54 protein-coding genes and 3 pseudogenes (2 of these 57 running past the window's edge) are annotated in these 57,023 nt (G+C 65.6%); 37 read left to right on the forward strand and 20 right to left on the reverse strand.

Translation table 11 applies throughout. The features are described from left to right. From ON32_RS26325 to ON32_RS26340, 4 genes are all read left to right on the forward strand, one after another. Window positions 1-122 carry the 3' portion of an ATP-binding cassette domain-containing protein gene (locus tag ON32_RS26325; RefSeq protein ID WP_040793724.1) on the forward strand. It extends 2,116 nt beyond the left edge of the window, so 122 of the gene's 2,238 nt are visible here — the last part of the coding sequence; the start codon falls outside the window, past its left edge; it ends in the stop codon at window positions 120-122. A 234-nt stretch (window positions 123-356) separates the two neighbouring features. After that, on the forward strand, window positions 357-1,082 hold the full coding sequence (locus ON32_RS26330) for a hypothetical protein (RefSeq protein WP_157224385.1): 726 nt from the start codon (window positions 357-359) through the stop codon (window positions 1,080-1,082). A 106-nt stretch (window positions 1,083-1,188) separates the two neighbouring features. Beyond that, the gene (locus ON32_RS26335; RefSeq protein WP_245551304.1) at window positions 1,189-2,514 is read left to right on the forward strand and encodes an alpha/beta-hydrolase family protein; all 1,326 of its coding nucleotides are present in this window, start codon (window positions 1,189-1,191) and stop codon (window positions 2,512-2,514) included. Window positions 2,515-2,738: 224 nt separating this feature from the next. Further along, window positions 2,739-4,475 carry a DUF3556 domain-containing protein gene (locus ON32_RS26340; RefSeq protein ID WP_245551305.1) on the forward strand — a complete coding sequence of 579 codons (1,737 nt, stop codon included), beginning with the start codon at window positions 2,739-2,741 and terminating at the stop codon, window positions 4,473-4,475. 296 nt (window positions 4,476-4,771) lie between these two features. Here ON32_RS26340 and ON32_RS26345 read toward each other — a convergent pair whose 3' ends face one another. Both ON32_RS26345 and ON32_RS26350 read right to left on the reverse strand, forming a co-directional pair. Further along, window positions 4,772-5,473, reverse strand: a complete 702-nt coding sequence (locus tag ON32_RS26345; protein ID WP_040793795.1) for a dienelactone hydrolase family protein — start codon at window positions 5,471-5,473, stop codon at window positions 4,772-4,774. Window positions 5,474-5,770: 297 nt separating this feature from the next. Then, complete coding sequence (locus ON32_RS26350; RefSeq protein ID WP_040793725.1) at window positions 5,771-6,148, reverse strand: PepSY domain-containing protein; 378 nt, start codon at window positions 6,146-6,148, stop codon at window positions 5,771-5,773. Window positions 6,149-6,267: 119 nt separating this feature from the next. Between ON32_RS26350 and ON32_RS26355 the strand changes: the two genes are divergently transcribed. The 6 genes from ON32_RS26355 (at window position 6,268) to ilvD (ending at window position 13,055) form a co-directional block, all read left to right on the forward strand. Next, a complete protein-coding gene (locus ON32_RS26355; RefSeq protein WP_040793726.1) occupies window positions 6,268-6,945 on the forward strand; it encodes a response regulator in 678 nt (225 codons plus the stop codon). After that, the gene (locus ON32_RS26360; RefSeq protein WP_040793727.1) at window positions 6,938-8,536 is read left to right on the forward strand and encodes a sensor histidine kinase; all 1,599 of its coding nucleotides are present in this window, start codon (window positions 6,938-6,940) and stop codon (window positions 8,534-8,536) included. The genes ON32_RS26355 and ON32_RS26360 overlap by 8 nt, the downstream gene beginning before the upstream one ends. A 145-nt stretch (window positions 8,537-8,681) precedes the next feature. Further along, on the forward strand, window positions 8,682-9,398 hold the full coding sequence (locus ON32_RS26365; RefSeq protein WP_040793796.1) for an MBL fold metallo-hydrolase: 717 nt from the start codon (window positions 8,682-8,684) through the stop codon (window positions 9,396-9,398). 137 nt (window positions 9,399-9,535) lie between these two features. Continuing rightward, window positions 9,536-10,561 carry an NADP-dependent oxidoreductase gene (locus tag ON32_RS26370; protein ID WP_040793728.1) on the forward strand — a complete coding sequence of 342 codons (1,026 nt, stop codon included), beginning with the start codon at window positions 9,536-9,538 and terminating at the stop codon, window positions 10,559-10,561. Between the two features lie 54 nt (window positions 10,562-10,615). Then, entirely contained in the window at window positions 10,616-11,296 is a 681-nt protein-coding gene (locus ON32_RS26375; RefSeq protein ID WP_040793729.1) for an HAD family hydrolase, read from the forward strand. Between the two features lie 79 nt (window positions 11,297-11,375). Continuing rightward, a complete protein-coding gene (gene ilvD / locus ON32_RS26380) occupies window positions 11,376-13,055 on the forward strand; it encodes a dihydroxy-acid dehydratase (RefSeq protein ID WP_373284372.1) in 1,680 nt (559 codons plus the stop codon). Between the two features lie 63 nt (window positions 13,056-13,118). On the opposite strand, the gene ON32_RS26385 is transcribed toward ilvD, so the two are convergent. Beyond that, window positions 13,119-13,526, reverse strand: coding sequence for a nitroreductase/quinone reductase family protein (locus ON32_RS26385; protein ID WP_040793730.1), 408 nt, complete (start codon window positions 13,524-13,526; stop codon window positions 13,119-13,121). Window positions 13,527-13,609: 83 nt separating this feature from the next. On the opposite strand from ON32_RS26385, the gene ON32_RS26390 reads away from it, so the two are divergent. From ON32_RS26390 to ON32_RS26405, 4 genes are all read left to right on the forward strand, one after another. Beyond that, window positions 13,610-14,269: a TetR/AcrR family transcriptional regulator gene (locus tag ON32_RS26390; protein ID WP_083874807.1), complete on the forward strand. Its 660-nt coding sequence runs from the start codon at window positions 13,610-13,612 to the stop codon at window positions 14,267-14,269. A 327-nt stretch (window positions 14,270-14,596) separates the two neighbouring features. Beyond that, entirely contained in the window at window positions 14,597-15,349 is a 753-nt protein-coding gene (locus ON32_RS27415) for a MerR family transcriptional regulator (RefSeq protein WP_083874808.1), read from the forward strand. Then, the gene (locus ON32_RS26400; protein ID WP_083874809.1) at window positions 15,346-16,377 is read left to right on the forward strand and encodes an alpha/beta fold hydrolase; all 1,032 of its coding nucleotides are present in this window, start codon (window positions 15,346-15,348) and stop codon (window positions 16,375-16,377) included. Before ON32_RS27415 ends, ON32_RS26400 begins: the two co-directional genes overlap by 4 nt. Before the next feature lie 74 nt (window positions 16,378-16,451). Further along, the gene (locus ON32_RS26405; protein ID WP_040793731.1) at window positions 16,452-16,970 is read left to right on the forward strand and encodes a hypothetical protein; all 519 of its coding nucleotides are present in this window, start codon (window positions 16,452-16,454) and stop codon (window positions 16,968-16,970) included. Window positions 16,971-16,983: 13 nt separating this feature from the next. On the opposite strand, the gene ON32_RS26410 is transcribed toward ON32_RS26405, so the two are convergent. From ON32_RS26410 to ON32_RS30720, 4 genes are all read right to left on the reverse strand, one after another. Continuing rightward, window positions 16,984-17,469, reverse strand: a complete 486-nt coding sequence (locus tag ON32_RS26410; protein WP_245551306.1) for an SLOG cluster 4 domain-containing protein — start codon at window positions 17,467-17,469, stop codon at window positions 16,984-16,986. A 66-nt stretch (window positions 17,470-17,535) separates the two neighbouring features. Next, window positions 17,536-17,736, reverse strand: coding sequence for a hypothetical protein (locus tag ON32_RS26415; RefSeq protein WP_040793732.1), 201 nt, complete (start codon window positions 17,734-17,736; stop codon window positions 17,536-17,538). Then, a complete protein-coding gene (locus ON32_RS29425; protein WP_040793733.1) occupies window positions 17,733-18,071 on the reverse strand; it encodes a hypothetical protein in 339 nt (112 codons plus the stop codon). The genes ON32_RS26415 and ON32_RS29425 overlap by 4 nt, the downstream gene beginning before the upstream one ends. Beyond that, window positions 18,068-18,490 (reverse strand): hypothetical protein, encoded by a 423-nt coding sequence (locus ON32_RS30720; RefSeq protein WP_040793734.1) that lies wholly within the window; start codon window positions 18,488-18,490, stop codon window positions 18,068-18,070. The genes ON32_RS29425 and ON32_RS30720 overlap by 4 nt, the downstream gene beginning before the upstream one ends. A 165-nt stretch (window positions 18,491-18,655) precedes the next feature. Between ON32_RS30720 and ON32_RS26430 the strand changes: the two are divergent. The 3 genes and pseudogenes from ON32_RS26430 to ON32_RS26440 form a co-directional block, all read left to right on the forward strand. Continuing rightward, window positions 18,656-19,063, forward strand: a pseudogene (locus tag ON32_RS26430) (transposase); the annotation flags it as partial. A 94-nt stretch (window positions 19,064-19,157) separates the two neighbouring features. Further along, a complete protein-coding gene (locus tag ON32_RS26435; RefSeq protein ID WP_217998125.1) occupies window positions 19,158-19,895 on the forward strand; it encodes a 5-formyltetrahydrofolate cyclo-ligase in 738 nt (245 codons plus the stop codon). Window positions 19,896-20,161: 266 nt separating this feature from the next. Further along, window positions 20,162-21,295, forward strand: coding sequence for an IS3 family transposase (locus ON32_RS26440; RefSeq protein ID WP_245551307.1), 1,134 nt, complete (start codon window positions 20,162-20,164; stop codon window positions 21,293-21,295). 234 nt (window positions 21,296-21,529) lie between these two features. On the opposite strand, the pseudogene ON32_RS26445 reads toward ON32_RS26440, so the two are convergent. Beyond that, window positions 21,530-22,467 (reverse strand): annotated as a pseudogene (locus tag ON32_RS26445) (RNA polymerase sigma-70 factor). A 164-nt stretch (window positions 22,468-22,631) separates the two neighbouring features. Here ON32_RS26445 and ON32_RS26450 point away from each other — a divergent pair. From ON32_RS26450 to ON32_RS26460, 4 genes and pseudogenes are all read left to right on the forward strand, one after another. Further along, window positions 22,632-23,123, forward strand: a complete 492-nt coding sequence (locus tag ON32_RS26450) for a carboxymuconolactone decarboxylase family protein (RefSeq protein ID WP_040793735.1) — start codon at window positions 22,632-22,634, stop codon at window positions 23,121-23,123. A gap of 97 nt (window positions 23,124-23,220) precedes the next feature. Further along, a pseudogene (locus ON32_RS29240) lies at window positions 23,221-23,319 on the forward strand (IS481 family transposase); the annotation flags it as partial. Between the two features lie 380 nt (window positions 23,320-23,699). Beyond that, window positions 23,700-25,376, forward strand: a complete 1,677-nt coding sequence (locus ON32_RS26455) for a PDR/VanB family oxidoreductase (protein WP_245551308.1) — start codon at window positions 23,700-23,702, stop codon at window positions 25,374-25,376. A 19-nt stretch (window positions 25,377-25,395) separates the two neighbouring features. Continuing rightward, window positions 25,396-26,004: a PadR family transcriptional regulator gene (locus ON32_RS26460; protein ID WP_040793736.1), complete on the forward strand. Its 609-nt coding sequence runs from the start codon at window positions 25,396-25,398 to the stop codon at window positions 26,002-26,004. Window positions 26,005-26,354: 350 nt separating this feature from the next. Here ON32_RS26460 and ON32_RS26465 read toward each other — a convergent pair whose 3' ends face one another. From ON32_RS26465 to ON32_RS27420, 3 genes are all read right to left on the reverse strand, one after another. Continuing rightward, the gene (locus ON32_RS26465) at window positions 26,355-27,437 is read right to left on the reverse strand and encodes a hypothetical protein (RefSeq protein ID WP_040793737.1); all 1,083 of its coding nucleotides are present in this window, start codon (window positions 27,435-27,437) and stop codon (window positions 26,355-26,357) included. Next, on the reverse strand, window positions 27,401-27,793 hold the full coding sequence (locus ON32_RS26470) for a hypothetical protein (protein ID WP_157224388.1): 393 nt from the start codon (window positions 27,791-27,793) through the stop codon (window positions 27,401-27,403). The genes ON32_RS26465 and ON32_RS26470 overlap by 37 nt, the downstream gene beginning before the upstream one ends. Window positions 27,794-28,247: 454 nt before the next feature. Continuing rightward, window positions 28,248-28,754: a hypothetical protein gene (locus tag ON32_RS27420; RefSeq protein ID WP_051133718.1), complete on the reverse strand. Its 507-nt coding sequence runs from the start codon at window positions 28,752-28,754 to the stop codon at window positions 28,248-28,250. Window positions 28,755-29,993: 1,239 nt separating this feature from the next. Between ON32_RS27420 and ON32_RS26480 the strand changes: the two genes are divergently transcribed. The 5 genes from ON32_RS26480 to ON32_RS26500 are packed head-to-tail and all read left to right on the forward strand — an operon-like array spanning window position 29,994 to window position 36,151. Continuing rightward, complete coding sequence (locus tag ON32_RS26480) at window positions 29,994-30,638, forward strand: hypothetical protein (RefSeq protein WP_040793739.1); 645 nt, start codon at window positions 29,994-29,996, stop codon at window positions 30,636-30,638. Continuing rightward, entirely contained in the window at window positions 30,638-32,278 is a 1,641-nt protein-coding gene (locus ON32_RS26485; protein WP_051133719.1) for an amino acid adenylation domain-containing protein, read from the forward strand. The genes ON32_RS26480 and ON32_RS26485 overlap by 1 nt, the downstream gene beginning before the upstream one ends. Next, window positions 32,275-33,546: an aminotransferase class I/II-fold pyridoxal phosphate-dependent enzyme gene (locus ON32_RS26490; protein ID WP_051133720.1), complete on the forward strand. Its 1,272-nt coding sequence runs from the start codon at window positions 32,275-32,277 to the stop codon at window positions 33,544-33,546. Before ON32_RS26485 ends, ON32_RS26490 begins: the two co-directional genes overlap by 4 nt. Then, complete coding sequence (locus ON32_RS26495) at window positions 33,543-34,784, forward strand: MFS transporter (protein ID WP_040793740.1); 1,242 nt, start codon at window positions 33,543-33,545, stop codon at window positions 34,782-34,784. Before ON32_RS26490 ends, ON32_RS26495 begins: the two co-directional genes overlap by 4 nt. Further along, window positions 34,781-36,151, forward strand: coding sequence for an ATP-grasp domain-containing protein (locus ON32_RS26500; protein ID WP_040793741.1), 1,371 nt, complete (start codon window positions 34,781-34,783; stop codon window positions 36,149-36,151). Before ON32_RS26495 ends, ON32_RS26500 begins: the two co-directional genes overlap by 4 nt. Here ON32_RS26500 and ON32_RS29805 read toward each other — a convergent pair. Both ON32_RS29805 and ON32_RS26505 read right to left on the reverse strand, forming a co-directional pair. After that, window positions 36,142-36,303 (reverse strand): hypothetical protein, encoded by a 162-nt coding sequence (locus tag ON32_RS29805; protein ID WP_157224389.1) that lies wholly within the window; start codon window positions 36,301-36,303, stop codon window positions 36,142-36,144. The two genes, ON32_RS26500 and ON32_RS29805, sit on opposite strands and share 10 nt — an antisense overlap. Before the next feature lie 35 nt (window positions 36,304-36,338). Next, window positions 36,339-38,015 carry a hypothetical protein gene (locus ON32_RS26505; RefSeq protein ID WP_040793742.1) on the reverse strand — a complete coding sequence of 559 codons (1,677 nt, stop codon included), beginning with the start codon at window positions 38,013-38,015 and terminating at the stop codon, window positions 36,339-36,341. A 262-nt stretch (window positions 38,016-38,277) separates the two neighbouring features. On the opposite strand from ON32_RS26505, the gene ON32_RS26510 reads away from it, so the two are divergent. From ON32_RS26510 to ON32_RS26525, 3 genes are all read left to right on the forward strand, one after another. Beyond that, window positions 38,278-38,856: a VOC family protein gene (locus ON32_RS26510; RefSeq protein ID WP_245551309.1), complete on the forward strand. Its 579-nt coding sequence runs from the start codon at window positions 38,278-38,280 to the stop codon at window positions 38,854-38,856. A 300-nt stretch (window positions 38,857-39,156) separates the two neighbouring features. Then, on the forward strand, window positions 39,157-41,142 hold the full coding sequence (locus tag ON32_RS27425; protein WP_157224390.1) for an adenylate/guanylate cyclase domain-containing protein: 1,986 nt from the start codon (window positions 39,157-39,159) through the stop codon (window positions 41,140-41,142). Beyond that, entirely contained in the window at window positions 41,139-41,798 is a 660-nt protein-coding gene (locus tag ON32_RS26525; RefSeq protein WP_040793744.1) for a Crp/Fnr family transcriptional regulator, read from the forward strand. Before ON32_RS27425 ends, ON32_RS26525 begins: the two co-directional genes overlap by 4 nt. A 4-nt stretch (window positions 41,799-41,802) precedes the next feature. Here the strand turns inward: ON32_RS26525 and ON32_RS26530 are convergent, their stop codons facing one another. Both ON32_RS26530 and ON32_RS26535 read right to left on the reverse strand, forming a co-directional pair. Then, the gene (locus ON32_RS26530) at window positions 41,803-42,369 is read right to left on the reverse strand and encodes a hypothetical protein (protein WP_040793745.1); all 567 of its coding nucleotides are present in this window, start codon (window positions 42,367-42,369) and stop codon (window positions 41,803-41,805) included. Between the two features lie 53 nt (window positions 42,370-42,422). Further along, window positions 42,423-42,824 (reverse strand): hypothetical protein, encoded by a 402-nt coding sequence (locus tag ON32_RS26535; protein ID WP_040793746.1) that lies wholly within the window; start codon window positions 42,822-42,824, stop codon window positions 42,423-42,425. 240 nt (window positions 42,825-43,064) lie between these two features. On the opposite strand from ON32_RS26535, the gene ON32_RS26540 reads away from it, so the two are divergent. Further along, window positions 43,065-46,112 (forward strand): glycine--tRNA ligase, encoded by a 3,048-nt coding sequence (locus ON32_RS26540; RefSeq protein ID WP_051133722.1) that lies wholly within the window; start codon window positions 43,065-43,067, stop codon window positions 46,110-46,112. Between the two features lie 176 nt (window positions 46,113-46,288). Here the strand turns inward: ON32_RS26540 and ON32_RS26545 are convergent, their stop codons facing one another. The 3 genes from ON32_RS26545 to ON32_RS26560 all read right to left on the reverse strand — a co-directional run bounded on the left by ON32_RS26545 (window position 46,289) and on the right by ON32_RS26560 (window position 49,471). After that, complete coding sequence (locus tag ON32_RS26545) at window positions 46,289-47,278, reverse strand: o-succinylbenzoate synthase (RefSeq protein ID WP_040793812.1); 990 nt, start codon at window positions 47,276-47,278, stop codon at window positions 46,289-46,291. Between the two features lie 713 nt (window positions 47,279-47,991). Next, complete coding sequence (locus ON32_RS26555) at window positions 47,992-48,951, reverse strand: 1-phosphofructokinase family hexose kinase (RefSeq protein ID WP_083874813.1); 960 nt, start codon at window positions 48,949-48,951, stop codon at window positions 47,992-47,994. Between the two features lie 88 nt (window positions 48,952-49,039). Continuing rightward, entirely contained in the window at window positions 49,040-49,471 is a 432-nt protein-coding gene (locus ON32_RS26560) for an Hsp20/alpha crystallin family protein (protein WP_040793748.1), read from the reverse strand. Window positions 49,472-49,757: 286 nt separating this feature from the next. Here ON32_RS26560 and ON32_RS26570 point away from each other — a divergent pair, with 286 nt between their 5' ends. Beyond that, window positions 49,758-50,924, forward strand: a complete 1,167-nt coding sequence (locus ON32_RS26570; protein ID WP_085995278.1) for a damage-control phosphatase ARMT1 family protein — start codon at window positions 49,758-49,760, stop codon at window positions 50,922-50,924. A gap of 7 nt (window positions 50,925-50,931) precedes the next feature. Continuing rightward, a complete protein-coding gene (locus ON32_RS26575) occupies window positions 50,932-51,315 on the forward strand; it encodes a hypothetical protein (protein ID WP_157224391.1) in 384 nt (127 codons plus the stop codon). A 50-nt stretch (window positions 51,316-51,365) separates the two neighbouring features. Here ON32_RS26575 and ON32_RS27430 read toward each other — a convergent pair whose 3' ends face one another. Continuing rightward, window positions 51,366-52,241, reverse strand: a complete 876-nt coding sequence (locus tag ON32_RS27430) for a hypothetical protein (protein WP_051133723.1) — start codon at window positions 52,239-52,241, stop codon at window positions 51,366-51,368. 149 nt (window positions 52,242-52,390) lie between these two features. Between ON32_RS27430 and ON32_RS26585 the strand changes: the two genes are divergently transcribed. From ON32_RS26585 to ON32_RS26595, 3 genes are all read left to right on the forward strand, one after another. Continuing rightward, window positions 52,391-52,894, forward strand: a complete 504-nt coding sequence (locus ON32_RS26585; protein ID WP_157224392.1) for an ATP-binding protein — start codon at window positions 52,391-52,393, stop codon at window positions 52,892-52,894. Between the two features lie 800 nt (window positions 52,895-53,694). Continuing rightward, complete coding sequence (locus tag ON32_RS26590) at window positions 53,695-54,255, forward strand: hypothetical protein (protein WP_040793753.1); 561 nt, start codon at window positions 53,695-53,697, stop codon at window positions 54,253-54,255. A 76-nt stretch (window positions 54,256-54,331) separates the two neighbouring features. Beyond that, window positions 54,332-54,949: a hypothetical protein gene (locus ON32_RS26595; RefSeq protein ID WP_157224393.1), complete on the forward strand. Its 618-nt coding sequence runs from the start codon at window positions 54,332-54,334 to the stop codon at window positions 54,947-54,949. A gap of 212 nt (window positions 54,950-55,161) precedes the next feature. Here ON32_RS26595 and ON32_RS26600 read toward each other — a convergent pair whose 3' ends face one another. Beyond that, window positions 55,162-55,797, reverse strand: a complete 636-nt coding sequence (locus tag ON32_RS26600; RefSeq protein WP_040793815.1) for a TetR/AcrR family transcriptional regulator — start codon at window positions 55,795-55,797, stop codon at window positions 55,162-55,164. Between the two features lie 81 nt (window positions 55,798-55,878). Here ON32_RS26600 and ON32_RS26605 point away from each other — a divergent pair, with 81 nt between their 5' ends. Beyond that, complete coding sequence (locus tag ON32_RS26605; protein WP_040793755.1) at window positions 55,879-56,445, forward strand: VOC family protein; 567 nt, start codon at window positions 55,879-55,881, stop codon at window positions 56,443-56,445. A 75-nt stretch (window positions 56,446-56,520) separates the two neighbouring features. Continuing rightward, a protein-coding gene (locus ON32_RS26610) for a carboxymuconolactone decarboxylase family protein (RefSeq protein ID WP_040793756.1) crosses the window boundary here: on the forward strand, window positions 56,521-57,023 show its 5' portion. It continues 136 nt past the right edge of the window; only the first 503 of its 639 coding nucleotides appear in the window; it begins with the start codon at window positions 56,521-56,523; its stop codon lies beyond the right edge, outside the window.

A 57,023-nucleotide genomic window follows, 5' to 3' on the forward strand; every position in this document is an offset into this window, starting at 1 on the left:
ACTGGCTCATCGATCTAGGGCCGGGAGCCGGAAAACACGGTGGCCGAATCCTCTATCAGGGACCGGTGGCGGGCATCACCGGCACCGCTACCGCCCGGGCGCTGCACGAGTCGGTCGTATAACCGAGGGACGGCTCGGGCACGGTGATGTTGTGGTCGTGTCCGGCGCTCGGTTCCAGGTCGGGCGAGGAGAAACCTGTGGTTATGCGCCGTTCGGGCAATACATCTCATACCGTGGGGTGAGTTCCGGGGCCTACATCGGAGGTAGCCGGTGACCCGTCTCGGCTCGAAGAAGTGGAGTAAAAGCCCTCCCGAGCGGGACGGCCGCGAACGCCCGGAATTCCTAACGTCCGGTTCATGGCTCTGTCGAAGAACGCCACTCACCGGACGCGTCACCGGGATTCACGGCATATGCTCCTCGCCATCGCCGTGCTCGCCGGGACGGGCACGATTCTGTCCGTTCCCACGGCCGAGGCAGCCGATTTCGCTCCCACGCCCACCCCGGTGGCAACGGCCGTGCGGGCGTTGGCCTCCGGCGCGCCGGAGGCGGCCGCGGCGATACCGGGCGATTTCCGAGTTGTCACCGGGTATCGACCGGAGATGATCGACGGCGTGCCGGCCGCCCCGCACGGCTCGTGCTCGTCACCGGTGCCCCTACCGGCGGAATTCGAACCCGCCTGTAAGGCACACGATCTCGGCTACGACCTGTTGCGCTACGCCGGACACCGCGGCGACGTGCTCGGCCCTTGGGCCCGGCAGGCGCTGGACCAGGCCCTGACCGACCGCATGCGGGCGGCCTGCGCCCACCGCCCGGACCTCCTGCCCCGAGTGCGCTGCACGGTGATGGCGGAGGTGGCCACGGTCGCCGTCGATCTCAACTCGAGGCGGCAGGGGTATGGGCTCCCGGTGGTGGAGCGCTTCGTCCCGCTCGAGATGGCTGCCCATCTACTGCCGCGTGTGCTCGTCGTACTCGTGCCGCTACTCGCCGTCTTCCTGATGCTTCGCGGGTCGGCCGTGCCGCGACCGTGCGCGTGGGTCCGTGCCGAGGCCCATCCGGCACCCGGTGGGGGACCTCGTGACTGACGCAGCACCGACACGACCTTCGGCCATCGCCCTTCTCCCGCTGTTGCGCTCGGGCACCGGCATTTCTCGTTCGTTCCGGGGTCGGTTGTCGTGGCGATGGCCACGAGTGGGGACCACTCTCGCCGTCGGTCTCGGCGTCCTGGTTTCCCTGACTCCCGGTCTCCTGCCCCGGACATCCACGACCCAGGCCGTGCTCACCGGTTCACTGGTCGCCGGCGCGCTCGCGGGGACGGGCCTCGTCCGGCGCGTGCTACGGCGCGGCGCCGGTGCGAAGAGTTCGGTGGGCCGCCGATGTCTCGTTCTGGTCGTCACGGTGATCGCCGTCCTCGTCATGGTGATTCGCGCCGATGCCTGGCAGAACACGCTGCGGGCCGCCATGGGTGTCGACCCGATCGGACCGGGGTACTGGATGCGCTGGGGTGTGGGCACGGCTTTGTTCATCGGGTCGCCGGTTCTGGTGAGTCGTGGCGTCCGACGGTTGTGGCAGTGGGTGGGATGGCCCCGAGCGACGGTGACGACCGTGGTCGTGGGGCTGCTGGTGGCGTTGTTCGGGATGCCCGTCCTGGTGGGTCGAGGTCAGGGCGCGTATGCCGCCGGGCACGCTTCGGCCGACCCGAATACGGTCCGACCGACCGCGTTCACCCGTTCCGGGAGCGCCGAATCGTTGGTGGGTTGGGCTTCGCTCGGCCGGGAGGGACAACGATTCGTCACGAGCGGTCCACCCGGTGCGGTGCGGGTGTATGTCGGACTGCGGTCGGCGCCGGATCCGGCCGGTCGCGCCGAGCTGGCGGTCCGGGAACTGGAACGAACCGGTGGTTTCGACCGGTCGCATCTGGTGATCGCCGTGCCCACCGGCTCGGGATGGGTGGACGCCCGCGCACTGGAAGGCTTCGGCATGCGTTTCGACGGTGATGTCGCGGTGGTCGCGTTACAGTACTCCGCTGCCCCGAGCTGGGCCACCTTCGTTTTCGGTCGTCGGGCCGCCGCGGATTCCGCGCGGGCACTGTTCACCGCCGTCGAGGAATATGCCGCCACCCTGCCGCGGCCACCACGGCTGTATCTGTACGGGCAGAGTTTGGGCGCATTCGGTGGCAGTGCGGTCTTCACCGATCCTGTCGAACAGAACCGTCGAGTGTGCGCGGCGCTGTGGGCCGGGAAACCGGGCGGTGGGGGTCCGGCGCCCGGGGCGCGTACGGCCGTACTGGCGAATGTCTCCGATCCGGTGGTGCACTGGTCGCCGGCGCTGCTGTGGCATCCGCCGGATCTGAGCGCGACCCGACGTGATGCTCCCGTTCCCCGTTGGCTGCCGGTGATGAGCTTTCTCCAGACCACCGCCGATCTGCTCGGGGCGCTGGACGCGCCTCCCGGACATGGACACCGATACGGTGTCGACCAGGGCACCGCCCTGCCCACCTGCGACCGAACCGGGTGACCCGACGGACACGCTTGTTTTCACCCGGAGGCGGAGGTGGGAGTGCGATGATCGAGGGAGTCGATTGGTCGGTCACGGTTGTGATCCCGTCCGACACGGTGTCCGCGGATGGTCTCCGACCAACGAAAGGCACCTGTAGTAGGGCGGATTCGCTACGAAAAGGTGTTCTCACAACTGATTGATCGGAACACGGGATCGGGTGCGTAGTGGGCGGAACGGATCGGTTGTTCAGCATTCTCCGGCCGGAACTGCCGGTGGTCGACGTCGCCGAGTGGAGCAAGGGCACCCGAGCGGAGAAGATCCGCCCGATGGCCCGACACTGGGCCGAGGTGGGTTTCGGCACACCGGTGGCGCTGCATCTGTGCTATGTCGCCAAGATCTGTCTCTACATCCTGGGCGGTTGGCTGTTCGCGCTGACCACCGCAGGTATCGACGGGTTCACCGATGTGGGCTCGTGGTGGTCGGAGCCGATCGTCTTCCAAAAGGTCGTGTTCTTCACGATGCTGTTCGAGGTCATGGGGTTCGGTTGTGGGTTCGGGCCGTTGAACAACCGGTTCTTCCCGCCGATGGGTTCGATCCTGTACTGGCTGCGACCCGACACCATCCGATTGCCGCCCTGGCCGGAGCGGGTGCCGTTCACCCGTGGTACGACCCGCACCCTATTCGATGTGCTGCTGTACGCGGCCCTGCTGACCGCGCTGCTGGTGGCGCTGGTGTCGGACGGGACCGGTCCGGTTCCGGCGCTCGATACGACCGTCGGGGTGCTACCGCTATGGGAGAGCGCGGTGGTGCTCGGCCTGCTCGCGGTACTCGGTTTACGCGACAAGGTCATCTTCTTGGCCGCGCGCGGGGAGGTGTACGGGGCGCTCGCCGTCACCTTCCTCTTCGGTGGCGCGGAGATGATCGTCGCCGCCAAGGCCGTATTCGTCGTCATCTGGATCGGCGCGGCGGTGTCGAAGCTGAACAAGCATTTCCCGTTCGTGGTGTCGACGATGATGTCCAATAGTCCCGTGGTGCGGCCCCGCGCCGTCAAACGTCTGTTCTTCGAACGATTCCCCGACGATCTGCGCCCGGGACGGTTGTCGCGGTTGCTCGCCCACAGCGGCACCGCGGTCGAGATGTGTGCGCCTTTGGTGCTCTTCGCCGCGCACGGCGGGTGGCCTACCGCCGTGGCCGCCACCGCCCTTATCTGTTTCCATCTGGTGATTCTCACGGCCATTCCGATGGGTGTGCCGCTCGAGTGGAATGTCTTCATGATCTTCGGAGTGCTGACGCTGTTCGTCGCGCATGCGGATGTGGGCGTCGCCGAGGTGTCCGCTCCGATGCCCGTGGTGTTGCTACCGCTCGTGCTCGCGGTCGTGGTGATCGTGGGAAACCTGTTCCCGCACAAGGTGTCGTTCCTGCCCGGTATGCGGTACTACGCCGGTAACTGGGACACCACCCTGTGGTGCATCAAACCCTCGGCCGATGCGAAGATCCGCGCCGGGATCGTCGCCGTCGCGGCCATGCCCGCCGCGCAACTCGAACGATATTACGGTGGTCGGGAAGCGGCCCAGATCCCGCTGTATCTGGGTTATGCCTTCCGGGCGTTCAACACCCATGGCAGGGCGCTGTTCACACTGGCCCACCGCGCGATGGCCGACCGGAACGAGGACGATTACACCCTCACCGACGGGGAACGGATCTGCTCCACGGCCGTGGGCTGGAACTTCGGCGACGGCCACCTGCACGACGAACAGCTGATCACCGCCCTTCAGCAGCGCTGCGGATTCGAACCCGGCGAGGTGCGAGTGGTGCTGCTGGACGCCCAACCCATTCATCGACGGACCCAGCAGTACCGTCTCGTGGACGCGGCAACCGGCGAATTCGAACGTGGGTATGTGCGCGTCGCCGATATGGTCGTCCGCCAGCCGTGGGATGACGACGTCCCGGTATATCCCACAGTGCGGCGGAAACCCTAGCGCTGGTATCGGACCCCACCGAGGACCACGGGGAGACGCACCGCTTCGGCGGTGGGGCGGCCAGTGCCTCGGCGAGGCGGCGGTCGAGCAAGGCCGGATCCGCCGGGGCGCCCACCCGCACCGCCCGTGGCGTGGCCCGCGGTCGCTCCAGCAGGGACGCACTGCGTATCGCGCTGGAATGGGGGGCTGATCGACGCGATCACCGTCGCGACGGAGGGAACACGGATCGGGTGCGGCGACGAACTACCGGGTGCGGCGGGCGGGTTTGCGGAACGATTTTGTCTTTCTGATGGAAGTCATTGTTCCGCAGTATCTTTCAGGTGTTTGTCGAAGAAGGCGAAGACGCGCCGCCAGGCGTCGCCGGTCGCCTCCTCGTTGTAGCCGAGGCCGGTCACCCGCAGCAGCGGCTCGACGGGCAGCCGGTTGGCGAAGGCATGGGTGACGCCCGGGTAGGTCTTCACATCGTGGTCCACGCCGTAGCGGTCCAGCACCTGCTCCAGCTTGCGGGCACGCCCGATGTTGATCGGGTCCAGCCGGCCGTAGGAGGCGACGATGGGGCAGCTGCCGCGTAGCATTTCCGCGTAGTCGCCGCGGCTGGTCGGATAGAAGGGGGCGGCGGCATCGAAACCGCGAGGCGCCGTCAAGAGGGCGAATCCGCCGCCCATACAGAAACCGGCCACCGCGACCCGACCCGTGCACGAGGGGTCCTCGCGCAATCGGCGGAGAGCGGCGAGGATATCGCGCACCGCCTTGCCCTCGCCGGTGAACATCAGATCGCGGAAGACACCGGGGATACAGCGGACCCCGCGGGCGAACAGGTCGGGTGCGATGGCCAGATACCCGTGGTCGGCGAGCATCCGGGTGTTGCGACGGATATCGGCGGACAGGCCGACCGCGTCGTGCATCAGGACCACCCCGGGCCACGGCCCGGTGCCCTCCGGGGTTTCCAGCTGGGCCGCGATATCGCCGTCGGGGGCGGACAACTGGATCATCGTCATCGCCGGTTCGCCTTCCACTCGGTCCAGGAATCTCGCGGACAACAGCGTCCGAGAAGTCTGTCCGGAAAGTCTAGGCCGGGACGTTCCTCGGCTGCCGTATTCGACGGGGCGGCGTCGACACCGATCACCGTGTGCTCTCGGTATTTCACCGACCGCGACGAAAAACTCCGGCGGCGGTGTGCCGCGCCGGAGTCCGATATCGTCGTTTCCCGTCCACCGGCGGTGGCCACCCCCTCGTCATGGTGGCCATCGGGTGAACCTGCCCGCACCACGGAACCGGGTGATATCCCGGTCGGCTCAGTCGTGGTCGATGGCGCCGAGGACGTCGCCGGTGTTCGCGTCGATGGTCACCTCGTACTCCACCCCGGTAGGAGATACCACTTCCACCTCCCACACCGGGGTGCGGTCTTCGGTGTCGAACTCGGCCGAGACCGCCGTACTGCCCGGAACCGCCGCCACCGCGGCGTCCATGGCCTGCTGCCGGTCGATACCGGGGTCGGCGACCAACAACCACTCGCCGATCGGCCGGTCGAGCGCGACGGCGCCGCTGTGCGGTTCGTCGCCGAGGGCGATTGTGGCGACGCCGATACCGGCGCCGGCCACGACGGCTGCGACCACGGCGCCGACGAGAAGCCAACGAAGCCCGGCGACCGCCTGACGGAAAATACTTGCCATGGTGAAACCTCCTGTGAGGGTGTGCGTCCCGAATGTGGCCACCACTGTGGCAGGGCGAAGCTGAAGGCGACCTGAAGTCACCTGAAGAACGTTTCAGCAAGGTTTGACACCCTGGAGGGATGCGTCTGCTGATCGTGGAGGATGAGAAGCGTCTTGCGCTCGCGCTGGCGAAAGGCTTGACCGCCGAGGGTTTCGCCGTGGACGTCGTGCACGACGGTCTCGAGGGCCTGCATCGGGCCACCGAGGACGACTACGACCTGATCATTCTCGACATCATGTTGCCCGGGATGAACGGCTACCGGGTGTGCGCCGCCCTGCGGGCCGCCGGTCGGGAGATGCCGGTGCTGATGCTCACCGCCAAGGATGGGGAATACGACGAGGCCGAAGGCCTGGACACCGGCGCCGACGACTACATCTGCAAGCCGTTCTCGTATGTGGTGCTGCTCGCGCGTATCCGCGCCCTGCTTCGTCGGCGTACTCGTGGTGGTACGCCGGTGCTGCGCGTCGGTGATCTCGTCGTGGACCCGGGCAGCCACACGTGTCGTCGCGGCGATCGGGAGATCACACTCACCGCCAAGGAATTCGCGGTGCTGGAGCACCTGGCCGTGCGAGCGGGTGAGGTGGTCTCCAAAAGCGATATCCTGCAACATGTTTGGGACTTCGCCTACGATGGTGATCCGAATATCGTCGAGGTGTACATCAGCGCCCTGCGCCGCAAGATCGACGCGCCCTTCGGATGCCGAACCATCCTGACGGTTCGCGGCGCGGGCTACCGATTGGCGGCCGATCGTGGCTGAGCGGACACGCGGTAGGGGAGCGTGGTGGAGTTCGGTTCGGGCGCGCACCACAACGGCGGCCACGGTTGTCGTCGCGGTGGCATTGACGGCCACCGGGCTGATCGTGCTCACGGCGCTGCGCGACAATCTGGTCGAGAGCGCGAGCATGCAGGCGGAGAAAACCGCCCACGATATCGCCACCCAACTCGAAGCGGGAACCGACCTCGCGCAGCTGCGGCTGCCCGACCCCGATGACGAGCCGGTCCAGGTCGTTTCGATCGATGGGCAGGTTCTGGCTGCCGAGAGTGATCTGCGCGGTCGAGGCCCGATGGCGGATTTCGGACCGTACTCGACCGCGGCGGCCCATGGAGAGGCCGCGGCCGGCCGGGACGATGACGAAGCAGAAGAGGACGACGACGATGACGACGAGGACGATGACGACGAGGACGATGACGACGAGGACGGCACCGAGGAGGACTCGGCAGGCGTTGTGGCCGGAAACGGTACGGATATCGGCGCGAACGCTTCCGCGCGGTCGTTGATCGGCCGGTCGGTCGTCACCAACGTCACGCCCGTCACCACCGACGCGGTATTCGGTGATGTGCGGTTGACCGTGGGTGATAGCGGTCCTGACAATTTCCGGGTCGCCGCGCTCGCGGCCTCTGCTCCCGACGGACAACCGGTCACCATCTACGCGGGTGCGTCCTTGGACACCGCCGACAGCGCGCTCGCCGATGTGCGGCGGGCCATGCTGATCGGCCTACCGTTGCTACTGGCCGTGGTCGCCGTGGTGACCTGGCTGGTCACCCGCCGCGCGCTGCGTCCCGTGGAGGCCATCCGGTCCGAGCTCGCCGAGATCATGCACGGGGACCTGTCCCGACGCGTCCCCGAACCGGCCTCCCGCGACGAGATCGCCCGACTCGCCGCCACCACCAACGACACCCTCGCGGCATTGGAGGAATCCTCGGAACGGCAACGCCGGTTCATCGCCGACGCCGCCCACGAGCTGCGCAGCCCCATTGCCAGTTTGCGCACCCAACTCGAGGTGGCCCAGGCCCATCCGGAGCTGCTCGAGCTGGACGGGCTGCTCGGGGACACCGTGCGGTTGGAACATCTCGCGGCCGACCTGCTGCTTCTGGCCCGACTCGACGCGGGCGAACAGCCCCGGTCGGACCAGGTGGACCTGGTGGAACTGATCGCCGACGAGCTGGCGCATCGCGTGGGTGATCGCATCCCGGTCACCACGGCACTGCCCGACGAACAGGTGATGGTGACCGGAAGCCGCGCTCAACTCGCCCGCGTCCTGGGCAATCTCATCGACAATGCGCAACGTCATGCCGCGACGACGGTGCGGGTGGCGCTCGAGCACACGGCCGGTACGGTCGTTGTCGAGGTCGTCGACGACGGACCCGGGGTGCCGGAAGGCGATCGGGAACGGATCTTCCAGCGTTTCGTCCGCCTCGACGATGCCCGCAGCAGGGACGAGGGCGGTGCCGGTCTCGGCCTTGCCATCGTGCGTGATGTGGTCGAACGCCACGACGGCACCATTCGGGTCGACGCAGACGCATCCGGTGGTGCACGCTTCATCGTCGAACTCCCGCCGGCACGGTGATCCGGACCGAGCTACCACCCGGAGCTTCGCCGGTTCGTGCATTGCACCCGATTCGGCGGCTCTGCGGTAGTAGGCTGTGCGTTCGGCGCCCGAGGGCGCGTTCGACGAACATCGGTGGGGGGACGGCATCGACCAGGGGCTCGCTATGGAAACTCGAACGGACGAGATCGCCGACGGGATCTATCGGTTCTCCACCTTCGTCCCCGAGGTGGGACCCACAGGGTTCACCTTCAACCAGTTCTTCGTCGACGCCGAGGAGCCGTTGCTGTTCCATGCCGGAATGCGGTGGCTGTTCCCCGCGGTGTCGGAGGCGATAGCGCGTATCAGACCGGTCGAGCAGCTGCGATGGCTCACCTTCGGCCATGTGGAGGCCGACGAATGCGGGGCGATGAACCTGTTTCTGGCCGCCGCGCCCAACGCCCAGGTGGCACATGGGGTGGTGGGGTGTGAGGTCTCGCTCGACGATCTGGCCGACCGGCGGCCTCGGCGGTTGGCCGATGGCGAGGTGCTCGATCTCGGCGGTCGTCGAGTGCGGCATCTGGACACTCCGCACGCCCCGCACAACTGGGAGGCGCGGGTGTTGTACGAGGAAACCACCGGGGTGCTGTTCTGCGGCGACCTGATGACACAGCTCGGCAACGGTCCGGCGTTGACCGAGACCGATCTCGTGGAACCCGCGATCCTCGCCGAGGATGTTTTCCACCAGACATCGTTGGGGCCGGCCGTACCCGCGACGCTGCGTCGACTCGCGGAGCTGCGGCCGACCACGCTGGCCATCATGCACGGTTCCAGTTTCACCGGCGACGGCGCCGCGGCGTTGCGCGATCTCGCCACCGCCTACGAGGAACGGTTGACCGCCTGACCGCGGCGCCGCGGCCCATCACCGTATCGCCGGTCTTCCCGTGGGCTGGGATGGTCCGGAGCCGCATGCTCGTAACATCACCTGTCGAAGCATGACGGACCGATTGGTCTGCATCGGCGGAACGGAATCGAGGCGCGGTGGGCGAGAAGAACCGGCAATGGGTATTGGCGCGACGACCGGTGGGCAACCGATACGCGGACGCGGTGGAACTGCGGGAGGGGGAAACATCGGAGCTGAACGCCGGTGATGTCCTGATTCGTAATATCTATTTCTCCCTCGACGCCGGCACCCGCATGTGGATGGGGCCGCGCGAGGACTCGTATTCGCCTCCCACGCCTCTGGGTTCACCGGTTATCAGTACTGTGCTCGGCACGGTGGTGGACTCCCGGCACCCCGACTATCGCGCGGGCGATCTGGTCCGGGCATATGGACAGTGGGCGGATTTCTCGATATCGCGCCCCGACGAGGTGTATGTCGAGCGGGTCTCCCGGACCCTCGACGATCCGCGTCAGCACCTGGGCGTGTTCGGCGCGAACGGCTGGACCGCCTATCTGGGAGTGCTCGAATACGGCGAGGCCCGACCGGGCGACACCTTCGTCGTCTCGGCGGCGTCGGGGGTCACCGGGGCACTGGCCGGGCAGATCGCCAAATTGCACGGCTGCCGGGTCGTCGGCATCACCGGCTCCCCGGAGAAATGCGCATGGCTCACCGACGAACTCGGGTTCGACGCGGCCATCGACCGCCGGACCGGTGATCTACCGCAGGCGTTGCGCGCCGCCTGCCCGGACGGAGTGGATGTCTACTTCGACAATGTCGGTGGCAGCGTGCTCGACGATGTGCTGGGACAGATGGCTCTGTTCGGCCGGGTCGCCGTCTGTGGTCTGCTGGTGCACTACGACCGCGACGAACCCGCGCCCGGGCCGCGCCGTTTCGATCAGATCCTGATGAAACGACTCACCATGCGTGGATTCTTCTCCCCGGACTTCTACCATCGCGGACCGGACCTCAATCGCCGGATGCGCCCCTGGTACGACCAGGGCGAACTGCGGATGGAATTCGATGTGACCCAAGGGCTGGAGAACACCCTCGACGCCTATGCGCGACTGTTCACCGGCGAGAAGGTGGGCAAGGCGCTGGTCCAGGTCGGCGAACTCGACGACTGACCGCCCCGCCCACGGGTCCCGATTGGGCGCCGGGCGGGCGGGTAATCGGCGATCATGCCCGACATCGATCACCTGGGTGCGGTGCTGTTCGATATCGACGGCACCCTCGTCGACTCCAACTATCTGCACGTCCACGCCTGGTCCCGAGCCTTCCACGAGGTCGGTGCGGCGGTGGATGCCTGGCGGGTGCACCGCTGTGTGGGTATGGACGGGTCACTGTTGGTGGACACGTTGCTCCCGGACGCCGATGAGGAGACCGCACAGCGGGCGAAGGACCTGCACCTGCGCTACTACCTGGATTCCCGCCCGCTCATGCGGCGCATCACCGGAGCCCGGGAACTGCTCGACCGTGTGGCCGAGAGCGGGTTGACGGTGGTGTTGGCGACCTCCGCCCCGCAGGACGAACTCGTCGTTCTGCGGGAGGTCCTCGGCGGTGCGGAGGTGGTGTCGGCGCAGACCTCCGGCGAGGATGTCGAAACGGCCAAACCACGGCCCGATATCGTGCGTATCGCCCTGGACCGCTCCGGTGCCGGGGCCACCGAGGCGATTTTCGTCGGCGACACCGTATGGGACGCCGAGGCGTGCCGACGCGCCGGGGTGCCTTTCCTCGGGTTCCGCTGCGGTGGGGTCGGCGAGGCGGAACTACGTGATGCGGGTGCGCGGGCGGTCTACGCGGATCCCGCCGAGCTGCTCGCCCGGTTCGACGACAGTCCGATCGCCGAGCTGATCCGGTGACTCCGCCTGTCGGTTCCGTGGTTGTCGACGCGGCGGGAGGATGATGGACGGCGTGCCGCACGAGCCGAGCTCTCCGAATATGAAACCGCGTAGCCGTGACGTCACCGACGGCCTGGAGAAGACCGCGGCGCGGGGTATGTTGCGTGCGGTCGGGATGGGAGACGACGACTGGTCCAAACCCCAGATCGGTGTGGCGTCCTCGTGGAACGAGATCACCCCCTGCAATCTGTCGCTCGATCGCTTGGCCCGCGGCTGCAAGGACGGGGTGTTCGCCGCCGGTGGGTTCCCCATGCAGTTCGGCACCATCTCGGTCTCCGACGGTATCTCGATGGGACACGAGGGCATGCACTTCTCCCTGGTCTCGCGGGAGGTGATCGCCGACAGCGTGGAGACCGTGATGCAGGCCGAACGGCTCGACGGCGCGGTGCTGCTCGCCGGCTGCGACAAATCCCTGCCCGGGATGCTGATGGCGGCCGCTCGGCTGAATCTGGCGAGCGTATTCCTCTATGCCGGTTCCATCCTGCCGGGTCGCGCGACACTGTCCGACGGCAGTGAACGCGAGGTGACCATTATCGACGCCTTCGAAGCGGTGGGGGCCTGCGCGCGGGGTCTGATGAGCCGGGCGGATGTCGACGCCATCGAGCGGGCCATCTGCCCTGGTGAGGGCGCGTGCGGCGGTATGTACACCGCCAATACGATGGCGAGTGCGGCCGAGGCGCTGGGCATGTCGCTGCCCGGCAGCGCGGCGCCACCGGCCACGGACCGGCGTCGCGACGGGTACGCCCGCCGCAGCGGTCACGCGGTGGTCGAACTGATCCGGCGCGGCATCACCCCCTCCGACATTCTCACCCTCGAGGCATTCGAGAACGCCATCGCGGTGGTGATGGCCTTCGGCGGGTCCACCAATGCCGTATTGCATCTGTTGGCGATCGCGCACGAGGTCGGTGTGCCGCTGAGTTTGGACGATTTCGCGCGGGTGGGGCGGCGGGTGCCGCATCTGGCCGATGTCAAACCGTTCGGGCGGCACGTGATGACCGATATCGATCGGGTGGGTGGTGTTCCGGTGGTGATGAAGACATTGCTCGACGCCGGGCTACTGCACGGCGACTGTCTCACCGTGACCGGCCGGACCGTCGCCGAGAACCTGGCCGATATCGCGCCGCCGGACCCGGACGGCGCGGTGGTGCGCGCCCTGTCCGAACCGATCCACCCGACCGGCGGTATCACCATCCTGCACGGTTCGTTGGCGCCCGAGGGCGCCGTGGTCAAATCGGCGGGTTTCGAATCCGATGTCTTCGAGGGCACCGCACGGGTTTTCGACCGCGAGCGGGCCGCAATGGACGCCTTGGAGGACGGAACGATCTCGGCGGGCGATGCAGTGGTCATCCGCTACGAGGGGCCCAAGGGCGGTCCGGGTATGCGGGAGATGCTCGCGATCACCGGCGCCATCAAGGGCGCCGGGCTCGGCAGGAACGTCCTGCTGCTCACCGATGGGCGGTTCTCCGGCGGCACCACCGGTCTGTGTGTCGGCCATGTGGCGCCGGAAGCGGTTGACGCCGGCCCCATCGCGTTCGTTCGGGACGGCGATCGCATTCGTCTCGACGTGAGCGCCGGCACCCTCGAGCTACTGGTCGATCCGGCCGAACTCGCCGCCCGTCGCGACGGTTGGGCGCCCCTGCCGCCCCGGTACACCCGCGGGGTGCTCGCGAAGTATCAGCGGCTGGTGGGTTCGGCCTCCGGCGGCGCGGTCTGCGATTGAACGCGGCCCCCGGCACGGGCGTTCGGGCGCACCCGAGAGGGCGGGAACCCGGGTATCGGCGCGCTATTCGGTTCGGTCGAGGTCGATGCGGATGGTGAGCAGATCGGTGCCCAGCATTCTGACCAGGCTGCTGTTGATCCGAGGCAGCCGGCGCAGGCGGGCGCGGGCGTCGTCGTCGGGTAGTAGGTGCGCGGTCCCGGTGTACCAGCGGGAACGGACCTGTAGGCGCACCCGGGGATCGGCCTGGATATTGCGGACGTAGTTCGAGGTGCCGCTGTTGCTGACCATCCAGAACGTGGTGCCGACCAAGCGGCCCCCGATCGGTATGCGTCGCGGGAGACCGGTGCGGCGGCCGGTGGTCTCGAGCAATGCCTGCCCGGGGATATGGCCGGCGAGACGGCGCATCAGGGGATTGGCGATATATCGGTGGAACCAGGTCACTCGGTGTTGTTTGGCGGTCGTGGAAGTCATGGATCATCACCACCTTGTAGGTACCGGTAGTCTCGACAATTTTTGTCGAGACCATGAGTTCCGTCAACCGATAGGCTGAGCGAATGCCGAACCCGACGCCCCGTCCCCACACCGGCCGCCGCCGCAACGACGCCGCCCGCCGGGCCATCCTCGCCGCGACCGGTGAACTGTTGGCCCGCTCGGGCACCTCGGTGACCATCGCCGATATCGCAGCGGCGGCCGGGGTCAGCAAACAGACCATCTACCGCTGGTGGCCATCGAAGGGCGCGGTGCTCCTGGAGGCCATGACCGAGCGGGCCCGCGCCGCCGCCCCGGAACCCGATACCGGAACCCTCCACGGCGACCTGACGGCCCTACTGACCGCCACCTTTACCACCGTGGCCACCGAACCCGTCGCTTCCCTGCTCCGGGCGGTGCTCGCCGAGGCCCAAACCGACCCGGCGACCGCGGAACTGCTCGCCGAGTTCATCCGCGATCGCCGCGCGACCCTCACCCGTATCCTCGACCGCGCCCGTGCCCGCGGGGAACTATCCGCCGACGCCGATACGGAACTGTTCGTCGACCAGGCATTCGGTGTGCTGTGGTACCGACTCGCGGTCGCCCGAACCGCCCTGGACGCGAATATCGCGGCACGCCTTGTCGAGTCGTTGACCACCTCGACCGTCGATACGGCGCGATCCGCCCGCCGGGGCGCCGAGCAGGTACCGGACCTTTCGACCCGGACCATGTCCGGCACATGCTGAGCGCACTTCGGGTATCGAGGCGATTCGGGCTCCCGGAACTGTCCGATACGAAGGACTTCAGCGTTGGACCAGGCCACCGACCGGGACAGGAGCGACGTGGCCGGTCAACGGAAGTTCGCGCGCGAGGGCAGGCCCGACGTCGACCAGCGATGATCTGCGCAGCCCGGAAACCTCGGAGATCGGGGTCCGGACCGGGCCGGCGGTTTCGCGGTCCCTGCCACCTCTCCCGGTCGGGCTCCGTATTCGGCCGCCACGAGGAAAACGGGTCCCGCTCTCCCTCGGCCGGGTGTTGCAGATGACGTTACGTCGTATGTCAGGCTCACTGTTGTGCCTGGTCGTGGAGCATCGGAATGGGTTGCCGTGGGGGAAGTCGCGCGGCGTTGCGAGACCACCGTGCGCACTTTGCAGTACTACGACCGGATCGGGTTGTTGGTCGCCGACCGGGACCGCGGCGGACGCCGCCGCTATGGTCCGCAACAGCTGGATCGGCTCCGTCGAATCCAATTGCTGACCGGCGCCGGTCTACGACTCGACGAGGTCGCCGCGGCTCTCGATCGGCAGGCCGGACTGTCGCTGCTCGAGACCTATCGCGAACAGGTCCGCCTACTCGAGATCGCGGAGCTGCGGTTGCGGTGCAAGCGGGTCGTGCTCGACGCGGTGACACAGGTCCTGGACGAGCATCCGGATGTCCGGGTGCCGGACGAGGTGGTTGCCGCCACCATGAGCCTCGACCGCACCCTGCTGCGTCACCCCGGTGTGGAGCAGGCGGACGCGTACCCGGAGCTCGATCTCGATGTGGAGCGGGTGCTCGCTACCTACTTCGCGTGGAAGGCGTGTGCGGTCCAGGCGCTGCTGCTGGTGGAGAACGACATACCGGCCGATTCACCGTCGGGGAGTCGTCTCGGGAAGGAATGGCGGGCGGCCACCGAATACGCGCTCGCCGACCAACCGACGGGCACCGAGAACCTCTACCGTTCCATGGCGGAGTCCGACCATCGCTGGCCGCCCGAAGACCGCGTCCTGTACCGACGAACGAAGGATTTCCTCGACCGATGTCTACACATCACCCAACCGAAATGACCGTCGCTTCCGTCGGTCGCACCGAGGACACACCCGATCCAACCGAGAAACCCCGGCCCGCCCGCCGGTCTCGGGGCCGGCGCGTTCTCCCGATCGTCGCCTTTCTCGTCGCGGCAGGACTGCCGGCCTGGCTTGTTCTCAAAGACACAGCGCCGGTGGGTCATTTCGACTCGGCCGCCGACAAGGATCGGTATATGGCGGCCTACGACGAGGCGATGCGGGAGATGCCCGCCCCGGAGCGGGTATTGGATGTGCGAACGCACTATGGGATCGTGCGGGTGTATCGATTCGCCGCCGCCGAAGGCGTTCAGGATCGGGAACCTTTCCTCCTGCTTCCTGGAACCCGCTCCGGGGCGCCGGTTTTCGCGCAGAACATGCCGGATCTATTGGCTCAGCGCCCGGTCTATGCGCTGGACCTGTTGGGCGAACCCGGAATGAGTGTGCCGGACCGCCCGATCGACACCCACGCCGACCAGGCCCGCTGGTTGCACGAAGTGCTGCTCGCTCTCCCCGAGCCGGGATTTCACCTGCTCGGGCTCTCGATCGGTGGCTGGACCGCGGTCAACCTGGCCCTCCACGAACCCGCGAAGGTTTCGAGCCTCATCCTCGTGGAACCGGTGCAGACCTTCGCCGCGCTCTCCTTCCAGGCGATCGTGCGCTCCCTACCGGCGAGCGTGAGCCTGCTCCCCAAATCCTGGCGTGACGATTTCGCCTCCTGGACCGCCGGCGGCGCACCGGTCCAGGACGAACCGGTCGCCCGGATGATCGAGGCCGCAATGTCCACCTACACCATGAAACTGCCGCAGCCGACGCTGATCCGCCCGGACCGACTCCGTGACCTCACCATGCCGGTGCTGGCGATCATCGCCGGCGATTCACCGATGCACGACAGCGCCGCGGCCGCCCGGACGGCCCGCGAGAACCTGCGCCGCGGCACGGTGCACGTGTACCCGGGTGCCTCGCATGCGATCAATGGTGAACAACCGCACCGGATCGCCGCCGATATCGCGGACTTCCTCGCCGAATAGAGCGCTGTCTCCTCGCTCCGTCACCAGAATACGTTGCCGAGCCGTGGGTGCGCCGATAACAAGGGATATACCCGGTGAAGGCGGTACGCGGAGATGGCAAAGAAGGACAAGGCGAAAAAGAAGAAGGCGGCGACACCCGGAACGAAGACGATACGGGGCAGCGCCCCACCGAGAAGGCCGAACCGTATCTCTATTTGTGGACGATGGACCTGTTCTCGAAATACGGATTCGACGACGGCGAACTCATCTACCGCTGGCTCGAGCGGGCGGCGGACGCAGGACACGACGTGGAATCGTGGTGGTGTACCGGCTGCGGTCACGAGCGATTCGATCGAAGCATTGGCCTTGTGCTGCGCGATCTGGTGCACAAGTATTTCCTCCCCGAGATTCCCGGCGAGTTCACGGTCTGGGAACTCGATACCATCCACAACCCCATCCGCATCGACACCTGGCGGGGCGAGAAATGGCAGGGTCGTGAAGGGGATGCGCCGCCCGAGGCCGTCGGTGTCGAGGTCACCGTGCCGGGGAACGCAGTCGTCACGACCCTGGAGCGGATGACGGAACAGTGGAAGGCTTTGCTGGGTTTGTCGTGACCGGTTGAGGCGGTCAGGGTTCCCTCGCTTCCGCGAGGGCGGTGTCGACGGCGGCGCGCGCCGACACCACCTCGATGGCCGCCGGGAGCGGGGCGCCGGTGGCGTCATGAATACTCCAGCCCCCGAGAGAGACGACGGGCACGCCGCCGCGTCGATTGGCGAGCGCCAGTTCCGAGAGGGTGCCCCAGGAACCGCCGACAATGATCACGGCGTCGGCCGACCACACCAGGATCGCGTTGCGCGCCTCACCCATATCGGTGTAGAGGACGGCGGACAACCCGTCGCAGACCCGACCGCGGTCCGTGTCGGGTCGTACCCCGATCACCAGGCCGCCGGCGGCCGAGGCCCCTTTGGCGACGGCCGCCATGACACCGGATCCGCCGCCGCACAGAACCGTGGCCCCGGCCTCGGCGAGCAGTCGACCCACCTCTTCGGCATTCGTCGCATCGGCATCGGTGCAGTCGCGGGGGCCACACACGGCGACCTGGATGGCAGGCACGTCACTCCTTGCTGCTGTGTTCCATGACGGGTGTCGATGATGACACGAAGTTGCCCTCAGGGTGGGTTATTCGTAGTCGTCGCTGTGGCCGCCGAGGTAGGCGACCGCGCTCAGGGACTGCAAACAGTACGGGCCGTGACCGCCGTGTACGGTGCGCACGAACATCGCCTCGTCCAGGGAATCGAAATCGGTCTCGCGGGTGCAGTCGATGTGCCGTGCGTTCCGCACATCGTGGTCGGGACGGCCGAAGGGGAGGGACGGGTTCATGGTTGCGGTGCGAAGCCGTCGGCGCCCCATTCGGTCCGCCGACGCCATGCCTCCAGATAATCCGGGGCGAAAACGGGAGCACCCGGCAATTCCGGGATATCGAACGCCGCAGCCAGGAGGGTGAGGTTCTCGGCGAGGATGCGGCGGTGACGCAGTAATTCGGTTTCGATCTCGGCTGCGCGTCGCGGAGTCTGTAGGTTCCGCCGGTTGTACCAGGTGCCGTGCCGGTAGAGGAAGTTCAGGGCCACCACGGCGGCAGCGGAGCGGGCCAGTTCACCGGCGGTGGGGTCGGTGCTCGATTCGGTGGCGAGGAGGTTTTCGCGCTCCGCGATCATGGTGAGCCACCACGGAAGATCCGCTGGTGTGCCGGCCGGTTGCAGCAGACACAGTTGTTTGGCCGCCCGGCCCGCCGTGGCCTCGAGGACCTGGGTGTCGCCTTCGGCGGTTTCCCGGATCCGGCGTCGGCGATCCGGTCCGGCAGATGGTTGCAGCGCAGGACACCATGAGCGGTCGGAAACCGCTCGGGATCGTTGAGGATCCGCACCGCGGTGTAATAGCCGATCACCAGCGTCGCCGGTATACCGGGTGCCAGTTCCACCGGAGCCAAAGTCCTGCCACCCCGACGTATCCGTTCGTAGGCGGCATACGGGTCGGCAGCGAAATCGGGGGTGTAGAGCGCGATTCGGGGACCGAGATCCTCGATCGAGGGATACGAGATAGGTGCGCCGCTGTCGGATCGCGGCCGAGTGAACATGGAAATGGTTCCTCACAACGGATACGTCGGGTGAAGGGACGACGGTGCTCAGGACGCTCGATACGGCAACCGCGCGGGCGGGAAAACCACAGGCAGCTCCGTCAGGGCGCGATGCAGCGGGCCCGCCCGCCAGGTCAACGACTCGGCGGGAACGGCCAACCGGATATCGGGGATCGCATCCAGTCACGGATGAAGTCCCGGCTCGCGGTGAACGCGTTGAACAACGCTGTTGCCCGTCGTGGTGAGGTGGCCGGCTGCATCCTGCACACCGACCGCGGGTCTCAATTTCGTTCCAGGCGATTCGTCCACGCGCTCAACCGTTTCGGCATGGTCGGGGCGATGGGTCGTGTCGGCGCGGCCGGTGACAACGCCGCGATGGAAAGCTTCTTCGGCCTCCTGCAACGCAACGTCTTGGACCGACAGCGATGGGATACCCGCGAGCAGTTGCGGATCGCGATCCTGGGCTGGATCGAACGCACCTACCACCGCCGACGACGCCGAACCCGACTCGGCCGATTGACCCCGGTCGAGTACGAGACCATCATGACCCCAGCAGTCGATCAGGCTGCGTAACAACTGTCACCTCATCGTGCAGCAGCCCCAACCGACGTACAAGATGTATACGACCGACTACTCGCTCTGATGACAGCGGCATAAAGGAGCAGCGTTGACCGACATCGACAAGGGCCGGGCAAAACATGCCATCCGCGAGTGCGTGTGGACGTTGCTGGAACAACAGCGAGCCGTGCCGCAGGGCACGCACGGTCGTATCCCGGCCTTCTATGGTGCCGAGGTCGCCGCCGATCGCTTGGCGCAGCTGCCTGTGTGGAAGAACGCTCGGATTGTCAAGACGGTGCCGGACAAAGCGCAGCTCCCGGTACGGGCGCGGGCACTGGAAGAAGGCAAGCTCGTTTACATGGCCGTGCCCGAGTTGGCAGAGGAAAAGCCTTTCTACCTGCTCGATCCGGCGGAACTGACCGTACCGGCGAGCGAGGCCGCATCGAGCGAGGTCGCCGCAGCCGTGGCCCAGAGAATCGGCCTCGAGAAGATGCGACCGGTGGATCTTGTCGTCTGCGGTAGCGTCGCTGTCAACCGACACGGCGTGCGTCTGGGCAAGGGAGCAGGCTATTTCGATATCGAGTTGGCGCTCCTACAAGAGGCGAACCTGATAGGACCGAAAACCATTGTTGCGACGACTGTGCATTCACTTCAGGTGATCGATGAGGAGCTGCCCGAGACCGAACACGACTTCAGCGTGGATTTGGTCGTCACGCCCGATGAAGTCATCGAATGCGGTTCACCGCGTCGCCCGAATGGTTTGATCTGGAAAGACCTCGACCAGGAGAAGATCGCAGCAATTCCCGTATTGGCAGCTCTTGCGGAGAAGAACAAGACCGAGAACTAGACGTATGAGGCCATGACGTTGGTGACGCTGGTGCGCAGGCGGCCGGCTGGTAGATGGTTCCCGGCAGTGGTGTGTGGGCGATGGGAGTTGAAGTGGATATTTCAGACTTCGAGTGCTTCTCAGCGCTGTAGGTCTGACCCGACCCTTCTGGTTCGGTCCGGGTGATCTGACCCCCTGTGTCAGGGCCATGGTTGTGAGAGTTGAGGCAGAGTGATCCGCAGGAGGTCATGAGGCCGAAGTCTTTCTCGTAGTCGGTTCGCAGGCAGGTGTGCGCTCGTTTGCGAGCCGGGGAGCCTGTCGCCGAGATCGTCGCCGAAACCGGTATTTCGCCGGCGGCATTGTTTTGGTGGAAGGCCCGGGTCCTTGTCGATGCGGGAGTCCGTGAAGGAGTGCCGAGCGTGGAAGCCGACGAGTTCGCCTCGGCGAGGAAGCGGATCGCAGCATTGGAAGTCGAACCGAAACCGACCCGCAATGCCTGCGAATTGTTCGACGATCAGGCGGTGGTGTCCTCTAAAGGGAGAATCGCGGTCGTCGAAGGATTGATCGCGCGTGGACATTCGCAGCGCTCGGCCTGCCGGGTTGTCGGTGTGTACCGCTCGACTTTCCTGCGGCAACGGCGGCAACCGATGTCCACCGGACAGCTCCGCCGGATTGTCGTCGCCAACGAGACATCCCGGATACATGCCCGATCACGCGGCACCTACGGCACGCGCCGGGTCAAGGCCGAGTTACTCGCCGGCAGCGGCACGGTCGTGAACCACAGGCTCGTCGCCTCGATCATGTCGGAGCTGGGGTCATGCGGTGTTCCGCGGCCGAAACGACGCGCTCACCCACTGCTCGGCGTCGACACCCCTTCGGGCCTGGTCGACCGGGTCTTCCCCGCGAGTCGGCCCAACGAGCTGTGGTGTGCGGACATCGCAGAGCGTCCGGCCGGAGATGGGAAAGTGCGCTGCCGCGCTGTTCTCGACTGCTTCGGCAAGAAAATCGTGGGACGAGCATTTTCTGCGGTTGCCGACACCGTGTTGGTGAACAACGCGGTGAACATGGCGATGACCGAGCGGATAGGGAATCCGGGGTTGATCTTGCGTGCCGATCACGGCAGCCGATTCACGTCGTGGTCGTTCGGGGAGAACCTTCGAAGACACAATCTGTTGCCCTCGTTCGGGACGGTCGGGGACTGCTTCGACAACGCCGCAATCGAATCATTCTGGGGTCGTTCGCAAACCGAACTACTCAACACGAAGAAACGGGTGACGACCCTCGAATCGAGCATCGCGATGGCCGATTGGATCGACAACTTCTACAACACCGGTCGCCGCCACTCCTACCTGGGCTACGCGAGTCCCACCGAGTATGAGACGCTGTGGCTCGATACCCGACCAACCCCTCGACTCTCGTAAGACCGGCCCGACCAGAGGGGACCAGATCAGTGCACGAATCGGCCGGCGCCTCGTCGGTACTGGCTCCACGATGTTGTTCGGTTTCCCGCGCGGATGTCGTCGATCCTTTGCCGCAATCTCGAGGCATGTTCGGGTGATGCGGCTGCGGCATGGTGATCATCGCCGATATCCGACCGATCGAGACCGACGCACAATGGGGCTTCGATGACCTCCGCCCTGTCCTGCAACGGCGGCTCAGCGGCGCAGGGTGACCTGATGCCGCAAACGGGACAGTTTCTGGGGATTGCGCACGGAGTAGAGGCCGGTGACCAGCCCGTTGTCGATACGTACCGCCAGCACGGTGTCGATCCGGCCGTCGCGCCGCAGGACCAGCGCCGGGTGGCCGTTGACCTGAGTCGGCTCCAGCGACCTCGCGGCGAGATTGCCGAGCCCGGCGGCGAGTAGATCGGCCACCGCGCCGGCTCCGACGATCGGTTCGAGCGCCGCCTGCGCGAGGCCGCCACCGTCGCCCAGGAATACGACATCGGGGGCGAGGATGTCGAGCAGATGTCGCAGGTCGCCGGTCTCGATCGCCCGCTGGAACGCCGCGAGGGCGTCGCGGGTGTCGGTCGCGGACACGGTTCCGCGCGGACGACGCGCGTCGACGTGCGAGCGAGCCCGGTAGGCGAGCTGGCGGACCGCGGCGGGGGTTCTGCCGACGGCCTCGGCGATCTCGTCGTAATCCAGGTCGAAGACCTCACGGAGCACGAATACCGCCCGCTCGATCGGCGTGAGGGTCTCGAGTACCAGAAGCATTGCCAAGGAAAGGTTTTCGGCCAGCTCGATATCCTCGGCCACGTCGGGTGCGGTGAGCAGCGGCTCCGGCAGCCAGGGGCCCACATAGGACTCCTTGCGGCGGCCGAGGGCGCGCAGCCGGTCGAGTGCTTGGCGGGTGGTGATGCGGACCAGGTAGGCGCGCGGGTCCTGCACGGTGTCCAGGTCGACGCGGTCCACCGCAGCCAGGTCTCCTGTAGGACGTCCTCGGCATCGGCGGCCGAACCGAGCATTTCGTAGGCGACGGTGAACAGCAGGTTGCGATGGGCGACGAATGCTTCGGTGGCGGGGTCGGGGCGACCGTGACGGTTACCTTCGGTGCCGCGATCGTCAGGTGCGTCCTGCGCTGCTGCGGGCATGAGAACTCCTGGTTGTGTGGACGGGGCACTCATTGGACGCCGGGCTCGTCGGTTCCGTAACACCGAAATATCTGTGATGTATATCACCACGATGTGGTGTTATGCCGCCCGGGGCGTCGCCGTCTCATGGTCGTCAATCCGGCACCACGAGTGAGGACCACACAATGGAACCCCGTTTCAACCTCTACGCCAATGATCTCGGCGCCAGGCTCGGCAAGCGATTCGCCAACGTGAGCCTGACGATCGCGCAGTCGTTGCCGAAGACGCTGCTGGAGTTGGTGGAGCTGCGTGTCAGCCAGATCAATGGCTGCGGCTACTGCGTCGACGCCCACGCCAAGGAACTCGCGGCCGCCGGCGAACCTGCCGTCCGGATCAACCTGGTCGCGGCTTGGCGCGAATCCACCGTATTCACCGAGGCGGAGCAGGCCGCACTGGCCCTGGCCGAGGAGGGCACCCGGCTCGCCGATGCACACCACGGCGTCTCCGACGAAACCTGGGCCCAGGTGCGCAAGCACTACGACGACGACCAGATCGCCGCTCTTGTCTACCTGGTCGCCATGATCAATGCCGCCAACCGACTCGGTGTGATAACGCGAACCAAGGGCGGTTCCTACGAGCCCGGTGCGTTCGCGAGCGCGGCGGACCAGGCACGCTGACCACAGGCGTCGGTAACGGCGTATCGGGCTGACATGGCGAAGACCTCCGGGTGAAGTGCGAGCTGTCCGGGAACGCATTCACCGCCCGGAGGCCTTCGTGGTCCACCGTTGCGCGCCGTTGTCGGAGTTGGGTCGGTTGCGGCTTGCTCGTTGTGTCGTCGAGGACCGATGGTCGCTACGGCGGGTAGTCGACCGACCTATCGAGAGATCCCGCGGTCGGTGTCTCGACTACGGATGAGGCGGCTGCGCACCGGCTGCGAGGTCGGGTGGTTCGCCGTCGAACAGGACGCGCCAGGTCACGCTCGCCCGGCGGATGTATACCGAGGCGCCTCGACCTGGGAATTCAGGGTGTTCACCGATGGTTGCGTGTCCCGTGGGACCCGATACTCATTTAGTCGATATCGACTAAATGAGTCGGGAGATCATATGTTGCCATCACGGGATCCTGCCGTCGCCCGCATGCGAGTGCAGCGTGCTCGACCTGTGGCCGCACCGCGGAATGTACGAATACTGCTGTTCTGCTTTGTGATCATTGCGCTCGCCGCTGCTGTCTTGCCCCCGGTATTCCCGGCGACCGTGGGCGCAGCGCGTGTGCCGATGTGGTGTGCTCTTGTGATCGTGGCCGCCGGCCTCGGGTTGCTGATAACCGTCCGCCCGGCAGCGCCGCGTCCGGTGGTGCTCGGTGTGGGCTGGGTGCTGGTCATTGCGACTGTGCTGCAAGGTTTTCTGGTAGGCGATATGGTCGCGATGTTCGCTACCTGGTTGGTGGTACCGGCGGTGGCGATGATGGCGGGACGATTGGAGCCGCGGCCGCGCAAGGCATTGGTCGCTGCTCACGTGGTGGCCTCTTCGTGCTGGGTCGGCACCGCGCTGGTAATGACCGCCATGGCATTGGTTGCGATGACCGCCGACGATATCGAGACCAGTCGGGTGATCTACGAGTTGATGGAGGTTTTCGATACCACGCTGCTGCCGTGGACCAACTTCGCCACGGTCCTCACCGGCCTGGCGCTCGGTATCACCACGAACTGGGGGTTGATTCGGTACTACTGGGTTGCCATCAAGCTGGCCATCGCCGTGGGAATCTTGTTCGTGGCGTTCGGATTTCTGCACGACGCTCTCGAGCGCGCCGCCGAACAGGCCGCGCACCTCGCCGAAATCGGCGGAACACCGAAGGAACTCACCGCGGCGGCCGATGTGTCGCTGTGGGGTTTCGGCGGCGCGCTGCTCTGCCTGATCGGGGCGGTACTGCTGTCTTTGTACAAGCCGGGCGGCAGGACTCCTCGTGGCCGTCGCCTGCTGCCGTCGAGGCGAACACAACAGCGGATTCGGGCGACCGTCGCCGAAACCCACATCGTCGCCGAGGACACCGTGGTACTGGATCTACGGCCCACCGATGGACCCACATTGCCCGGCTGGGAGCCCGGCGCGCATATCGATCTCGTACTACCGTCAGGGCTGGTGCGCCAGTACTCTCTGTGCGGTAACCCGGCCGACCCCACGAGCTACCGCATCGCGGTGCGGAAGGAGCCGGAGGGACGTGGCGGGTCGCGAGAAGCGCACGGGCTACGTGCCGGGGCAAACGTCGAAATTCGCGGCCCGCGTAGTCATTTTCCACTGGTCGATGCCCGGGCGTACCTGTTCGTCGCGGGCGGGATCGGCATCACCCCGCTCCTTCCCATGATCGATCGGGTTCATCGCTCCGGTGCGCAATGGCGATTGGTCTATCGCGGGCGATCGTTGTCGCGTATGGCGTTCGGGGCCGACCTGATTCGGCGATACCCCCACCATGTCACCTTGCTCCCCGCCGACACCCATCCGCGGCCGGACCTCGAGACATTGCTGCGGGAGGCTCCCGGCGACGTGGCCGTGTTCTGTTGTGGACCCGAGGAACTGCTCACGGCGATGGAGACAGCCGCGGCGCGATTCCCCGACGTGCGCCTGCACACCGAGCGATTCGCCGCCAACGCCCGAGTCATCGATGCGGTGAACACCCCATTCGATGCCGAGCTTCGTCGATCCGGTGTGGTCGTGCACGTACCCACCGACCGCACACTGCTGTCCGTTATCCGAGACGTCAACCCGGCCGTCGATCTGTCCTGCGAGAACGGTGTGTGCGGCAGCTGCGCCACCCGCCTGCTCGCCGGAATTCCCGACCACCGCGACGCCGTGCTGCAATCAGGCGACCGCGCCGATATCATTTACCCCTGCGTCTCGCGCGCCCACAGCCAACGCATCGTGCTCGACCTATAGCAGATCCGGAGGGGGTCCCATGGCGGCTCGGCGGGATCCTTTGCACAACCCCCTCGCACTGGCCGTACTCGCGTATCTGGTCGAGCGCCCCATGCACCCGTACGAACTCGGCAAACTGCTCGAGGAACGCAACGCCGGCCGCAGCATCGACTACAAATACTCCTCGCTGTACATGGTGGTGAACCAGCTCGTCCGCGCCGGGTACATCGAAGCCCTCGGTTCCGAACGCGGGGGACGGCGCCCGGAACGCACCGTGTACCGAAACACCGAATCCGGTTCCGAGCGGTTACGTGAACGGATGCGCGAGTTGGTCTCGGTGCCCGCCAAGGAATACAGGCAATTCGAGGCAGCGCTATCGCTGGTCGTTGTGCTGTCCCCGGACGAGGTGCCCGCACTGCTCGACCAGCGACACCGTGCCCTCGTGGAGCAGGCCGAACAACAGCGCGCCGCAATCCGCGCCGCCTCGGATGTCGACCCGTTGTTCCTCATCGAATACCATTACCGCCTCGAACTCCTCGAAGCCGAACAGCGATTCGTGGAGCGCTTCCGTGCGCACATTCGCCAGGACAGCGCTGTCCTCGACAGCTTCTGGCGTCGGCTCCACGCTCGGCGAGCAACACCCGGATAGTGTTTCGGGTCCGAAAACCATTGCCGAACAGTGTGATTCGACGAGGAAAGAAAGGAGAGCGCTCGGCACTCCGGCCGCCACGGCCTCGATGTGCTCCTTTGCCTCTTACGACCTGAGATCATGTGCCGTCGCCCACGCAATCCTGAGCGCCTCGAGGCGTTGCCTCCGTTCGAGCAGCGCCGCTACTCGGGATCGCAGGGGATCGACACGTTCGATCCCACGAATCCGCTCGAGATACTCCTCGATCCACTCACCGTCCTCATCCAGGTCAATGCCGCCTTTCGACCGAAAGAGAGATGCGGCCCTCTTCGTTTTCGTCCGACGGTGGTTCGCGCCTATAGCGCCTCGGGTTATGCCACGTCCATGGGTGATACCGTGCGGTCCGGTAAAGAGGGGGCCTGTTGGATCCACTGCTGATAGGTCTGATGGCGGAATTGGTAGGCGGTGCCGTTCACACGAAGCAAACCGCTGCGGCGAGCCCGGTCGAGGAAGTCAGCGGGTCGCATCGGGAACTTGTTGGCGAATCGGAAGATCAGCGCTGCAGCGTAGAATCGACCTGTGGCGCCCCCGAACATGAGCATGAACATAAGGCCTGTCATGGGGGCAAACGTGAGCCAGAGCTCAAGCCCGCGCATGAACCCGACTTCGGGGGCGACGTCGAGCCCCGACACGACCCCGACCACGAGCCAGGCCAAGCTCCCATATACGAGCCCCTCTCGCCAGGGGAAGTGAGAAGGCTTGGTCCATACGAAACGAATCGCCGAAGGCTGCACAAGGACAGCGGTGGCCGCAGCGACGCCTCCATTCGCAAGTCCGAACCGAATTCCGAGTGCAGAGTCGAACGTGCACGTAAGCAGGATTCCGCTCGAGAGTCCGGCCAAGAGCCCAACCGTGAGGCCGTGTAGGACGCCTGTGCGGGTTTGTCCTGCGATTTCCCAGATTTCGCCGAGCCGGATGCCGGTGCCATCGCGGCCGGTCCGGTGGCGGTGTTGGAGGCAGTGGGCCAGGGAGCGCAGCCAGGTCTCGACGTTGTCGACGGTGTAGTCACGATAGTCGCCGCTGTCGTCGGTCGCGGCGACAGCGGCGGGGATCTGGGCGGCGCACAACAGCTCACGCACCGCCTCGGGATCGGGGCAGTCGAGGAGACGGACGGCGACATCCGGGGCGTGATGCAAGGCGGTGGCGGTGAGGCCGAGCAGCCAGGGGGTTTGTAGTGCGGTGGCCACGGGGCCTTGGGGATGGTCGCGGATGTGGGCGATGAGATCGGTCCAGGCGGGGTGATCGGCGCCGATGTCGTGCTGGTAGGTGGTCAGGTGGTCACCGATCCGCGTCACGGGTAGGGGTTGCAGGGTGAGGGTGGTGGCGCCGTGCAGGCCGTTGTCTCGGCCCAGACGGGTCAGGTGCTCGAATTCACTGGTGCGGCACACGACCACGACCGGCCGGTTACGCCAGGGGCGCGGTTGAGTCGGTCCGGCAGAGCGCGGGCGCGGGATCTGTCGCCGTTGGGAGGGTCCATTTCGTCCAGACCGTCGATGACGGGCAGGATCAGTCCGCGGTCGATCATCTCCCGGCCCACCCGCAGATGTAGCCGGTAGTCGTAGCGGAGGCGAGTGACCAACCAGTGGGTCAGGCTGCGTGTGCAGTCCCAGCCGGCGGCGTCGACCCGCACCGGTACCGGCTCCTCGGTGCGGCGAGCGTCAGGCAGCTCCCGGTGCATGCCCAGTAATCCGAGCACCAGGTAGGTCGCGGCCACGGTTTTGCCGCTACCCGGGTCGCCGAGCACGACCATTCGTCGCCGGTGTGGTCGCTCCAAGAGGTCGAAGTGGGTGGCGATATCCTCGACTTCGGCCGAATCGAGTGCCTCACTGTCCCGGCGTGTCGATGCGGCGGTGTATTCGACGTGTATGAACGAACTGGCATCGGCCCGCACTCTCGTTGCAGTCGCTGTTCTGTGCGTCGAACGGCCACGGCCAGGTGATCGCTCAGGACCGCGACCGATGTCCTGTCGGTGCTCGGCCGCCATATCCGATACAGCGTCATCACCGGCCGCACCAGCGCCGCGATCAACCGGAGCGCGCCCCCTGTCTCCATACCCACCACACGTAACAGATTGCCACCGAAATGATTTCACCGTACGGCGGTGAACCGATATGACCAGGGTGGGTACGTAAGGTGGTCACCGGTCGGAGCCTGCGCCCGCCCGCCACGCCGGCGGTGGGCCCGGTCGATCGCGGTGAAGCCGATCAGGCGAACACAACCCCTGCCCCGGGAACCAACGCGTTCGACATCGGCGGCCTTTGATAGATATTTCCTTGCTTATGGGCGACGGTCACGACGATGGGGCCGGTGTCTGTCGCCGCACTCGCCGAGGCGGGCAGTTTCTTGGAGTATTCGTCGGGAAAATTGTCCGGAAGCGATGGATCCGCTTGCTGCCAGTACCGCAGGTCCACGCTGCCGGTCGCATCCGTGCGCAGGTTGTGCCACTGCACAGTGATCCATCGGCCATAGTACGCGTAGTGGTGCGGCACCAATGCCGGAACATCGAAGGTCACGATACCGGGTTGCTCGACCGTCGCAGCCACCGTAATGGTGGTGAACAACTTCGACATGCGACCGATTTCCGGACCGGCGACCACCGGAATCGGTAACACGGTGGTCGGTGCGGCCGCCGCGGTGCCGTTCACTCCGCCCACCATCAGGGGAACGGCCAGCGCAGCACTTACCACCATGCGTCGGAAGAACTTCGCCATACGGTTTCCTTTGGATCAGGGATCGGGGATCGTCCCGATGCTAGCTCGAGTTTTAACCCCTGAGCTGTTGTTTTGCGACCCCGGGTGGTCATGGGTGAAGCCCTTGGCCGATCAGGTTCTCTTGTGGCAGAAGGACGTTCGACAACCATGGGCTTCGGTTGGATAGTGGGCACGACACCGGCTGCGCCGGCACGGCCGGGGCCTCTCGGGGTTCCGGTGAGAGTTCTACCGGTGCCTGCTTCGGCGGACGGCTGCGGCGTTCGATCTGATGAATGCGGTGTTGTGTGCGGGCGGGCCGGTGTGATCGTTGCCGAAGTTGTTGTTGGTCGGTGAACATTGGCGATGATATGGCCGCGTTCATGCGGCTCTGGACCGCGGCCGGATCGACATCGCCCGGCTGCGGTGTGCGCTGGTTTCGGTGCCGCTGCCTCTCGCCGCGGACGGGCGGTCCGTTCCGCTCGGCCGGCAACGCCCGCCTCGCCGGAGCCCTCCGACGGTACGCGAGGGGCTCCCGCCGGTCCGGCGAACTGCCGTTCGCCGGCCGAAACATGACTCACGCTGCGCGACAACGTCTTTGTGTCGTTAAATAACGGTACATCCTTGATTGAGGCATCAGGTAGCGTTAGTATCGGCGTGGCGATCAGGTGCCCGGTCCTACGGACGATCAAAGCGTACCGAGCATGGTCCTGTTTCGCGCGATGTAATTTTCGGTGGACCACCCGAGAGGCGGTTGATTCAACTTTTCGTAGCGCTGCTTGCGCTGGAGATTCATCGACTCGATACGGTGATCGAAACTCCTTCCGGGATTCATGGGTAGGGGTCTTCTTGTATCGCTTTCCTGTGCGTGCTCGGTGAATGAAACTCCTGCGCGCCGGATCTTGAAAAATTCGGCGCGTAGTTCAGAAATTCAGGAGGTCGCCATGGGAAGCCTCGCGGACCCCGCGGCTCGTAGCATCGAAAAGATGCCTCTGACAAGACATCTCGTGGAAGAAGACCACGTAATGTGTCCCGGTGCCGGCCCTTGGGATCCTTGAAGTTCGAGCGGGAAGCGGTGTGGTCTCTCTGGACTGCATCGAAGCAAGCGAGTCTTGTCAAATCTTTCATGAAACCCAGGGGTGTCACGCATATCTCCGTGGGTATACATGGACATCTATTCAATCAGAACGGGCTATGATGTCTGGTCGCGCACTGAATAATTCTGTGCAAAAAAACTCTATCCGAGAGAGAACGTTTTCTCCCATGGCCTCGGAGCAAACCGGTGAATCGCCTTTGGTGGGTCAGGACGATTTTCGCCGGATGATCGAATTCGACGCGCTCGCCCACGCAAGCGAATTCATGGCCGAGGAAACCGCCCTCGTGACGGACGTGGTCGAACGCCTCACTGTTCCGGGCGAATACTCCATGATCGTTGTGGGTGGAGCCGGGTCCACCCATCTGGCCGTACCGGCGAAGGCGCTCGGCCGCTGCGTGGTGGTCGACCCGCTCGGGCTGATCTCGTGGGAGGCCCCCACCGGCTGCGTTTCGACCGTTCACCTGCGTTCGCTGCATGAGATCGGCAGGTCGGAACTACCCGGGTCGCCGCTGCTGTGGGTGTTCACCTTCAATGTGTTCCCATACCTCCACAAGCCGATCGAGGTATTGCGCCGGCTGGTGGCTCCTGGGGACACCGTGGTCGTCACCACATGGTCTTTCACCGAGCGCGCCGAGAAGATCCGCAGTGGCTATCTCCGACACGTGTTCGGCACCGACCGACCACGGCTCGACGCCGCGATCGATATCGACCGTATTGCTCGGGATCTCGCGCTGGACCGGCCCGGTGCGCGTATCGAATGTGTCCACGGTGAGGTGGTCGATGCGGCCGTCGTCCATTTGGAGGTGGCCTGATGACGCTATTGCTCCATGAACCTGTCCTCGCGGCGATGGCGGAGTATCGGGAGCACACGGCGATCGTCGGAGAGGACGGTCGGTCTTGCACATATCGAGAGCTCGAACGCGTCGTCCGCGCGTGGACGAGCGCCCTCGCCGACCTGAAGCCCTCACCGCGGCGGAACCCGTTCGTGGGCATCCTCGCTCCCGTGGCCGCGGAGAGCATCGCGGCGGTACTCGGCGCACTGCGCGCGGGCTGTGCTTATGTCCCCCTGGACGAGCACGCCCCGACCGAGCGTCTTCGCGGCATCATCGACAGCACCGGCCTGGACGTGATTGTGGCCGACCCCGTGTATCTGTCCCGGCATCCCGAACTCGCGCAAGCGCCCTCGATCCGTCGGGTCCTGCTCACGAACGAAGTCGACGACCGTTCTCCGGTCGGCGAGCCGGCCCCGCGCCGAATCCTCGCCGACGACCTCGCGTACGTCCTGCACAGCTCCGGCTCGACCGGGGTCCCCAAGGGGATCATGCTGACCCACCGCAACGCGCGCACATTCACCGACTGGATGCAGAAAGAGTTCCGGATCACCAGCGATGACGTCGTGATGTCGCGTGCGCCGTTCAAGTTCGATCTGTCGGTCTTCGATATCTTCAACTCACTGTCCGTGGGGGCGAAGCTGGTCACGTTCGACTGGACGAGAGCGCGCGGTACCGACGAGCGACACCGCGACTACGTGAATCTGATGGCGAGGGAAGGGGCCACGGTCCTCTACACGACGCCGTCGACGTTCATCGCGCTGATGAACCGCGGCGACCTCGGGAAGGCCGCGCCACCCCTGCGCCAGATCATGTACGCGGGTGAACCGTTCCCGACCGCGCAGCTGCGGCGGTTGCGTGAAACACTGGGCGCGCGAACGCGGATCGCCAATATCTACGGGCCGACCGAGACCAACATCATCACATGCCAGTGGGTCGGCGAACTGCCGGATGACGACACTCCGGTTCCGCTCGGTCGCGAGGTGGACGACACCGAGATCATCGTGGTCGCGGACGAGAACCCGCCACGACTGTGCCGGCCCGGTGAACTCGGCGAGCTGTGGTGCCGCGGCGGGACCGTGACCCTCGGCTACCTCGGTATGCCGGAGAAGACCGCCGCGCATTTCGTGCGCAGCCCCTTCCATCGGTTTCCGGCATACTTCTGGCGAACCGGGGATTTCGGAGTCCGCGACGAGGCCGGCGTTCTGCACTACCGCGGTCGCCGAGACCATATGGTCAAGGTGCGCGGTCATCGCGTGGAGCTGGGTGAGATCGAAGCCGCGCTCGCCCGACATGCCGATATCGACGAAAGTGTGGTCGTCGCGGTGCCGGATACGCACAACGGCACCGGCTACACACTTGCCTGTTATTACACGCCGCTGCGGGGGCGGCAGGTGACGAGCGACGAGGTACGCCGCCATCTCGAGCACATAGTGCCGTCGTACATGATCCCGCGGTTGATCGAGCGGCGGGACGCGCTACCGACCACCTCTTCGGGGAAGGTCGACCGCGTCCGGCTCGGCGAGCACGCCGCACTGGCATTGGCGGAAACCGGATCCGCCCCCGCTGCATTCTCCGATCTTTCCGACTATTCGACCAGCCAATTGGAAGGTGCGTCATGAGCCGTGCATTCGACAATATCGAGGCCTGCGCGCAGGCGGAGAGTCGCCGCAGCCTCATCAGCAGCATGTTCGACGATATCCGGCAGTACGACGTGACCGCGCGGGAGATCGACGGCCGTCGGATCCGGGTGCGGGACGACCACTGGGTGATCGACTTCGCGTCCTGCAACTACCTGGGTCTGGATCTCGACCCGGAGCTGACGAGCGGGGTCGCCGCGAGCATCGAGCGCTGGGGTGTCCACCCGAGCTGGTGTCGACTCGTGGCCAGCCCTCAGATCTATGTCGATCTCGAGGAGCAGTTGGCCGCGCTGGTCGGTACGGAAGCGTCGGTGATCATCCCGACGGTGACGCTGATCTCGATCGGAGTCATTCCCGCCCTGGTCGGTCGCTCGGGCGTACTCCTACTCGACAAGTCCGGCCACGAGACGATGTACGAGGGCGCGAAGATCGCGCGCGACAACGGTGCGACGCTCGTCAGCTACCCGCAGAATGACCTGGCGGCGCTACAGGATCTCCTACACACCCATCGCGACAATCCGCGCAAGGTGATCCTCGTCGACGGCGTCTACAGCATGACCGGCGATCACGCCGATATCGAGGGACTCACCCGGCTCGCCGCCGAATACGACGCCGTGGTCTACGTGGACGACGCGCACGGTTTCGGAGTCGTGGGCGAAAAACCCAGCGCGGCACGTCCGCTGGGGGAGCGCGGCAATGGGATCGTCCGGCACTGCGCCGCGGACTACGACAATATCCTCTACGTCGGCGGCTGCTCGAAGGCCTACTCGTCGCTCGCGGCGTTCGTTGCGTGCTCGAACAAGATGCAGCGTTTCGTCAAAACGTTCGCGACGCCGTACGACCTCTCCGGGCCGTCTCCGACCGCTTCCTTGGCCACATTGCAGCAAGGACTCGCGATCAACGATATCCGTGGTGACGTGATCCGTGACCGTCTGTGGCGGCTGACGCAGCGAGTGATCGTCGGACTGCGCGGTCTGGACTTCGAGGTCGACAACCGGACCGGGTTCCCGATCGTCTCGGTGCGTATCGGCGATTCCGGCCTGTTGGAGAAGTGCGCGAACCTGTTGTTCGAGCGTGGCATCCTGGTCACCGTTTGCCCGTTCCCGATGGTCAAGCGCGGTGAGGAGGTACTTCGCATCACTGTCACCGCCGCCAATACCGACGACGAGGTCGACGAGCTGCTCCTTGCGTTCTCCGCGGTCCGCGATGTCGTGAAGGCATCGACCGGCGGCGAGTCGTACGCCCGATGACGGGCGATATCGCGGCGGCGCGGTGGGATCCGGTCATGCGCCGGATCCTCGGCGGGTACCTGGTGTCGCAGCTCGGCACCGCCGTGTCGCGTATCGCGCTGATGGCCCAGCTCGTCCAGATGTCGGGTTCACCGCACGACTGGGCGTATCTGGCGGCAGTGCAGGCGATTCCGTACGCGACATTCGGACTCATGGTCGGGTACATCACCGACCGGTTCGACCGGCGGCGTGTCCTGATCGCTTGCGATATGGCGCGGTGCCTGATCTTCGTGCTGATCCCCTTCGCGCAGTCGCTACCGCAGCTGTTCGCGCTGGCCTTCGCCGCGGGCACTTTCAACGCCGTCTACGCGCCGACGTACCGGGCGTTGACCGCCGAGCTCGTGGACGCGCGCCGCCTGCTGACCGTGAACGCCCTGGAACAGACCGGTAACGGTGTGATCATGGCGATCGGTATCGGCCTTTCGGGTCTGCTCATCGCATCCGTGCCGATCGCGGTCTGCTTCTACATCGACGCTGCCACATATGGGATCTGCGCCGTCGTGCTGGCGACACTGCCCGCCACGAAGGCGGCGCGGGAACGCGCGGCGTCGACCGGGCTGCGTCGTGAACTGCTGGCCGGGATCGTCGCCGTACGCGCGACACCGGCCGTGCGGTACCCGATGCTGGTGTCGGCCACGCTCACCGTGCTCGTCGCGTTCCAAGGGCCGATGTTCTTCCCGCTCGTCGACGAGCGGAAGTGGGGCGGCGCCGCCGAAGTCGGGTACATGACGGCAATCGCGGCCGCGGGGGCCGTGGTGACCGGTATCGCGCTCGCGCGACGCGAGCGCGCCCCACTGTCGAGCCGGTACGCGCTCGGGGCGGTCCTGGTATGCGACGCCGTCGCCGTTCTCGTACTCGGCGGCACCGGCTGGTATGCCCTCGCCGCATCGCTGTGCCTACTGCTCGGCGTTACCGAAACCCTGCTCACGACATTCGCCACCACGGAGATCCAACGCCAAGCCCCACCGGAGGCGTGCGGCCGAATCTTCGCCGCGCTCGGCATCGTCGCGGAACCGGCGCGTGTTGTCGCGATGCTGGCCTCCGGTCTCGTCGTCGGCGCGCTCGGAGCCCTGCCGGGCTTCGCGCTCTCTGCCGCCGCCGAAGGGCTACTCGGCATCGCGACGATCCTGCTCGTCATCAGGACCGCGCGCCGGCCCGCCCCAATCCCCGTGTCCGCCATTCCCGAGGAGAATCCATGACCGATCCGAACCGCCTGCTCGCCGACTATGCGCGCGACAACTTCGACGAGATTCGCGAGGACTACGAATACAGCGCCGCTCGCGTCCGTGAGCTCAATATCGATGTCGAGGACCCGGACGACCTCGTCACGCACCTCGCCATCCCGTACTGCCTCGACCGGCGTCGCTACGAGGCCCTGTGCGCCGACGCATCGTTGGTCTTCGGCGCGCTCAACCGCGTAGTCGTCGCCTATGGAACCGATCCGCAGGTGCGCGCGTTCTTTCCGCACCTGGAACAATTCGAGCGGTTCCTGACCCTCCCGGTGCTGCCCGACCCGGCGATCGCGATCGCCCGCTATGACCTGGTCGAATCGCGCAGCGGCGAATTCAAGATCGTCGAGCCCAACACGTGCTGTCCCGGTGGCACGATCTGGGCGTCGATGTTCAACGACATGTTCCGTGCAGGGAACACCTACCGATTCCTGCGCGAGCACATCACCGAGGTTCCGCAGCGAATCCACAACGGGGACACGATCTACGACTTCCTGACCGAACAGCATGCGCGTCACTTCGGCCCGCGCGACCGCTACGCGTTCGCGATCGCCGACACCCGTACCGCTCCGATGGAGGCCGAACTCCACGAGCTTCGCGACGGCGCCCGCCAACGAGGGCACGCCGCGGAAAAGTGCCAGATCCAGGACTTCGTGTTGAAGTCCGACGGGCTCTATCTGGACGATCTGCGCATCGATATCGTCTACCAATTCCTCGACGTCCTCTACAAGGACGATATGGCGCAGATCGCGGCGAACTACGACGAGATCGCGGACTATCTCGAGGCGATGAAGCGCCGTCAGGTCCTCGTGGTCCAGCCATTTCCTCCGATCTTCCTCTCCGAGGACAAGTCGATACTCGCCCTGCTCACCGACGAATCGTTCAAGGACTACTTCACCCGGGACGAGCATGCGGCGATCGCCAGGCTCGTCCCGGAAACCTATCGAATGACGGAGGGAAAGGTGCGTTTCGAAGGTGAACTCGTCGACCTTCGGCGCCTGTTGCTCGAGCGAAAGGACGACTTCCTCGTCAAGGCGCAGATGGAGAGTATGGGCCGCGATATCGTGATCGGCCGCGAGGTCAGCGATGACCACTGGCGGGCGCATCTCGACGCGACCATGGGCGGACCGCACGTTGCGCAGCGATTCATCGAGGAGAAGCCCATGGAGCTGCACGCTCCCGGTGAGGTGCCGGGAGCGATTGTCCCGCTGCACTATACGCTCGCGCTCCTCATCCTCGGTGGCGAGCCTGTCGGTATGTTCAACCGCGTGTCGCCGGAACTCGTGACCAATGTGGCGCGCGGCGGCGCGTTCGGCGAAGTGATCATCTATGAGTAGATCGCGCGGATAGGAGCATCGGTCGGGAACCCGGCGCCGGCCATCCGACGGAACGCGCGCCCTTGTTCCCGATCGAGTGCGGTCTCACCCTCGTTCTTCAGGGCGAAGAAGTACACCGAAAGAGAGATGACGACAACGGTGGTGGTGCACACGATGGAGGTAATGTCATTGTGGCACAGTCGGATTCCTACTCGATATCGAAGCGTGCGTAGTACTCCGCTTCGCTCAGCTTTCCCGTGCATCCGCTGTACTCACCAAGAGAACAGAGCAGATCGGGCGCACCTCGAGGCCGAGTCGGGCTGTCCTCCCAGAAGGGCGGAGCGGTCAGGTACGGTTCGAGGATCGCCGCGAATTCCTCGTTGTCGAGCGGGTTGTCCTGACAAGGGGTGATCTCGAGGTACGTTCTGGTTCCTGCGGCGACCTTGTGATGCCCATCGAGCAGATAACGTTTCGAAGCGACACGTCGTGGTCGTGCGGGACCGGGTGCCACGAGCACTGCCACCGGTTGCGCGCCCGCCGCGATCCTGGTGCGGTACCACTCGATTCGTTCACGGTCGGGCGGCGGCCACGTATCGGTGGGAACGAAATCGCCACCGGCGCCGAATTGCAGATCTCCGGTTCCCGGTGGCCACGGCCAGGGACCCGGATGCCCCTCGACAATGATGCCCAGTTCGAGAGGCGACACATTCTCTTCGAGCCGGATTTCGTATTGTCCGGGTTCGAAGAGCTTCAGCAATGGCGTGATTCGGTCGAGCAGTTCGCGGGTCACCATGGGCCGGCCGGAATGGTCACGCTCGATAACCGGGTCGGCGAGCCATGCGGTCAGGTCGTCGAATCCGGTGGGGCGTTGTTCCGGTGCGAGCCGAGCGATCAGATGGAGATAGGTACCGCGCGCGACGAGCGCTTCGGCGTAGGCGGGCTTTCCTCGAAACCACAGAACGCTCGCCTCCGGGCAATCCTGCGAGCCGAAGACTCGGACGACTCCCGTACCGTCGACGACATCGACAAGATGACCGGGCCGTGATGCCTCCGGATCGTGGAGGGAGGCGTAGAAGGGACGGGCCCGGCGGGATGTATGCGGTTGAGCTCGCAGCGCGTCGTCGAGGTCGGTGGTGTCGAACGACACCGGGTCCTCGACCATGCATTCGGACCATTCGGTGGCGCAGCAGGACAGGTCGTGTCCGTCGGGTTCGGGTGCCAACTGCTCGGGTGTATACGCCTGTAGCCCCTCGTTCTGCTCGATGAGTCGGGAGGCGATCGCGATCATCGTCCGGTACTCCGCGGAATCTTCGGTGTATGTGCGGCGTGGCCTACCGTTCGGATGCCAGCAAATGCGGCGCCCGCCACCGCCGGACACACAATCCAGAATGCGCACAACAGGATTCATGCCGAGCTCACGATAGGCGGCGAGTACCGCATGCCCGTCGAGGACGAAGGCGAGTTCGGTGTCCTGCCCGGGACGAGAGGCATTCAGTACCAGCACTTCCGGTCGTTTTCCGGACCGGATCGAAGCCAGGGTGAGGTCGTCCGGAGTCGCGGGCGCGTAGGCGGCCACCAAGGCCGGCGAGCCCGACGTCACCAACACACCACGGTCGGGCTCGGGGTGATACACCCGCACCGGCGTCGCGACCGGCGGGTGTAGCCGCCACTGCCCCGGCGTGGTCAGCGCGGCTATCCGGTCGGCGGTTGCGGGCTGCTCGGCGAGCCGGAACGGTAGACCGGGCTGTTCGGCCAAAGCGCGCGGACGCTCCGGGCCGCACGAGGCGCGGGCCACCATGATGCCGTCCGGGCCGGGCCAGGACAACCAAGACCACTGGCGGTCGTATCGCACCGCACATCCGATCCCCGCCGAGACGATACCCATCGAAGCGTCCCCGTCGGCCAGGATTGTCGGCTCATCCGTCCACTCTATGAGCCCATGGTAGTAGCGTCCGTATCGGGCCGGGCCGTGATTCCGAGATCATGCCGCCGGCAGCCCCGCACAGTCACTTTCGCCGACGGCGCGATCTCGCCGAACGCCTCGTCGGCCTCGGTCCGGTGAGCAGGTGGGTGGTTTCTCGGTTGTCGGTGGGTATTGCCACCGGCCAAGACGTACGAGTGGAAAATTAGGTCGGTTTCCGACCGTTATGGCGTTTACCTTCGCTGACATCGACAACGAAGGGACCGAGATGCTCGAACAACCCAGCCCGGCACCAGAGGGATACAACACCGTTTCTCCCTGGGTGGTCACCGAGGACACCGGAGCGTTTCTCGACTTCGTCAGTGAGGCGTTCGGTGGCGAGGAAGTGGGACGGGTGGTAACCGAAGACGGACTGATCGGCCACGGTGAAATCCGTGTAGGCGATACCGTGGTATTGGCGTTCGACCGGCACGCGGACTGGGCCGCGATGCCGAGCCTGCTGCGGGTATTCGTCGTCGACGCGGACGCAGCCGTTTCCCGCGCTCTCGCTGCCGGCGCGCAGATCGTCACTCCGATCTCCGACGATGCATTCGGGCAGCGCGGTGGGCGAATCAAGGATCCATTCGGCAACATCTGGTGGGTGAGCTGCCACGTCGAAGACGTCACCGAAGACCAGATGTGGAAGCGGCTGCAAGATCCTGTGTATTCCGAAAGAATGCAGGTTGCCCAGGCCACGCTCGATGCCGAGCTCAGCGGCCGGCCGGCGGGCCGCAGCAGCGCGCCGGTTCGCAACGGCTCCAACTGATCAGTCCGAGTACGAGCTCCGCACCGCCCGGACCCAGACCCACCGCAAGGTGTCCGCCCGCGCACGATCGTTGCCGCGTTGGGTGGGCGGCGGGGTTGTTCCGGCGTGCTGGGCGGTTCGAGGGGGCCACATCGGACCACGGGTTGCAGGCACGATTCCGGGCGGTTTCGGGTGGTTGTTGTTCCGAACCCGGCAGAGACGCGTCGTGACCCGGCCGGGTAGATCGAGGCGCAGGTGGGCCATCGACCTGCTCGGTTGTTCTTGTTTCTCTCCGATGGACCGCACGGTAGCGTGCGGGTGATGTCGAAGGTCAAGGTTCTACTGTGGCTGGGGCATGTGGCACTGCCGGCGCTCGGGTTGTGGCTGCTGGTCTCCCGTCCCGAACTCGACATGAACTACGAGCACCACGGGACACATTTCTGGTTGGTGCTCTCCACCGCCGCCATCGCGATGGCACTGGGCGTTATGTTGTTTCGGGCCGCTCGCATGCGTGGGGACGCCAGGTTGATCCTGGTTTCACTGGCGTTTCAATTCAGCGCGGGTTTCCTCGGATTGCACGCATTGGCGACACCCGGAGTGATTCTGCTCGCGCCGAATGCCGGCTTCGTCTATTCGGTGGCCGTCGGGCTGGGTCTCGGCGGTGTGGCCGCCCTCGCGTCGGCGGTGGAATTCGGGCCCGCCGCGTCCGCCCGAATACACCGTTTCGCATGGTTGTTGTCCGCGCTGCCCACGCTGCTGCTCGGGGCATGGGCATTGATATCGATGGCGCAGTTACCGCCACTGGACCATGCGCCCGATCCGGCGGAGGCCAGAGGACCGCTGGTCGGTGTGACCTTCGTCGGGTCGGCGTGCTATCTCGTCGCGGCATTTCGCTATGGTCGCCAGTACCTGCGTCGACGAGGCGTGGTGCTGCTCAGTGTGCTCACCGCCTTCGTGCTGCTGGCCGAAGCGCTGTTCGCCGTGGGTTTCAGTCGCAGTTGGCACACCTCGTGGTGGGAATGGCATGTGCTGATGCTGGCCGCCTTCGCGCTCATCTCCGGTAGCACACACCTGCAATTCCGGCGCGAGGGTTCGACGCTCGGGCTCTTCGACGGCATCACCCTGGGGCAGACCATCGCGGGGTTGGAACGTGACTACACGCACGCGCTGAACGAGATGGTCGATGCGCTGCGCGCGCGTGCCGACGGCGGCGTCGCCTCGACCGAGCCGTTGGGCGCGGTCGGAGCCCGGTTGTCCAAGCGGTTCGGGCTCACCGAACGCCAGATCGCGGTGTTGCAGCAGAGCGCTTACGCGCTGGGGAGCGAGCGGGAGCAGGTGCGTCGGCTGGGTCTGCTGGCGGCGATCGGTGAGCGGTCGAACGTGATCCGCGGGGAACAGGAGTTGCTCGGTGAGGCGCTGCACCTCGTTTCGGAGGCGTTCGAAGGGGATCGATTCCGGCTGGGACTGGTCCGCGGCCGCGAACCGGTTTTCCCCGACGGTCGCCCCGCCGATCCGCGGTCGGTGGTGTTTCCGCTGGTCGTCAAGGGTCGCCGGGCCGGAGTGCTCGAGGCGCGACGTCCGGGAGGTCGTTTCACCGATGCCGAGATCGCGATGCTGCGATCGTTCGCCGACCGGACGTCGGTCATGGTGGAGAACGCCCGCCTGTATCAGCAGCTCGACGGGCTGTTCCGGTCCTATATGTCGCCCACGGTGGCGACCGCGCTGATCGCCGATCCGTCCGAGGCCGGACTCGGTGGTCGGATCGCCGAGGTCAGTGTGCTCATGGCCGATCTGGCGGGATTCACGCCGTTCTCCGAGTCCTCGGCCCCGGAAGCGGTGGTGCACATGTTGAACACGTATTACGGCGCGATCGTGCCGACGATCCTGGACCACGGTGGGACGGTTGTTCAGTTCGTCGGCGACGCGGTCATGGCCGTGTTCAACGCGCCGACCCACCAACCGGATCATGCGCTGCGGGCGGCCGGCGCGGGGCTCGCGCTGCAGCGGGTGGCCGCCGAAACGGCGAACGGGCACCCCGATTGGCCGCGGTTCCGGGTGGGGATCAACACCGGTCCGGCGTTGGTCGGCAATATCGGCGCGCCGCAGATGCGCAACTACACCGCAATCGGTGACACGACGAATCTCGCCGCCCGGTTGGAGAGCCTGGCCGAACCCGGAACCGTGGTCATCGGCTCGCCGACCTACGCACACCTCGGCCCGCGCGCACAGGTGCGCAGCCGTGGCACAGTAACTGTGCGAGGCCGGAGCGAACCGGTGACCTGTTATGTGTTGGATGGATTACGGTGACCACCGATTTCGAGATACTCCGTGGATTGCGTGAGCCGGAGCGGCGCGAAATCCTCGCCGCATGCACCCCACGCCGCTACAAACGCCGGGAAGTTCTCTGCCACGAGGGCGATCCCGGTGACTGTCTGCATCTGATCGAATCCGGCCGACTCATCGTCCGGGTATCCACCCCGTTCGGGGACACCGCGACGCTGACCATGCTCGGCCCCGGCCACTCGTTCGGCGAACTGGCGGTGCTCGACGGCAACTCCCGCCGAACCGCGACCGTCGAAGCGGTCGAGAACGCCGAGACGTTGACGCTCGGTCGGGACCGATTGACGGCTCTGCGGCGGAGTCATCCGGAAATCGACCAGGTCATGATCGCCACATTGGCCGCCCAGGTGCGGCGGCTCTCCGCTCAGGTGCTGGAGGCGCTGTATCTACCGGTCGAAACCCGGGTCGTACGACGTCTGGTCGACCTCGCCTCCATCTACGGAGGGTCGGGTTCCGTCGCGGAGATCCGGCTCAATCAGCAGGATCTGGCATCCATGGCGGGAACCACGCGGGCCACGGCGAACAAGGTGCTGCGCGACCTGGAACAACGCAATATCCTGGTTCTGACCCGTGGCCGTATCACTGTGATCGACCGGGCGGCGCTGGCTCGTTTTGCCCGGTGAAAACCTACTTCGCGAGCGCCCTACCACCGGTGGGGGCGACAGCGAACCATGTGCCGCCCACGCCCTGCCCCAGGAGATCTCCCGGCCGCCTGTCCTTCGAGAAGTAGTACACCGGCCAACCGCCGATGGTGATCTGGCACGAACCGTCCGCCCGCTCGACGAATCCGACCCGCTTCGGATCGACACCCGCGACGTAGAGCTTTTGTCCCCGGTTCACCAATAGCGGCGGCCAGGTGGCGGCGCAGTCGCCGTCGCAGTTCGACCGCGACGGTTCGACGGTGTCCTTGTCGAACCGGTAGAGCGCGTGACCGGCACCGTCGGTCACGCGCGCCCCGATCATCGGGTCGAGGATCGCGGTGAGCTCGACGGCATGGGTGCCGTGCGGTGCCCGCCCGCTGTAGATCTCCAGCCATCCTTGTGTTCTCACCGGTCCCTGCGCAGGTGCGGCCGGTGCGGGCCGCGCGGGTCGCACCGGGTCCGCTGTCGCAGCCGGGGGTGCGGACAGGCCCACAACAGCGGCGGCGGCAATCGCGACGGCGGTCGTATTGATCATGGTTGTGAATCTCGACATGGGATCCTCCGAACAGCGTTCATTTCCAGGTGGCCACGATTTCTCGGTCTCGCTCAGCCGCAATGCACCTTGAACGCCTCCCATTTGTCGTTACCGATGAGACCACCCCAGTCGATGCACTTGCCCTTCGCCGCGATTTTCACCGGGCCGGCGAATTCGGTGTATTCGTCGTCGTCGACGATCACACTGTCGCGGTCCTTCGATATCCGCAGTCCGGCGCCCATCCGCACAGGTTTGCCCGGCCGGTCCCGTACGGTGACGACGCAGTTGTTCTCGCCGTTGTAGGTGAGGTAGACGGCGCCACCCTCGAGGTCGCGTGAATCGATGACGACATATCCCTTACCGCACTGGCCGCCGTACGTCGCCGCGGACGCGGTTGCGGGATGGAGTCCCGCTATTCCGGCGGCAATGCCGATGGCGCTCGCGCACACCGCGATTTTCTTCCTTGTGTTCATCACGTGGAATCTCCTTCGAATAGCGTTCGTTCCAGTGGCCACAATTCTTCGATTTCGGGCCTCGTGGGTCTGTTCGCGCGCCGACGTCCACTGTGTGTCCGAGCCGACACAAGGGCTTGTCGAAACCTGCCCGCCACCGGTGCCCGCATCCACCGCGCCGTGTCCGCCGGGTCCCTCCCGCACCCCGGCAACCGGCGTCGTGCGGGAAATACCGGCCCTCGGCGACGATAGGATTTCCCGATGGCCCAGGTAGCTGTCCTCGACAACGACACCTCCGCCCCCGTATCGATGCAGGAGGCGATCCTGCGTTTGCAGACCTACTGGTCGCAGCGAGGTTGCCTGTTGAGCCAGCCCTTCAACACCGAGGTCGGGGCGGGCACCATGAACCCGGCCACGCTGCTGAGCGTGCTGGGGCCGGAAATCTGGAACGTGGCCTATGTCGAGCCGTCGGTGCGGCCCGACGACTCCCGCTACGGCGAGAACCCGAACCGGCTACAAACCCACACCCAGTTCCAGGTCGTCCTCAAACCCGAACCGGGCGACCCGCAAGAGCTGTATCTGGGGTCGCTGGCCGCGCTGGGTATCGACCTCGACGCCCACGATGTGCGGTTCGTCGAGGACAACTGGGCCCAACCGGCGATCGGGGCGTGGGGTCTGGGGTGGGAGGTGTGGCTCGATGGTATGGAGATCACCCAGTTCACCTACTTCCAGCAGGTGGCGGGCCAGAATCTGGACCCGATTCCGGTGGAGATCACCTACGGCCTCGAGCGGATCCTCATGGCGATCCAGGGCGTCACGCACTTCAAGGACATCGTCTACGCGCCCGGCGTCGCCTATGGCGAAGTGTTCGGCCAATCCGAGTACGAGATGTCGCGGTACTACCTCGACGAGGCCGATGTGGACACCACCCGCGGCCTCCTCTCCGCCTACTCGGCCGAAGCCGATCGGATGATCGCCGCCCGGCTGCCGGTTCCCGCCCACGTGCACGTCCTCAAGTCCAGCCACGCGTTCAACATCCTGGACTCGCGCGGCGCAGTGAGCACGGCCGAACGCGCGAAATGGTTCGCGGTGATGCGCAGGCAATCCCGGGAGATCGCCACCCTGTGGACGGAACTGCGGGAACAGGCAGGCCACCCCCGCGGCGTGCACGTCGCGCCCCCGCTCGCCACACCTCCGGTCGATCCGGCCACGATCACCTCGAGCCGGAACGCGGTGCTGTTGTTCGAGATCGGCACCGAGGAACTACCACCGCATATCGTGACGGCGAGCGCAGCCGATGTGCGCACCATACTCACCGAACTCTTGGACGCCACGGCCCTGCCCCACGGTGGGATCACCGTGCAGGCGACCCCACGCCGGATCGGTGTCCGGGTCGACGACATCGCCGAACGGGAACCCGACGGCGTCGACCTCCGTCGCGGTCCCAAGGTCGCCGCCGCATACGACGCCGACGGCAACCCCACCCGGGCTCTCGCCGGTTTTCTTCGCTCCCAAGGTGTCTCGGCCGATGCTCTCCGACGCGTCGAGGTCGGTGGCGTCGAGTACGTCGCGGTCGAGAGCACCCGCACCGGCCGGCCGGCACCGGTGGTGCTCACCGAGGTGCTGTCCCGGCTCACCCTGTCGCTGCGGGCGGACAAGAACATGCGCTGGCGTGATCCGGTTCTGAGCTTCTCCCGTCCGATCCGATGGCTCACCGCACTCCTCGACGACAAGGTCCTTCCGGTCACCGCGGGAACATTGGTGGCCGGTCGCGCTACCCACGGACACCGCCGATCCGCCACACCGACATTCGATATCCCCGCCGCGGACCGTTACCATTCGGCCCTCGAGACCGCCGGAATCGTCGTCGACCCCGTCGAGCGCCGCAACCGTGTCGTATCCTCGGCCGTTGCTCTCGCCGCCGCCGAAAACGGCCACATCGATATCAACGGCAACGCCGCTCTGATCGACGAGATCACCAATCTCGTCGAATCACCCACCGGCATTCTCGGCCGCTTCGACCCGAAATACCTGGACCTGCCCGAACAGATCCTGGTCACCGTGATGCGCAAACATCAGCGCTATCTTCCGGTCCACTCCGAAACCGGCGACCTGTTGCCGATATTCGTGACAATGGCCAACGGCGACTGCGATCCCCATATCGTCCGCCAGGGCAACGAAAGCGTGCTCCGCGCCCGTTTCGAGGACGCCGCGTTCTTCTGGACCTCCGACCTGACCGTCACCCCCGACGAGTTCCGCTCCCGACTGGTCACGCTGATATTCCATGAAAAGGTCGGCACCATGGCCGATCGCGCCGACCGTATCGCGGCGGCCGCCACCGAGCTCGGCACCCGTATCGGCCTCTCCGATGCCGACTCGGCGACCCTGACCCGTGCCGGCACCCTCGCGAAATTCGACCTCGCCACCCAGATGGTGATCGAAATGACCTCTCTCGCGGGCATCATGGCCCGCGAATACGCGAACAAGGCCGGCGAACCCGAACCCGTGGCCACAGCGCTGTGGGAAATGGAATTACCCCGCCAACACGGAGACGACCTCCCCGTCACCCTGCCCGGCGCGCTGCTGGCCTTGGCCGACCGATTCGATCTGCTGACCGCAATGCTCGCTGTCGGCGCCAAACTCACCGGCAGCGCCGACCCCTACGGTTTGCGGCGGGCGGCGGCCGGAATCCTGGCGATCCTGCGCAACCACCCCCAATTCGCCGACATCACCATTCCCACCGGCCTCGCGGTAACCGCCGACCGACTCCGCGAGCAAGGCCTCTCCATCGCTCCCGAGGTTCTGGCCACCGCCGAAGAACTCATCACCACCCGCTACGAGCAGCGACTCCGAGATGAAGCCGTCGACCCAGGGCTCATCGCCGCGGTGCGTCCCTCGGCCGCGGCACCGTATCGGGCGGACGATCTGATCGACCAGATCCGCGCAGCGGCCGCGGACGACCGGTTCGGCGCCCTCGTGGAAGGGCTACAGCGAATCATGCGCATCCTGCCCGCCGACGCGCCCACCGGTTACGACGCCACCCGACTCACCGGCCCCGCCGAACAACGCCTCCTGGCCGCAATGAACGCCGTCCCCGCCGCGGACGGTAAAGCGCTGACCGAATGGGTCGGCTACGGCCATACCCTGGTCGAACCTCTCACCGCTTTCTTCGATGACGTTCTGGTCATGGCCGACGATCCCGCCGACCGTGCCGCCAGGCTCGGGCTACTACGTGCGGTCCTGGCCACGGCGCCGGCCGGAATCGACTGGCGAGAGCTCCACCAATGGCTGCAGAAACAGGACGGGTAACAGGGATCACCCCCGCCGCTCGATAGGCGTTGTGGGTCGGGCCGCTGCGGACGGACCCACTCGACGCACAGCAGATCCGGCTCTCGACGTCGATCGGGACAGCGCCGAGATGACACCGCACCGGACGATGGCTTTCGCGCAGTCGGGCCGGATGTTCTCCGGGGTGCGGGGGCGGCCTAACCGTTGTGGCGGAGTTCGGTGCGGACGCGGGCGAGTCGGTTCAGCCACCAGGTGGTGCGTTCGGGGTCGGGATGGCGGTAGCGGTCGAGTAGTTCCGGGCTCGGTTGCAGTGGGGTGGTCGGTAGCCGGAGGTGGCCGTCGAGGGGGCGGAGGGGGTTGGGGGTGAGGTCGCCGTCGAGGAGGGAGGTGGTGCCGAGTCCGCAGGCATGGTCGAGGTGGGGGAGTGCGGCGGCGAGGGCGAGTTGGGCGGCCAGGCCGATGCTGGTTTCCAGGGCGGAGGAGACGACGCAGGGCAATCCGGCGGCTTCGGCGACCTGCAGGGAGCGGCGGACGCCGCCGAGGGGGGTGCATTTGATGACGGCGATGTCGGCGGCTTCGGCGACGGCCACGCGTAGCGGGTCGTCGGCGCGGCGGATGGATTCATCGGCGGCGATGGGGACGTCGACCCGACGGCGGACGGCGGCGAGTTCGTCGATGGTGGGGCAGGGTTGTTCGACGTATTCCAGTCCGGCGGCGGCGGTGTCGAGGTGTTCGATGCGGGGGACGGCGGTGGCGACGTCCCATTTGCCGTTGACGTCGATGCGGATGCGGCCGTCGGGGCCGAGGGCGTCGCGGACGGCTTCGACGCGGGCGAGGTCTTCGGACAGGGAATCGGGGTGGTCGGCGACTTTGACCTTGGCGGTGTGGCAGCCGGAGGTGGTGACGATGCGGTGGGCGTGGTCGGGGTCGACGGCGGGGACGGTGCAGTTGATCGGGATGCGGTGGCGGATCGGTTGTGGCCATCCGATGGTGGCCTGTTCGACGGTGGTGGCCAGCCAGTGGGCGGCTTCGCGGTCGTCGTATTCGGGGAAGGGGCAGAACTCGGCCCAGCCGAGGGGCCCGCGTAGCAGTATGCCTTCGCGGACGGTGATGCCGCGGAATTTGGTCCGCAGGGGGATGGCGTAGACGATGGCCGAGTCGTAGTCCAGATCGTCGAGGGTGGTCATAGGATGGTGGGGTCCTGTGGGTGCGGGGGCGGTGATGCGGTCGGCCGGCTCTCGCAGGGCGCGCGACCCGGGCATCAGGCGACGATACCGGTGTCGTAGCGACCGCGGCCGGGGAATGGTGCGTGTCGAGACGACCCGGATGCCGGCTATGGTGTCGAATTCTCGCTACCGGTGGCCACTTCCGTCGAATATCGTTGCACGATATCACTTTTCGCGTCCTTATCCGATGAAGTGACGAGGTGGACCACGGCAATCGGGAACAACATCGGTTTCGAACCATCCGAGGAGGTGGAGCTTGCGACGATACTGTGGAGTTTCCATTCCGGTGCCGCGGCTTCCGGTGTGGTCGTGGACGAACGGGGCTGTTGGCTGGGCACCAAGAGCGGTGACGTATTCACCTTGACCCCAGAGGGTGTGGTCACCGGCCGATTCCGATTGTCGGCTGCGATCGAATTCGTTGTGGCAGAAGGATCTCGGGTCTATGCCGTATGTGCGGACAACCGGGTCTACGAGCTGTCCGGCCCGGAGCCGACAGTCGCCTACGAAGTACCGGTCGAAATCGACATCTGTTCGGTCGGCATCCATGACGGCCGTTTTTGTGTCGCCGGGCGGCCCGCAGCGGGCCGGCCCTCGGCTGCCCCTGAGGGGTGTTCCGCAGCTCGTGGTCGGGCCGGCCGCAGATCGAGTGTGGCAATGCGGGTGGCGGCCGGTCGTCAATCCATGCCCTGCGACAGCGAAGCCGGTGTGGCGTGGCGGGCTCCGAGGAGGTTTGCGATGAGATCGGGGTGGCCGGGATTGGTGCCGTGGGTCACCAGCGAGGCCGATGCCGCGGCGATCCCGAGTTCCATCGCCTCCATCGCGTCGAGCCCACGGACGAATCCCACGGTCAGGCCCGCGACCATCGCATCACCGGCGCCGATGGCGTTCGCGACCGCGACCGGCGTCGCCGGGACCTCCTGCCACTGGTCCCGGCCGACCATGAGCGCGCCTTCCGCACCGAGAGACACCACCACGAGCTCGCTGACACCGCGGTCGATCAGTTCTCGCGCCGCGGTGATCCGGCTGTCCCGGTCGGGCAGCGGTCGTCCGACGCGGTGAGCGAGTTCGCGGACGCTCGGTTTCACCAGATACGCGCCGTGGCGCATCTGCCGTAGCGCCTCCCCGGAGGTGTCGAGTACGAAACGACTACCCGTACGGACCACTCGTGTGGCCAACACTTGATAGAAGTCGCTGGGCACACCGGGGGGAAGACTGCCGCTGGCCACCACGTACCGCGCGGAACGCGCGGCGTCGATCGTGGCGTCCAGGCAACGGCGCCACTCGGGTGCGGTCAAGGTCGGTCCGGGCAGAACGAACCGGAACTGCCGTCCGGATTCGTTCTCGATGACCGAAAAGCTCTCCCGGGTCGATCCCTCGATAGGGATGACCCGTCGTGGCACCTCGGCACGATCCAACAGCTCTTCCAGCACCGTTCCGGTGGGGCCGCCGACGGGCAGCACCGCCAGCACCGGCTCCCCGAGCGCGAGCACCGTCCGGGCGACATTGATACCGCCGCCGCCCGGGTCCATACGCGGCTGGGCACAGCGCAGTTTCTCCGTCGCCGTCACCCGATCCGTGGAGGTCGACAGATCGATCGTCGGATTCATCGTCACCGTGACAATGGGTGCCACCATCGCCTCCTGAACATTCGGTGCGCGTCGGGGCCGGTAACCGTGGAAGTCGGCCGAATTTCCCGGCGGTTTCGGACGAGCGGTGGGTGTGTTATTCGCCTGGCTTCACCGGGATCTTCTTTGCTTCGCCACCCGATTCGGCGACGGGCACCGACACCGTCAGGATGCCTTTCGCGTAATTGGCCTCGATCCCGTCCTCATCCGCGCCCTGCGGCAGGGTGACGGTGCGGAAGAAGGAACCGTAGTGGAATTCCGACCGGCCTTTCTTCTCCTCTTTCTCCGAACGTTCGGCCTTGATGGTCAACTGACCGTCCCGGACGGAGACCTCCACATCTTTGTCCGGATCCACGCCCGGGATCTCGGCGCGCACCACATAGTGGCCGTCGTCCATGGTGTCCTCGACACGCAGCAGATGGTTGCCGAGCATCGATGCCAGGCCCGCTGCCGGAGCCAATGAATTCCAGATATCGGTGAAATCGGGCAGCAAAGAATGCCGTTGGTCATGTGCGAGAGCGAGGCTCATTTGCTCCTCCTATCGATGGTTGTCGGGGAACACGGTCCGATTCCACCTCGGCGCGGTGTTCGCGGAATAGGGACGGCGGTCACTTCCGGCAGAGACCCATGTCGTCGCCACCGAGGACCGGCCGTCCCGAAGCCGGGCCGGTCCCGGGTCGTCGGCGCCGGTGTCGAGCGCCGATTTCGGCGTGGGCGTGGTGGCCTTCCCGGTCACGGACGGTTGCGTGTCACGATTGTCGGTGCCGCCGGGGCGACAGCTGTGATCGTCCCCGCCAGTCCGCGAACGGAGCATGATGGCCGCGAGTATCCCCGACGTCCCGACGATCGTGTCCACGGAACCGGAATCGTTTCCGTGGAGCGTGCTGACCCGCCGCCACCCCGCCATCATCGACCAGGTAGGCGATGCGCACCCCTACCCGCCCGATACCCGGCACCGTCTGGAGGAGCTGCGCGACCGGATCACCGCAACCGTGCAACCATTACCCGAGGGCAGTCCCGGAAAACCCCGATGGGACCGGTGGGGCGCGGAGTTCTACGGGCAACGGTGGCTCGATATCCCGTTCCTGTGGGCGGAAAGCTACTTCTATCACCTACTGCTCGACGCGGTCGGCTACTTCGGTCCGGGGCCCTGGCAGGGGATCGACCCGTTCACCCGCAAGCAGGCCGAGCTCACCGACCCCGCTCTCGACACCGAACTGTCCGCCGGGGCCGAGCCCGACACCCACGTACCGGAACAACGCACCGCCGCGTTGATTCATGCCGCGCTGTGGGGCAACCGTGCCGATCTGGGGTTCCGATTGGCCGGTTCGCCCCCGACCGCCCACGAAGCACCCGGCGACATTCTCGACGATCACACCACCGAGGTGGCCGACCACCTCAACCGCCACATCGCCGGAACCATTGCCCTGATCGCCGACAATGCCGGACGTGAGCTGATCCCGGACCTGGTGCTGATCGACCACCTCTTGCGGCTGCACCCGGCCTTGACCGTCGAACTGCACCTGAAACCACAGCCCTACTACGTCTCCGACGCCACCACCTCGGACCTGCTCGCCGCCCTCCAACGCCTCGCGGGTATCCTCGGGCAACCACGTGCGGTGGCCCGCCGACTCGCCACGGCCATGACCGGTGGGCGTCTACGGGTACGGACGCACGAGTTCTACTGCGCACCATTGTCGTTTCATCATCTACCGACCGACCTGCGTGCGGATCTGGCGCTGGTCGACACGGTGATCCTCAAGGGTGACCTCAACTATCGGCGGCTTGTCGGGGACCGTCATTGGCCCGCCACGACATCCTTCACCGAACTCACCCGGTATTTTCCCTCTCGAGTGATCGCGCTGCGGACCCTCAAATCCGATGTGGCCGTAGGGCTCGACGCCCATGTGGTCGCCTCCCTCGAACGCACCGAACCCGGCTGGCGGACCAGCGGGTCGCACGGTGTGGTGCAACTGGCGTGATCTGCGAATGAGCGACAACTTCCGGGGCCACAGCGAGTTGGAAGAACAGAGAGCCGAAGAGGCGCGACAGAGAGCGCGGAAGGCGCAGCCGATCCGGGAAGCCGCTCGGCAGGAGATCGAACAGCAGGAACGCGACCGGCGAACCCGGGCGGCCCGACAAAAACAGCGTGAGGCCGTCGAGCGGTTGGCGCAGCACGCTCGTCTGGCGCGGGAAGCGGCGGAACGTGGGGAGATACTGCCCATGACCGGCCGGGAGGCAGCGGATCTGTTGGCCGTCTCACGGCCGGTACCGGGGAGCGACACGCCGCATCGGGGACACCCACCGGTCGGTTCGAGCAACGGCGCGCGGGACAGATCCCACAGGGAGCGGGGTATGGAGCGCGAGCGCTGAATCTCGGCCGCCCTCGTCGACCACCCGATACCGCCGCAATGGGTCCGGTATCACCGCGGTCGGGCGGCGAGCCGGTTGAGCAAGGCCGTGAACTCTTCGGTGGGCTGCAATACGAGCGAACCGTCGGTCGATTCGACGTGGACGGCGAGCTCGATGTGGCCGTCGAACCATCGGTACAGATGCGGACTGATCGGTTGCGGCTCGTTCACGAAGTGGTGTGCTGCGAGGGTGGCCAGGATATTGCCGGCATGGAGCACTTCGATCCCATCGATGGGGGCGGCGCGAATGCCGAGTTCGGCGGGGACGGTGAACAACACTCCCTCCGGGCCGACGACATCGGGGTAGTCACCGAGCCACCGCGCATGGGCGCTGGTGTAGTCGTCACCGGCGAGCAGAAACCACGGTGGTGCGCCGTCGGGGAAATCGGCCTCCTCGACGCTCAGCGGGCCGTCACCTCGGGTGTTGTGCTCACCGAGAGCGAACAGATCGTCCGCATCGACCTCCCATTTCCGCAACAGCGGGTAGGTCACCGGGGAGATCGTATGCACACCATCGAGGACCACGCGCTGCACCAGACCGGGAGCCAGCGGTCGGCACACACACTCCAGGTGGTCGGGGCCGGTATCCGGATACAGCCGGGTGCGCACCAATGCCTGCATCTCGGCGAAATCCTTGTCCTCGAGCCGGTCGGCGTCGTTGACCTCATAGTGGACCAGACCGGTGCCGACGTGGTCGGCGACCAATGCCGCCCAGTCCTGTTGGGGCGCGGCGGCGACCTTACGGGTCAGGTTTTCCAGATAGTGGACCGTGGTCCCGCCCGGACCGGTCACCGTCACCTCCCCGAGACCGGTCACCCGGGCGATGAGCCCGTGTAACTCGACTGCAGTGCAGAACAACTGGGTGACCTGCTCGCGAACCGTGTCCATTGCCTGCCCTTCCGAGGTCGGTACAGGCCGGAGTGTGCGAAATGGCCTGTCGACCGAACATATCCGTGCGCACCGACAGATACGCGATTTCGACTTTTTCGTTCCGTCTGCGTTCCTTGCGCCCGCGGGTGGTGGCAGGCTCTGCGCTCATGAGCGCTCACGTAGTAGTGCTGAACGGCCCGGCAGGGGTGGGCAAGACCACGGTGGGGCGGCAGTTGGCGGCCCACACGGCCAACGGTGTCTGCCTTGTCGGCGACTCGATACGCGAATTCGTCATCACCCGGGATCGACACCGTCCTACCGGTTTGGCGTTCCGGGCCACTGCCGCGTTGATCGAGGTGTATGCGGAAGCAGGGTTCGAGCGGATCGTCTTCGATTACGTCTTCGAGGGTCCCGAGCACCTGCGACCGTTTCGGGTCGCCTTGTCCCCGGCACTGGATTTCACCTTGATCACGCTCTGGACCGAGCCCGAGGTGCTTCGCGCCCGCAAGGTGGCCCGTGGTCGTGGGGACGAGGACGTCACCGATCGGGTCGGGCACCGTCTCGATCTCACGCGCGCCAATCTCGCCGAGCTGGGTATCGTCGTGCCGACGGACAACGGCGTGGCCGATATCGTGACAACAATAGAGCGTCTTCTCGCATCGCCTTCCTGATCGGCGCGCTCGCCTGTTCGCCGGCTGTTGCTCGGCCTCGGCGGAGATGTCCTCGATCCGATCATCGAAGCGGTGCTCCCCTGGGTCCCATGGTTTTCGGCGGTTCCCTCATACTCACCGCGCCCCTGACCGGCCCTGCTCATGCTGCGTGAACTCGGCTTCTCACCATGGCAGTACGGGCTCGTCCGCGGAAATCCTGCGGGCCTGTTGGTTCGGCCTGCTGCGGGCCGGCACCCGGGTCTCGATCGACTTCGCCGCCGTAGGACCTGCGGGATAGTAGAGATCGTCGTGGTCGGTACCACGGTCATCGGAGCGTTTCGCGTCTGTGGGCAGGTGCGGCATGGTGGCTCGAGCGCGAACAGCGGAGCATCTGCGGGCGAGGCGCATCGGATCGGCGGCGCAGGAGAACTTGTGACCCGACGGTGTTTCTGTTCATGCCCTATCGCGCGGAAGTGGTATGAGATATGATCAAAGTTATTGTGCAACAATAACTTTCGGGGGTTTCTTGTAGTTGTCTCATCAGCGCATGGATGTGGTAGCGGTCTGGTAGACCGTATGTGTGCCGACCGTTCGGTGGCGCGATAGAGCGCTGTGGATGGTTCTACTCGGCATTTTGCCGATCGTTTTCGGTTGTCCGGGAGTCGTGTCGGTCTTCGCTTGATCGTGCGCGGACCCGTAGGAGTGGTCGGCCATTCTGATGTCACGAATTCGGCAGATGTTCGGTGCGACCGGGTCGGTGTTGTCGCAATGGCCGATTCCTCGAATTCATGGAAAAACATTGCCGCAGAAAGGAAAAGACAGTGGAGATAGCCGAAGAACTGGTACAGACCAAGGTGGCGCAATTCGGCGCCGTATTGCAGAACAGGAAAACAAAGGGATTCGACATGGCGGCGGGTTTGGATCTCGATGCGACGGCCCGCCGAGTGTTGCAGGCGGTGCAGGACTTCGACAGAAGGCGGCCGATCGAGATCGAAACGGACGGCTGGTCATACACGATTCACCTCGATTCGGAGGATGTATCCAGAATTACCTCGGATCCCGGTTATTTCGCCGGCGCCCTCGCTGCCGGCGCGGCGGACATACCTCAGGTCGCGGCTCTGTTGTTGCCGCTGCTGTCCTTCATAAACATCGCATCGGATGGGATAGAGAACGTCTTGAAGTACGCCAGGCACGGGACGGTCAAATTGGTCGGAGTGTTCCCGTCGCCGGTCGCTCTTCCGTATCCCGGAGACCCCTCCCGCGGAGGGTCGCTTTGCGATCCGAACGATCCGAACGATCCGTGCAACACGCCCATCGAGTGGAATGAAGACGACGGACGCGATTTGCCGTGGAAAAGAAAGAAAGAGGGGTGGCAATTGTGAGGGGAATTATCTCCCGGATGAGGATCACCGGGATCGTACGGGAAAGCGGTGCGCGCTCCGGAAGGGAGAAATGAACATGGCGTATATCACCGAACAGCAGGTCCAGGCCAAGGCTGCGCAACTCAGGGATGTCCTGTATAGGAAGAGGTTGGAAGGATTGAACATGGAAGCGGTCCTGGACCTCGACGCAACCGCACGCCAACTTCTACAACTGGAGCAAGAATGGCGATCCGATGATACTCCTGCGATCAAGGCCGAACTCCACGGTTTCTGCAACCTGTGCTACACGATCCACCTCAGCCCGATGGCCGTATCGATGCTCATCAAGGGCGGTAGCGTAATCGGCAAACACCTTCGCAAGGCCATAAGCAAATTCGCGGAACTCGAAGAGATTTTCATTCCGCTGTTCATCCTTATCGAGGCCGAAACGGATTCGATCGCAGCCGTCTCGAAGTCCACCGGGGGCGGACCGGTCAGGCTGGAAGGGGTCCTCCCGGTGCCCTATGCCGTGCCGTTTCCCGATGATCCCGATTTCTGGCCCGACGAACACCCTCGGTCCGGCACCGGCAACGGTGGCGATTCGGGTGGTGGAAGTTCGGGTGGTGGCGACAGTGGATGGAGCGGCGACGGGGATGGCTGGCCCGGCGGAACGCGCGGCGGGCCCGGGGATATCTGGGATCCCGGTGACGTCTGATTCGAAGGTCGTGCATCACCGTTTCGCGTCACGAATCCGGTAGTACGACCTTCCGAGTGCGTATCCGACACCGCACCCGCGTCACACGCCCGGGTGCGGTGGCAGACCGCCCGCAACCGTTTCGGTCGTTCCGGTGCGCCCACCCCGAATCGGGCCGCACGATGGTTGCGGATCCGACGACCCGAACTTCGAAACGGCGTTTCGGGGATGCGCTATGCGTCGTCCGGGTCGAGTCCGAGCGCAGCGACGGACATACGGTCGAGGGTGTCCAGTAGTGCTTCCTCGTCGGCGTCCTCGCCTTGGATCAGCCACAGATACAGTGTGTGTTCGACCATTGCGAACATGGCGCGGGCCGCGAGTCGCGGATCGAGTCCCGGCCGAACCAGACCCTCGTCCTGCCAGCGGGTGATCGCCCGGGCGGTGCGATCGACGAGTTGGCGTCGATGTTCGTGCCGCAGCCGCTGGAACTCCACGTTGAAGGTCGCGACCTGTTCGACGATCGCCATCATTCGGGCGTTGCGCCGATAGGCCCGATAGTAGGCCCGATTGGCCGCGATCAGTTTGGCGGCGGGGGACAGGCCCGTGGTCTTCTGCTCCCACCGGTGCATGTCCTCGAACAGTCGCGTGCTCAGCTCGCCGAAGATGTCTTCCTTCGACTGGAAATACCGGTAGAAGGTGCCGTAGGAAACACCGGCCTCCCGGGTGATCTGCTCCACGCGGGCATCGAGGAAACCGACGGTTTCGAATACGGTTCGGGCGGCGTCCAACAGCGCGTCGCGCGTTCTACGGCCCCGCGGCGTCAATGTCTCGACTGCCGTGGGCGGGCCATTGACAGACGACTTCGCCACGGCCCACACTTTCCAACAACATGACATGACTGTCAAGTCATGTTTCTGCCGTCGAATCGGCACCGCAGTGGAAGGAGCGCCATGTCCGCCGCCAATCCGAAATACGACCTACGCGGAATCAACCACCTCGCTCTGGTGTGCTCCGATATGCGACGAACGATCGACTTCTATTCGGGCGTCCTCGGCATGCCGCTGGTCAAGACCGTCGAACTGCCCGGCGATATGGGACAACACTTCTTCTTCGACTGCGGTGGCGGAAACACCCTGGCCTTCTTCTGGTTCGCGGATGCGCCCGATGCCGCGCCCGGACTCGCGGCGCCGAAGGGGCTACCCGATGAGGGAGAGCTGCTCAGCGCGGTGGGGTCGATGAACCATGTGGCGTTCACGGTTCCGGCGGAACTGTTCGACGAGTACTACGAACGGGTTCGGGCCGAGGGCATCCGGGTCAGCCGGATACTCAACCACGACGATAGTGCGGCGGGGGTCTCACCAGAGGTGCATCCGGGTACTTTCGTGCGTTCGTTCTATTTCCGGGACCCGGACGGTGTGCTGCTCGAATTCGCTTGTTGGACCAGGAAGTTCACCGAAGCCGATGTATCCCATGAACCGAAGACCGCCACCGATCGCCGCGTCCCGACCGGTCACTGACAACACTCGCGCACCGACGTTCGCAAACCCCGACCATTCCCGTGCCCTTCACACCACCCGAGAGGAACACCCCCGATGCCGCGTCTGCGTGAAGTGCCCCGTGCCGAAGTCACCGACGAGAAGATCCTGTTCTTCTACGATCGCCTGTTCGGCCCCGACAAGGACCCCGCCGTCGACCACGGCACCGTCCACGGCACCCCCGGTGACTGGTGGACCGTCTTCGCGCAATCGCCGGATGTCTTCCGTCACGCCGTCCAGGGTTTCGCCCTCTACCGCAAGGCCACGCTGGATCCGACACTGCGGGAACTGGGGCAGTGTCGGGCCGGGTACGCCCGCGGTAGCCAGTTCGTGTTCTCCCAACACTGCAAACAGATGCGTTCGCTGGGGGCGCCCGAGGAGAAGATCGCCGCCATCCCGCACTGGCAGATCAGCACGTGTTTCTCCGAACTCGAGCGAGCGGTCCTGGCCTATACCGACGGTCTCGTCCTCGACGGTGGGCGGGTTCCGGATGAGGTCTTCGCGGTGTTGCGGGCAAATCTGAGCGACCCGGAGATCCTGCAGCTGACCTATATCACCGC

It is taken from the genome of Nocardia paucivorans NBRC 100373 (assembly GCF_000308675.1).
Taxonomy (GTDB): domain Bacteria; phylum Actinomycetota; class Actinomycetes; order Mycobacteriales; family Mycobacteriaceae; genus Nocardia; species Nocardia paucivorans.

Coding starts and splice junctions, on each gene's coding strand:
- ON32_RS26330 (WP_157224385.1), top strand. CDS start 357: ATGGCTCTGTCGAAGAACGCCACTCACCGGACGCGTCACCGGGATTCA.
- ON32_RS26345 (WP_040793795.1), bottom strand. CDS start 5,473: ATGACGATGATCCAGTTGTCCGCCCCCGACGGCGATATCGCGGCCCAG.
- ON32_RS26350 (WP_040793725.1), bottom strand. CDS start 6,148: ATGGCAAGTATTTTCCGTCAGGCGGTCGCCGGGCTTCGTTGGCTTCTC.
- ON32_RS26355 (WP_040793726.1), top strand. CDS start 6,268: ATGCGTCTGCTGATCGTGGAGGATGAGAAGCGTCTTGCGCTCGCGCTG.
- ON32_RS26365 (WP_040793796.1), top strand. CDS start 8,682: ATGGAAACTCGAACGGACGAGATCGCCGACGGGATCTATCGGTTCTCC.
- ON32_RS26375 (WP_040793729.1), top strand. CDS start 10,616: ATGCCCGACATCGATCACCTGGGTGCGGTGCTGTTCGATATCGACGGC.
- ilvD (WP_373284372.1), top strand. CDS start 11,376: ATGAAACCGCGTAGCCGTGACGTCACCGACGGCCTGGAGAAGACCGCG.
- ON32_RS26385 (WP_040793730.1), bottom strand. CDS start 13,526: ATGACTTCCACGACCGCCAAACAACACCGAGTGACCTGGTTCCACCGA.
- ON32_RS26390 (WP_083874807.1), top strand. CDS start 13,610: ATGCCGAACCCGACGCCCCGTCCCCACACCGGCCGCCGCCGCAACGAC.
- ON32_RS26400 (WP_083874809.1), top strand. CDS start 15,346: ATGACCGTCGCTTCCGTCGGTCGCACCGAGGACACACCCGATCCAACC.
- ON32_RS26415 (WP_040793732.1), bottom strand. CDS start 17,736: ATGAACCCGTCCCTCCCCTTCGGCCGTCCCGACCACGATGTGCGGAAC.
- ON32_RS29425 (WP_040793733.1), bottom strand. CDS start 18,071: ATGATCGCGGAGCGCGAAAACCTCCTCGCCACCGAATCGAGCACCGAC.
- ON32_RS30720 (WP_040793734.1), bottom strand. CDS start 18,490: ATGTTCACTCGGCCGCGATCCGACAGCGGCGCACCTATCTCGTATCCC.
- ON32_RS26450 (WP_040793735.1), top strand. CDS start 22,632: ATGGAACCCCGTTTCAACCTCTACGCCAATGATCTCGGCGCCAGGCTC.
- ON32_RS26460 (WP_040793736.1), top strand. CDS start 25,396: ATGGCGGCTCGGCGGGATCCTTTGCACAACCCCCTCGCACTGGCCGTA.
- ON32_RS26470 (WP_157224388.1), bottom strand. CDS start 27,793: ATGGTCGTGCTCGGCGACCCGGGTAGCGGCAAAACCGTGGCCGCGACC.
- ON32_RS27420 (WP_051133718.1), bottom strand. CDS start 28,754: ATGGCGAAGTTCTTCCGACGCATGGTGGTAAGTGCTGCGCTGGCCGTT.
- ON32_RS26480 (WP_040793739.1), top strand. CDS start 29,994: ATGGCCTCGGAGCAAACCGGTGAATCGCCTTTGGTGGGTCAGGACGAT.
- ON32_RS26485 (WP_051133719.1), top strand. CDS start 30,638: ATGACGCTATTGCTCCATGAACCTGTCCTCGCGGCGATGGCGGAGTAT.
- ON32_RS26490 (WP_051133720.1), top strand. CDS start 32,275: ATGAGCCGTGCATTCGACAATATCGAGGCCTGCGCGCAGGCGGAGAGT.
- ON32_RS26495 (WP_040793740.1), top strand. CDS start 33,543: ATGACGGGCGATATCGCGGCGGCGCGGTGGGATCCGGTCATGCGCCGG.
- ON32_RS26500 (WP_040793741.1), top strand. CDS start 34,781: ATGACCGATCCGAACCGCCTGCTCGCCGACTATGCGCGCGACAACTTC.
- ON32_RS26505 (WP_040793742.1), bottom strand. CDS start 38,015: ATGGGTATCGTCTCGGCGGGGATCGGATGTGCGGTGCGATACGACCGC.
- ON32_RS26510 (WP_245551309.1), top strand. CDS start 38,278: ATGGCGTTTACCTTCGCTGACATCGACAACGAAGGGACCGAGATGCTC.
- ON32_RS27425 (WP_157224390.1), top strand. CDS start 39,157: ATGTCGAAGGTCAAGGTTCTACTGTGGCTGGGGCATGTGGCACTGCCG.
- ON32_RS26530 (WP_040793745.1), bottom strand. CDS start 42,369: ATGTCGAGATTCACAACCATGATCAATACGACCGCCGTCGCGATTGCC.
- ON32_RS26535 (WP_040793746.1), bottom strand. CDS start 42,824: ATGAACACAAGGAAGAAAATCGCGGTGTGCGCGAGCGCCATCGGCATT.
- ON32_RS26540 (WP_051133722.1), top strand. CDS start 43,065: ATGGCCCAGGTAGCTGTCCTCGACAACGACACCTCCGCCCCCGTATCG.
- ON32_RS26545 (WP_040793812.1), bottom strand. CDS start 47,278: ATGACCACCCTCGACGATCTGGACTACGACTCGGCCATCGTCTACGCC.
- ON32_RS26555 (WP_083874813.1), bottom strand. CDS start 48,951: ATGGTGGCACCCATTGTCACGGTGACGATGAATCCGACGATCGATCTG.
- ON32_RS26560 (WP_040793748.1), bottom strand. CDS start 49,471: ATGAGCCTCGCTCTCGCACATGACCAACGGCATTCTTTGCTGCCCGAT.
- ON32_RS26570 (WP_085995278.1), top strand. CDS start 49,758: ATGGCCGCGAGTATCCCCGACGTCCCGACGATCGTGTCCACGGAACCG.
- ON32_RS26575 (WP_157224391.1), top strand. CDS start 50,932: ATGAGCGACAACTTCCGGGGCCACAGCGAGTTGGAAGAACAGAGAGCC.
- ON32_RS27430 (WP_051133723.1), bottom strand. CDS start 52,241: ATGGACACGGTTCGCGAGCAGGTCACCCAGTTGTTCTGCACTGCAGTC.
- ON32_RS26585 (WP_157224392.1), top strand. CDS start 52,391: ATGAGCGCTCACGTAGTAGTGCTGAACGGCCCGGCAGGGGTGGGCAAG.
- ON32_RS26595 (WP_157224393.1), top strand. CDS start 54,332: ATGGCGTATATCACCGAACAGCAGGTCCAGGCCAAGGCTGCGCAACTC.
- ON32_RS26605 (WP_040793755.1), top strand. CDS start 55,879: ATGTCCGCCGCCAATCCGAAATACGACCTACGCGGAATCAACCACCTC.